At 71.0% G+C, this 54,984-nt stretch carries 55 protein-coding genes and 1 pseudogene (2 of these 56 only partly in view); 14 read left to right on the top strand and 42 right to left on the bottom strand.

What is annotated here, in order from left to right; genetic code table 11:
• The 11 genes in view from Q7L65_RS07830 to Q7L65_RS07780 are tightly spaced (at most 53 nt apart) and all read right to left on the bottom strand, a layout consistent with a single transcriptional unit that may run on beyond the window.
• Window positions 1-34, bottom strand: the beginning of a protein-coding gene (locus tag Q7L65_RS07830) for a hydrogenase maturation protease (protein ID WP_304720085.1). Its footprint begins 479 nt before the window's first position; 34 of the gene's 513 nt are visible here — the first part of the coding sequence; the start codon lies at window positions 32-34; its stop codon lies beyond the left edge, outside the window.
• Window positions 31-1,206, bottom strand: coding sequence for a hypothetical protein (locus tag Q7L65_RS07825; RefSeq protein WP_304720083.1), 1,176 nt, complete (start codon window positions 1,204-1,206; stop codon window positions 31-33). The genes Q7L65_RS07830 and Q7L65_RS07825 overlap by 4 nt, the downstream gene beginning before the upstream one ends.
• A complete protein-coding gene (locus Q7L65_RS07820; protein ID WP_304720079.1) occupies window positions 1,203-2,000 on the bottom strand; it encodes a DUF6084 family protein in 798 nt (265 codons plus the stop codon). Before Q7L65_RS07820 ends, Q7L65_RS07825 begins: the two co-directional genes overlap by 4 nt.
• A complete protein-coding gene (locus Q7L65_RS07815; protein WP_304720076.1) occupies window positions 1,997-2,584 on the bottom strand; it encodes a DUF5947 family protein in 588 nt (195 codons plus the stop codon). The genes Q7L65_RS07820 and Q7L65_RS07815 overlap by 4 nt, the downstream gene beginning before the upstream one ends.
• Window positions 2,585-2,637: 53 nt before the next feature.
• Window positions 2,638-3,498 carry a NifU family protein gene (locus tag Q7L65_RS07810; RefSeq protein WP_304720073.1) on the bottom strand — a complete coding sequence of 287 codons (861 nt, stop codon included), beginning with the start codon at window positions 3,496-3,498 and terminating at the stop codon, window positions 2,638-2,640.
• A gap of 4 nt (window positions 3,499-3,502) precedes the next feature.
• Complete coding sequence (locus Q7L65_RS07805) at window positions 3,503-5,278, bottom strand: nickel-dependent hydrogenase large subunit (protein ID WP_304720072.1); 1,776 nt, start codon at window positions 5,276-5,278, stop codon at window positions 3,503-3,505.
• A gap of 11 nt (window positions 5,279-5,289) precedes the next feature.
• A complete protein-coding gene (locus Q7L65_RS07800; RefSeq protein WP_304720069.1) occupies window positions 5,290-6,351 on the bottom strand; it encodes a hydrogenase expression protein HypE in 1,062 nt (353 codons plus the stop codon).
• Between the two features lie 12 nt (window positions 6,352-6,363).
• Window positions 6,364-7,485: a hydrogenase expression/formation protein HypE gene (gene hypE / locus Q7L65_RS07795; RefSeq protein ID WP_304720066.1), complete on the bottom strand. Its 1,122-nt coding sequence runs from the start codon at window positions 7,483-7,485 to the stop codon at window positions 6,364-6,366.
• Complete coding sequence (hypD, locus tag Q7L65_RS07790; RefSeq protein WP_304720064.1) at window positions 7,482-8,597, bottom strand: hydrogenase formation protein HypD; 1,116 nt, start codon at window positions 8,595-8,597, stop codon at window positions 7,482-7,484. Before hypD ends, hypE begins: the two co-directional genes overlap by 4 nt.
• A complete protein-coding gene (locus Q7L65_RS07785) occupies window positions 8,594-8,851 on the bottom strand; it encodes a HypC/HybG/HupF family hydrogenase formation chaperone (protein WP_304720063.1) in 258 nt (85 codons plus the stop codon). Before Q7L65_RS07785 ends, hypD begins: the two co-directional genes overlap by 4 nt.
• Window positions 8,848-9,126, bottom strand: a complete 279-nt coding sequence (locus Q7L65_RS07780; RefSeq protein ID WP_304720060.1) for a HypC/HybG/HupF family hydrogenase formation chaperone — start codon at window positions 9,124-9,126, stop codon at window positions 8,848-8,850. Before Q7L65_RS07780 ends, Q7L65_RS07785 begins: the two co-directional genes overlap by 4 nt.
• 114 nt (window positions 9,127-9,240) lie before the next feature.
• On the opposite strand from Q7L65_RS07780, the gene Q7L65_RS07775 reads away from it, so the two are divergent.
• Entirely contained in the window at window positions 9,241-9,906 is a 666-nt protein-coding gene (locus Q7L65_RS07775) for a GntR family transcriptional regulator (RefSeq protein WP_304720058.1), read from the top strand.
• A 254-nt stretch (window positions 9,907-10,160) separates the two neighbouring features.
• On the opposite strand, the gene Q7L65_RS07770 is transcribed toward Q7L65_RS07775, so the two are convergent.
• Window positions 10,161-10,991: an SDR family NAD(P)-dependent oxidoreductase gene (locus Q7L65_RS07770; RefSeq protein ID WP_304720056.1), complete on the bottom strand. Its 831-nt coding sequence runs from the start codon at window positions 10,989-10,991 to the stop codon at window positions 10,161-10,163.
• A gap of 75 nt (window positions 10,992-11,066) precedes the next feature.
• Window positions 11,067-11,615: a TetR/AcrR family transcriptional regulator gene (locus Q7L65_RS07765; protein ID WP_304720054.1), complete on the bottom strand. Its 549-nt coding sequence runs from the start codon at window positions 11,613-11,615 to the stop codon at window positions 11,067-11,069.
• Between the two features lie 84 nt (window positions 11,616-11,699).
• Here Q7L65_RS07765 and Q7L65_RS07760 point away from each other — a divergent pair, with 84 nt between their 5' ends.
• Both Q7L65_RS07760 and Q7L65_RS07755 read left to right on the top strand, forming a co-directional pair.
• The gene (locus Q7L65_RS07760; protein ID WP_304720052.1) at window positions 11,700-12,053 is read left to right on the top strand and encodes a helix-turn-helix transcriptional regulator; all 354 of its coding nucleotides are present in this window, start codon (window positions 11,700-11,702) and stop codon (window positions 12,051-12,053) included.
• Complete coding sequence (locus tag Q7L65_RS07755; protein ID WP_304720049.1) at window positions 12,050-12,697, top strand: SRPBCC family protein; 648 nt, start codon at window positions 12,050-12,052, stop codon at window positions 12,695-12,697. The genes Q7L65_RS07760 and Q7L65_RS07755 overlap by 4 nt, the downstream gene beginning before the upstream one ends.
• A 63-nt stretch (window positions 12,698-12,760) precedes the next feature.
• Here the strand turns inward: Q7L65_RS07755 and Q7L65_RS07750 are convergent, their stop codons facing one another.
• The 3 genes and pseudogenes from Q7L65_RS07750 to Q7L65_RS27700 form a co-directional block, all read right to left on the bottom strand.
• Window positions 12,761-13,657, bottom strand: coding sequence for an SDR family NAD(P)-dependent oxidoreductase (locus Q7L65_RS07750; RefSeq protein ID WP_304720047.1), 897 nt, complete (start codon window positions 13,655-13,657; stop codon window positions 12,761-12,763).
• Window positions 13,657-14,157 carry a histidinol dehydrogenase gene (locus Q7L65_RS07745; protein WP_304720045.1) on the bottom strand — a complete coding sequence of 167 codons (501 nt, stop codon included), beginning with the start codon at window positions 14,155-14,157 and terminating at the stop codon, window positions 13,657-13,659. The genes Q7L65_RS07750 and Q7L65_RS07745 overlap by 1 nt, the downstream gene beginning before the upstream one ends.
• Window positions 14,158-14,263: 106 nt before the next feature.
• Window positions 14,264-14,863, bottom strand: a pseudogene (locus Q7L65_RS27700) (histidinol dehydrogenase); the annotation flags it as partial.
• A gap of 216 nt (window positions 14,864-15,079) precedes the next feature.
• On the opposite strand from Q7L65_RS27700, the gene Q7L65_RS07735 reads away from it, so the two are divergent.
• A complete protein-coding gene (locus Q7L65_RS07735; RefSeq protein ID WP_304720042.1) occupies window positions 15,080-16,084 on the top strand; it encodes a LacI family DNA-binding transcriptional regulator in 1,005 nt (334 codons plus the stop codon).
• A 23-nt stretch (window positions 16,085-16,107) separates the two neighbouring features.
• Complete coding sequence (locus Q7L65_RS07730) at window positions 16,108-16,242, top strand: hypothetical protein (protein WP_304720040.1); 135 nt, start codon at window positions 16,108-16,110, stop codon at window positions 16,240-16,242.
• Here Q7L65_RS07730 and Q7L65_RS07725 read toward each other — a convergent pair whose 3' ends face one another.
• The 3 genes from Q7L65_RS07725 to Q7L65_RS07715 all read right to left on the bottom strand — a co-directional run bounded on the left by Q7L65_RS07725 (window position 16,243) and on the right by Q7L65_RS07715 (window position 22,813).
• The gene (locus Q7L65_RS07725; RefSeq protein ID WP_304720038.1) at window positions 16,243-19,308 is read right to left on the bottom strand and encodes a M14 family zinc carboxypeptidase; all 3,066 of its coding nucleotides are present in this window, start codon (window positions 19,306-19,308) and stop codon (window positions 16,243-16,245) included.
• Window positions 19,308-21,677, bottom strand: a complete 2,370-nt coding sequence (locus tag Q7L65_RS07720) for an Ig-like domain-containing protein (RefSeq protein WP_304720036.1) — start codon at window positions 21,675-21,677, stop codon at window positions 19,308-19,310. The genes Q7L65_RS07725 and Q7L65_RS07720 overlap by 1 nt, the downstream gene beginning before the upstream one ends.
• A gap of 242 nt (window positions 21,678-21,919) precedes the next feature.
• On the bottom strand, window positions 21,920-22,813 hold the full coding sequence (locus Q7L65_RS07715; RefSeq protein ID WP_304720034.1) for a LysR family transcriptional regulator: 894 nt from the start codon (window positions 22,811-22,813) through the stop codon (window positions 21,920-21,922).
• A gap of 112 nt (window positions 22,814-22,925) precedes the next feature.
• Between Q7L65_RS07715 and Q7L65_RS07710 the strand changes: the two genes are divergently transcribed.
• Window positions 22,926-23,633 (top strand): CoA transferase subunit A, encoded by a 708-nt coding sequence (locus Q7L65_RS07710; RefSeq protein WP_370552532.1) that lies wholly within the window; start codon window positions 22,926-22,928, stop codon window positions 23,631-23,633.
• Window positions 23,630-24,280 (top strand): 3-oxoacid CoA-transferase subunit B, encoded by a 651-nt coding sequence (locus Q7L65_RS07705; protein WP_304720031.1) that lies wholly within the window; start codon window positions 23,630-23,632, stop codon window positions 24,278-24,280. Before Q7L65_RS07710 ends, Q7L65_RS07705 begins: the two co-directional genes overlap by 4 nt.
• 32 nt (window positions 24,281-24,312) lie before the next feature.
• Here Q7L65_RS07705 and Q7L65_RS07700 read toward each other — a convergent pair whose 3' ends face one another.
• Window positions 24,313-25,131, bottom strand: a complete 819-nt coding sequence (locus tag Q7L65_RS07700) for an alpha/beta fold hydrolase (RefSeq protein ID WP_304720030.1) — start codon at window positions 25,129-25,131, stop codon at window positions 24,313-24,315.
• A 10-nt stretch (window positions 25,132-25,141) separates the two neighbouring features.
• A complete protein-coding gene (locus Q7L65_RS07695; RefSeq protein WP_304720028.1) occupies window positions 25,142-26,047 on the bottom strand; it encodes a ParB/RepB/Spo0J family partition protein in 906 nt (301 codons plus the stop codon).
• Between the two features lie 173 nt (window positions 26,048-26,220).
• Here Q7L65_RS07695 and Q7L65_RS07690 point away from each other — a divergent pair, with 173 nt between their 5' ends.
• Window positions 26,221-28,533 (top strand): hypothetical protein, encoded by a 2,313-nt coding sequence (locus tag Q7L65_RS07690; RefSeq protein ID WP_304720026.1) that lies wholly within the window; start codon window positions 26,221-26,223, stop codon window positions 28,531-28,533.
• Here Q7L65_RS07690 and Q7L65_RS07685 read toward each other — a convergent pair.
• From Q7L65_RS07685 to mftA, 8 genes are all read right to left on the bottom strand, one after another.
• A complete protein-coding gene (locus tag Q7L65_RS07685; RefSeq protein WP_304720025.1) occupies window positions 28,499-29,566 on the bottom strand; it encodes a helix-turn-helix transcriptional regulator in 1,068 nt (355 codons plus the stop codon). The genes Q7L65_RS07690 and Q7L65_RS07685 overlap by 35 nt on opposite strands.
• Before the next feature lie 70 nt (window positions 29,567-29,636).
• Entirely contained in the window at window positions 29,637-31,118 is a 1,482-nt protein-coding gene (gene mftF, locus Q7L65_RS07680) for a mycofactocin biosynthesis glycosyltransferase MftF (protein ID WP_304720024.1), read from the bottom strand.
• Window positions 31,115-31,903: a mycofactocin-coupled SDR family oxidoreductase gene (locus tag Q7L65_RS07675; protein WP_304720023.1), complete on the bottom strand. Its 789-nt coding sequence runs from the start codon at window positions 31,901-31,903 to the stop codon at window positions 31,115-31,117. Before Q7L65_RS07675 ends, mftF begins: the two co-directional genes overlap by 4 nt.
• On the bottom strand, window positions 31,900-32,685 hold the full coding sequence (gene mftE, locus Q7L65_RS07670) for a mycofactocin biosynthesis peptidyl-dipeptidase MftE (RefSeq protein ID WP_304720022.1): 786 nt from the start codon (window positions 32,683-32,685) through the stop codon (window positions 31,900-31,902). Before mftE ends, Q7L65_RS07675 begins: the two co-directional genes overlap by 4 nt.
• A gap of 71 nt (window positions 32,686-32,756) precedes the next feature.
• Complete coding sequence (gene mftD, locus Q7L65_RS07665; protein WP_304720018.1) at window positions 32,757-33,956, bottom strand: pre-mycofactocin synthase MftD; 1,200 nt, start codon at window positions 33,954-33,956, stop codon at window positions 32,757-32,759.
• Window positions 33,953-35,212 (bottom strand): mycofactocin radical SAM maturase, encoded by a 1,260-nt coding sequence (gene mftC / locus Q7L65_RS07660; RefSeq protein ID WP_304720017.1) that lies wholly within the window; start codon window positions 35,210-35,212, stop codon window positions 33,953-33,955. Before mftC ends, mftD begins: the two co-directional genes overlap by 4 nt.
• Window positions 35,209-35,517, bottom strand: a complete 309-nt coding sequence (gene mftB / locus Q7L65_RS07655; RefSeq protein WP_304720014.1) for a mycofactocin biosynthesis chaperone MftB — start codon at window positions 35,515-35,517, stop codon at window positions 35,209-35,211. The genes mftC and mftB overlap by 4 nt, the downstream gene beginning before the upstream one ends.
• Window positions 35,518-35,519: 2 nt before the next feature.
• Window positions 35,520-35,636 carry a mycofactocin precursor MftA gene (gene mftA / locus Q7L65_RS07650; RefSeq protein ID WP_370552531.1) on the bottom strand — a complete coding sequence of 39 codons (117 nt, stop codon included), beginning with the start codon at window positions 35,634-35,636 and terminating at the stop codon, window positions 35,520-35,522.
• A 139-nt stretch (window positions 35,637-35,775) separates the two neighbouring features.
• Between mftA and mftR the strand changes: the two genes are divergently transcribed.
• Entirely contained in the window at window positions 35,776-36,357 is a 582-nt protein-coding gene (gene mftR / locus Q7L65_RS07645; RefSeq protein ID WP_304720010.1) for a mycofactocin system transcriptional regulator, read from the top strand.
• A gap of 48 nt (window positions 36,358-36,405) precedes the next feature.
• Here the strand turns inward: mftR and Q7L65_RS07640 are convergent, their stop codons facing one another.
• Window positions 36,406-37,002: a flavodoxin domain-containing protein gene (locus tag Q7L65_RS07640; RefSeq protein WP_304720008.1), complete on the bottom strand. Its 597-nt coding sequence runs from the start codon at window positions 37,000-37,002 to the stop codon at window positions 36,406-36,408.
• Window positions 37,003-37,168: 166 nt separating this feature from the next.
• Between Q7L65_RS07640 and Q7L65_RS07635 the strand changes: the two genes are divergently transcribed.
• The 3 genes from Q7L65_RS07635 to Q7L65_RS07625 all read left to right on the top strand — a co-directional run bounded on the left by Q7L65_RS07635 (window position 37,169) and on the right by Q7L65_RS07625 (window position 40,613).
• Window positions 37,169-39,427 carry an MMPL family transporter gene (locus Q7L65_RS07635; protein ID WP_304720006.1) on the top strand — a complete coding sequence of 753 codons (2,259 nt, stop codon included), beginning with the start codon at window positions 37,169-37,171 and terminating at the stop codon, window positions 39,425-39,427.
• 358 nt (window positions 39,428-39,785) lie between these two features.
• Window positions 39,786-40,142, top strand: coding sequence for a hypothetical protein (locus tag Q7L65_RS07630; RefSeq protein ID WP_304720005.1), 357 nt, complete (start codon window positions 39,786-39,788; stop codon window positions 40,140-40,142).
• Window positions 40,143-40,349: 207 nt separating this feature from the next.
• On the top strand, window positions 40,350-40,613 hold the full coding sequence (locus Q7L65_RS07625) for a hypothetical protein (protein WP_304720003.1): 264 nt from the start codon (window positions 40,350-40,352) through the stop codon (window positions 40,611-40,613).
• A 159-nt stretch (window positions 40,614-40,772) separates the two neighbouring features.
• Here Q7L65_RS07625 and Q7L65_RS07620 read toward each other — a convergent pair whose 3' ends face one another.
• The 8 genes from Q7L65_RS07620 to Q7L65_RS07585 form a co-directional block, all read right to left on the bottom strand.
• Window positions 40,773-41,069 (bottom strand): DUF1778 domain-containing protein, encoded by a 297-nt coding sequence (locus tag Q7L65_RS07620; RefSeq protein ID WP_304720000.1) that lies wholly within the window; start codon window positions 41,067-41,069, stop codon window positions 40,773-40,775.
• A 328-nt stretch (window positions 41,070-41,397) separates the two neighbouring features.
• Entirely contained in the window at window positions 41,398-42,768 is a 1,371-nt protein-coding gene (locus Q7L65_RS07615; protein WP_304719999.1) for a hypothetical protein, read from the bottom strand.
• Window positions 42,765-44,012, bottom strand: coding sequence for an AAA family ATPase (locus Q7L65_RS07610; protein WP_304719998.1), 1,248 nt, complete (start codon window positions 44,010-44,012; stop codon window positions 42,765-42,767). Before Q7L65_RS07610 ends, Q7L65_RS07615 begins: the two co-directional genes overlap by 4 nt.
• An 88-nt stretch (window positions 44,013-44,100) precedes the next feature.
• A complete protein-coding gene (locus Q7L65_RS07605) occupies window positions 44,101-45,327 on the bottom strand; it encodes a site-specific integrase (protein ID WP_304719994.1) in 1,227 nt (408 codons plus the stop codon).
• Window positions 45,328-45,486: 159 nt separating this feature from the next.
• Window positions 45,487-45,735, bottom strand: coding sequence for a helix-turn-helix domain-containing protein (locus Q7L65_RS07600; RefSeq protein WP_304719992.1), 249 nt, complete (start codon window positions 45,733-45,735; stop codon window positions 45,487-45,489).
• Complete coding sequence (locus Q7L65_RS07595) at window positions 45,732-47,720, bottom strand: hypothetical protein (RefSeq protein ID WP_304719990.1); 1,989 nt, start codon at window positions 47,718-47,720, stop codon at window positions 45,732-45,734. The genes Q7L65_RS07600 and Q7L65_RS07595 overlap by 4 nt, the downstream gene beginning before the upstream one ends.
• A 744-nt stretch (window positions 47,721-48,464) precedes the next feature.
• Window positions 48,465-49,241: a hypothetical protein gene (locus tag Q7L65_RS07590; RefSeq protein WP_304719989.1), complete on the bottom strand. Its 777-nt coding sequence runs from the start codon at window positions 49,239-49,241 to the stop codon at window positions 48,465-48,467.
• Between the two features lie 125 nt (window positions 49,242-49,366).
• Complete coding sequence (locus tag Q7L65_RS07585; RefSeq protein ID WP_304719988.1) at window positions 49,367-49,813, bottom strand: hypothetical protein; 447 nt, start codon at window positions 49,811-49,813, stop codon at window positions 49,367-49,369.
• Window positions 49,814-49,831: 18 nt separating this feature from the next.
• On the opposite strand from Q7L65_RS07585, the gene Q7L65_RS07580 reads away from it, so the two are divergent.
• Window positions 49,832-50,899: a serine/threonine-protein kinase gene (locus Q7L65_RS07580; RefSeq protein WP_304719986.1), complete on the top strand. Its 1,068-nt coding sequence runs from the start codon at window positions 49,832-49,834 to the stop codon at window positions 50,897-50,899.
• Between the two features lie 20 nt (window positions 50,900-50,919).
• Here Q7L65_RS07580 and Q7L65_RS07575 read toward each other — a convergent pair whose 3' ends face one another.
• From Q7L65_RS07575 to Q7L65_RS07560, 4 genes are all read right to left on the bottom strand, one after another.
• Window positions 50,920-51,741, bottom strand: coding sequence for a GSU2403 family nucleotidyltransferase fold protein (locus tag Q7L65_RS07575; RefSeq protein WP_304719984.1), 822 nt, complete (start codon window positions 51,739-51,741; stop codon window positions 50,920-50,922).
• The gene (locus Q7L65_RS07570) at window positions 51,738-52,679 is read right to left on the bottom strand and encodes a helix-turn-helix domain-containing protein (RefSeq protein ID WP_304719983.1); all 942 of its coding nucleotides are present in this window, start codon (window positions 52,677-52,679) and stop codon (window positions 51,738-51,740) included. Before Q7L65_RS07570 ends, Q7L65_RS07575 begins: the two co-directional genes overlap by 4 nt.
• 738 nt (window positions 52,680-53,417) lie before the next feature.
• Entirely contained in the window at window positions 53,418-53,627 is a 210-nt protein-coding gene (locus Q7L65_RS07565; RefSeq protein WP_304719982.1) for a tautomerase family protein, read from the bottom strand.
• 50 nt (window positions 53,628-53,677) lie between these two features.
• Entirely contained in the window at window positions 53,678-54,457 is a 780-nt protein-coding gene (locus Q7L65_RS07560; RefSeq protein WP_304719980.1) for an SDR family oxidoreductase, read from the bottom strand.
• Between the two features lie 133 nt (window positions 54,458-54,590).
• On the opposite strand from Q7L65_RS07560, the gene Q7L65_RS07555 reads away from it, so the two are divergent.
• Window positions 54,591-54,984, top strand: the 5' end (the start) of a protein-coding gene (locus tag Q7L65_RS07555) for a LysR family transcriptional regulator (RefSeq protein ID WP_304719979.1). The gene runs 518 nt beyond the window's last position; only the first 394 of its 912 coding nucleotides appear in the window; it begins with the start codon at window positions 54,591-54,593; its stop codon lies off the right edge, out of view.

The raw sequence follows: 54,984 nt of genomic DNA, 5'->3' as shown, positions 1-54,984 counted from the left end.
CGACGAGGATCTGCTTCTCGTACTGAGGGCTCACGGTGCGATGACCTCCACGTCGGCGGGTCTGAAGTACAGGTAGCGGCCGATGTCGCGCATCAGCTCGCGGCCGGGGTCGTCGTCGATCGTCACGCCGAGGTGGACGGCGTCGTCGTAGTCGACGTAGATCCGCTCGACGGTCGCGCTGCGCCCGGCGAGCAGATGGTCCTGGGCCGTCGCGTTGCCGGCGTGGCCGTCGCCGACGCGCAGCCGCACGCGCACGCCGGGCCGGTAGGTGATCCCGTCGACGGTCGCCTGCGCCTCGCCGGCCTGACCGTCGCGCGCATCGGTGCGCGGCGCCGGATCCCGCACCGTCACGCGCCCGTGCAGCGCGACGATCTCCGCGGGCGTGGCGGCGACCGCGCGCGCGAGCATCGCTCTGACCGCCGGGTCGTGAGCGGCGATCTGCTCGCGCTCGTCGTCGCTGAGCGCGAGCACGTGCAACAGCAGCGCCTCCTCGATCTCGGTCGCGTCGAACAGGTCGCCGCGGCTCTCGGGCGCCAGCTGTGGGTGGTCGGGCAGCACGATCGCGGCGCCCAGGAGGGCGTCGTCCGCGTCGCCGGCGAGCACTGGGAAGGTGTTGACCGCGGCGCACGCCATCACCGCGGCGGCGCCGTGCTCGGGCGGGTCGACCGGGGAGAGGAAGCGGGCCGGCGTCGCGGGCGCGGCGCCGCGCACGCGCGCGAGCACGTGCGTCGAGAGCAGGCTGCGGCGCAGCGCCTGCGCGCGGTCGAGGCCGACGGGCACCTCGGTCTCGTTGACGACCGACAGCGTCACGCGCGCGAGCGTCTCGTCGAACCGCTGCGCGCCCATCCGGACGCTGCCGCGCACGGACTCGAACGCGAACCGCGTGCCGATCCCTTCCCCGTCGAGCTGCGACAACCCCGTCGCGGGCAGCTCGACGACCCGCGCCACAGCCTCGTTGCGCTCCCCGCACGACTCCAGGAAGCGCACGCTCAGCGCCACCGTCGCCTGCGCATCGCCCGCGACGATCCCCTGCATCCGGATCCGCTCGTACGTCGTCGGGCTGGCGGCGGCGTAGGCGGGCGGGTAGACGATCCCGAACGGCGTCGGCGTCGCGTTCTTCGCCGCGCCGGGCGTATAGGGGTAGAGCGCGTAGCCCTCCCACAGCAGGGTCGTGACAAGCTCTTCGAGCGTGGCGTCGTCGCTCATCGCGTGTCCTCGCCGGCAGCGTGAGCCGCGTCCGCGAGCGGCGGCCGCCGCTCCCCGCCGAGCGCCTGCGCGAGCAGCCCCGCCACGCACGCGTCGAAGCTGTGCTCGCCCTGCTGCGCCTTGTGCCGCTGCAGCGCGTCGAGCGTCTCGGTCGAGAGCCGGATCCATCCCCCGCCGGGATACTGGTCGGCGATCGCGCGCTTCCACGCCGCGACCGGCATCGACCAGCGCGCCGAGCACGCCCACGGCACCGCCGTCACGCGCAGCGCCGCGGCCTCGCCGCGGTAGAGGACCATTCCGGTGAAGTGGAACGAGAGCGGCACGACGCCGTCGGGCAGCGAGTAGAAGTACTTGCTCGCAGCGACCTCGAGGTCGTAGGTGCACGGCACCTCGAGCGCGAACGAGGTCGCGCCGGTGAAGCCGGGCACGAGCACGTCGGCGCGCGCCCACTGGAAGCTGTGCGTCGTCGCGCCCCAGCGCTCGGGCGCGCCGAACAACTCGACCAGCCGTGCGCGCGTCGCGGCATCGTAGCTGCGCCGCGCGGGGTCGACCTGGATCTGCGCCGACAGCGCGATCGCGTAGACGTCGCGGCCGTCCGGGTCGGAGACGTGCAGGTGGAAGCGCAGCGTCGGCGTCAGCGCGTGCGCGACCGGCGCGACGTCGAGCACGCTGAAGACGGGGTCGAGCAGGCGCGCCTTCGGGGTCGGACGCGGTCGGTCGCCGGGCGGCCGATCGCTGCGCGGCGGCTGCTCGGGCGGCGCGGCGCCGCCGACATGACGAACCTCGAGCGTCATGCGGCCCCCGCCGCCGCCCGCTCCCGCAGCTCGCCGAAGAACTCCGTCACCGCGCCGTCGATCGCGCGCCCGCCGGAGATGCCCTCCCAGCGCGCCTTGATCAGGCCGACGAGGCGGTAGCACTGGTCGATCGGCGCGATCGCGTACTGACCCCGCCCACTCCCGCCGGCGCCGGCGAGCCGGTTGACGACGAGCGCCTCCGCATCCGGTTCGAGCCGGTCGAGCACGGGATTGGCGGCGCGCATCGCCGTCCACGCGAACAGGTCGACGTCGGACTCGGTCGCGCCGGCCGGGCTCGGGTACAGCGCGACGACGGTGCCGGTCATGCTCGACCGCATCACGAACGCGAGCCCGATCGGGATCTGCAGCGACGCCCACAGCTCGTCGGGCAGCTCGAAGTCGTCGAGCCACAGCGTCCGCACGCCGGCCGGCCGGTACTGCTCGTCGCCGGAGTGGACCGACCAGCACGTCTCGCAGACGCAGACGATCCGCCGCTCGTAGAGGTGCAGCAGGTGGCGGTGGTCGTCGGCGATCCCGGACGGGCAGAGGCCGCAGTGCTCGTCGCTCCTCGGTTTGTGAGCCACTGGTGGGGACTGTCGTGCTCGCTCGGCGAGCGTTCGGAGACCGCGCATCGTGCTCACGGCGCGAACGCCACCTTCACGACGCCGTCGCTGCGCAGCAGCGGGATCGGCTCCAGCTGCAACCCGTCCGGCCCGCGCCCCGCGCGCGGCAGGTCGTACGCCCGCCCGCACGCGGCGCACGTCAGCGTCCCGCCGATCAACATGCCGCCGTCGAGGTTCTCGCCGCAGCCCGCGCAGGCGTTGCGGTAAGCCAGCAGCGTGCCGGCGACGTTCGCGATCAGCAGCTCGCTCGTGATCGCCGCGATCGTCCCGCGCGCGATCGTCGTCGCGCCGTCGAGCGGGACCCATTGCGGCGCGCCGACGGGCGGGCGCGCGGGGCGCGCGCCTGCGGCCGGGCCCGTGCCCGCGCCCGGCGCCGGCGCCGCGACCGCGCCCTCCACGTCGATCCCGCGCAGGTCCGGTGCGGCCTCCTGCAACGCCTGCTCGACCGCCGCCTCCAAGGTCGCGGCCGAGGCGGCGCAGCCGTCGCACGACCCGCGCAGCCGCAGCCGCGCGACGCCGTCCTCGATCCCCAGCAGCTCGATCCCGCCGCCGTGCGACTCCAGGTATGGCAGGACCGTGTCGAGCGCCTCGCGCACGCGCGTATCGAGGTCGACCGGATAGAGGTCGTGGATCAGCAGCAGGCTCGCGACCACGCCGTCGCCGACGAGTCGCTCGCGCAGCTCCTCGACGCCGATCCCAGGCTCCGAGAGAGCCGCGAAGATCCGCTCCAGCCCCTCGCCGTAGAGCTGCACGATCGCGGTCGCGAGCTGGTCGGCGCAGTCGCGCGCGAACGGGTCGCCGATCTGCTCCAGCTGCTCGGTCAGCTCCTGCACGCGCTCGACGAGCGCCTGCTCGGTGCCCGTCGAGACGGCCATCGCCTCACGCCATCCCGGTCGGCGTGTGCACCACCTTGCGCACCTTCCCGCCGCCGTACATGTGCACGCCGCAGGGCAGGCACGGGTCGAAGCTGTGCACCGCGCGCATCACGTCGATCCCCTTGAACGTGTCCGGCCCGTTCTCCTCGAAGATCGGCGAGTTCTGGACCGCGTCCTCGTACGGCCCGGGCGTCCCGTAGGTGTCGCGCGGGTTCGCGTTCCACGGCGTCGGCGGGTACGGCTGGTAGTTGGCGATCTTGCCGTCGCGGATCACCATGTGGTGCGAGAGCACGCCGCGCGCGGCCTCGTGGAAGCCGACGCTGATCGTCTCCTCCGGAACGCTGAACTCCTTCCAGCTTCTGGTCCGTCCGGCGCGCACCTCCACGAGCGCCTTCTCGAGGCAGTGCAGCCCGACGAGAGCGGCGTATGCCTGGTGGTAGCTGCGGGCGCGCTGGCGCTCGATCGCGTTGGACCACTGCGGGATTCTCCACTCCAGCTCCATCTGCGGCATGAAGCCCGTCTTCGGCAGCACCATCTGGAGGCTGTGGCCGGTCGCCTTCAGGTAGCCGATGTCGAGCAGCCCGGCCTTCGCCGTCACCCATTGGCGCGCGAACGGCCCGCCGCCGGTGTCGCTGGCGACGAAGCTGCCGTCGCGTCTGTCGAACATGCGCGGCGAGGCGACCCACGAGTACTTGTCGGTGAAGTCACGCGCCTGCGGTTTGGGCAGCGTCACCTTGTTCCACGGGTGACGCTTGTCGACCTCGTTGCCGAGCGGGTCTCTGGTGACGAACGTCGCCTCGTTGGTCCAGTCGTCGAAGTAGGAGGAGCCGAGCAGGATCCGGATCGCGAGGTTGATCTCGACGAGGTCGGTGGTGATCAGCTCACCCTTGAAGACGAGGCCGGGCGTCACGTAACGGTGACGGCCCCAGTCGGTCATGTTGCGGTAGTCGTAGTCGACGTAGTCGGGGTCGTCGAAGCAGCCCCAGCAGATCAGATCGGTGTCGCGGTAGCCGACCTGCTCGTACCCCGGCATCGCCTCGTAGAAGAAGTCGTAGAGGTCGTCGTGCATCGGGATGCTGCGCTTGCAGTAGTCGACGTAGCGCATCAGCCGCACGTAGTAGTCGGTCAGCGTCTGGTGCGTGATGTCGGCGCTGCAGCCGCCCGGCAGGATCGTCGAGGGGTGCGTGTGACGGCCGCCGAAGAGGCAGTACATCTCGCGCGTGTAGCGCGCGACCTGCAGCGTCTCCAGGTAGAAGTCGCCGGTGAACGCGTTCAGCGCGCGCATGATGTCGGCGATCGTTCTGTAGCCGTGGACGTCGGAGTGCGGCGCCGGCGTTCTCTCGGCGCGCGCCAGCACGCCCGGGTTCGTCTCCTTCACCATCTGCTCGGAGTAGTCGACGTTCGCCATGCAGTCGTTGTAGATCGCGTGGTCGAACATGAAGTCGGCCGACTCGGCGAGGTTGAACGCGTAGTCGCCGAGCTTCGGCGGCTTGACGCTGTACGCCATGTTCTGGTTCAGGCACGAGCAGGTGCAGTGGTTGTCACCGCAGATGCCGCAGATGCGGCTGGTGATGAAGTGAGCGTCGCGCGGATCGATCCCCTTCATGAAGATGTCGAAGCCGCGGAAGATCATCGACGTGCTCCAGCATCTGAGCACTTGCTGGTTGGTGAAGTCGATCTCCGTGTGAATTCCGAGCGACCCGACGATGCGGGTGATCGGGTCCCACGACATCTCCTTGACGACGACTCTCTGCTGGCCCGGCGTCTCGACGGTTGCCATCTGAATCTCCCTTACCAGCGCTTGGCGTAGCCGGATGTGAGCTCAGCGCGGTTGTGTCGCCACTCGGGCTCCTTGTCGTACTTGCGTCTGATGTTGAGGTGGCGCCCCCAGCGCAGCAGCGGGCCGTAGGTGAATCTGGCGACCGTCGAGGAGATCCCGCCCATTCTGTCCTCGTCCATGAACGGCATGTAGCTGTCGGGGAAGCCCGGCATCGTGCACGCCATGCAGATCCCGCCGACGTTGGGGCAGCCGCCGACGCCGTTGACCCACCCGCGCACCGGCACGTTGCACTTGACGACCGGTCCCTTGCAGCCGAGCTTGACGAGGCAGCGGTGGTCGGAGCCGTACTCGGTCGCGAAGTCGCCCTGCTCGTAGAAGGCGGCGCGGTTGCAGCCCTCGTGGACCGTGCGGCCGAACAGCCACGTCGGGCGGCCCTGGTCGTCCAGCTCCGGCAGCGGCGCCATCCCGGCGAGCGCGAAGACGAGGTACATCAGCGTCTCGGTCATGTTGTCCGGCTGCGCCGGGCAGCCGGGGATGTTGACGATCGGGATGCCGGCCTTCGACTTCCAGTTGGAGCCGAGGTAGTCGCGCACGCCCATCGCGCCCGTCGGGTTGTTCTTCATCGCGGGGATGCCGCCGTAGGTGGCGCAGGTCCCGATCGCGACGACCGCGGAGGCCTTCGGCGAGAGACGGTCGATCCATTCGTTCGTCGTGATCGGCTGGCCGGTCGAGGGGTTGACGCCGAAGCCGGTCCAGTAGCCGTCGCCGTTGATCTTCTCGTTGCCGAGCGAGCCCTCGATCACGAGCACGAACGGGTCGAGTCTGCCGGCCTCCGCGTCCCACCAGGCCTGCATGTAGTCCTGGCCGTACTCGTACGCCAGCACCTGGTTGTGCACCACGACGCTCGGCATGCCGGGAATCGCTCCGGTGATGATGTCCTCGAGGCTCGGGTTCGTCGCCGAGGTCATCGCCACCGAATCGCCCTCGCAGGAGAGACCGACGGTCATCCACAGCACGTGCGCCGTGATCGCCTCGGTTCTCGCCTGGCCGGGAACGAACTCTGTCGCTGCCATCGCCTGCTCCTCTCAACAGATCCGCGGCAACGGATCGCCCACGAGCTGGTCCATCACCCGCTTGCCGCCGAACGCCGTCTCGACCAGCACCATGCCGGGCGGCTCGGTCTTGACCTCGCCGATCTCCGCCGCCTGCGCGAAGGTCGCTCCATCGCCTGCTGCCTGCAGCGCCGCCAGCGCCGCGTCCGCGTGCTCGGGCGCGACGACCGCGACGAAGACGCCCTCGTTGGCGACGTGCATCGGGTCGATCCCGAGCAGCTCGGCCGCGCCCGCCACGATCGGATGCACGGGCACCGCGCGCTCGTGCACGAGCAGCGCGACGCCGGAGGCGCGCGCCAGCTCGTTCAGCACCGAGGCGACGCCGCCGCGGGTCGCGTCGCGCAGGCAGCGCAGGCCGGGGCCGGCCGCCTCCAGCAGCGCGTCGACCGCGGGCCACAGCGGGCGCGTGTCGGATTCGATCGTCGCGCCCAGCTCGAACTCGCCGCGCGCGAGCATGATCGCGGTGCCGTGCTCGCCGATCGGGCCGGAGACGATCACGCGATCGCCGGGCCGCAGCGCGGTCGGTGCCAGCCGCGCGCGCGGGTCGCGCACGCCGATGCCGGTCGTGCAGATGTAGAGCTTCTCGGCGCAGCCGCGCTCGACGACCTTCGTGTCGCCGGTGACGATCTGCACGTCGGCGGCGTGCGCGGAGGCCGCGATCGCAGCGACCTCCGCGCGCAGCACGTCCGCCTCCAAGCCTTCCTCCAGGATCAGCGACAGGCTGAGCGCGAGCGGCCGCGCGCCGGCGACGGCGAGGTCGTTGACGGTCCCGTTGACGGCCAGCTCGCCGATCGAGCCGCCGGGGAAGCGGAGCGGCTTGACGACGAAGCTGTCGGTCGTCATCGCGAGCTGCGCGCCGCCGACCTCGATCGCGCCGGCGTCGGCGAGCTGGTCGAGCGCGGGCGAGGCGAAGGCGGGCACGAGCACGCCCTCGATCAGCGCCGCCGTCGCCTTGCCGCCGGCGCCGTGCGCCATCGTGATCCGCTCGTCGCGGAACTTCGGCCGCTTCGAGCGCGCCGTCTCGATGATCCCGAGGATCTTCTCCTCGCGGCCGAGCGGCCGGCCGGGCGCTCCCGGTTCGACGCGCGCGCTCACACGACCTCCCGCTCGCGCGCGAAGCGCCCGTAGTTGTAGTACGCCGCGCAGGCGCCCTCCGACGACACCATGCACGTCCCGATCGGCCGCTCCGGCGTGCACGCGGTGCCGAACACCTTGCACTCCCATGGCTTGATCACGCCCTTCAGCACCTCGCCGCACTGGCACGCCTTCGGGTCCGCGACGCGCACGCCCGGCACCGGCCAGCGCAGCTCGGCGTCGAGCGACGCGTAGTCGTCGGACAGGCGCAGGCCGCTCTGCGAGATGAAGCCGAGCCCGCGCCACTCGAAGTGTGGGCGCAGCGCGAAGACCTCGCTCATCACCTCCAGCGCGCGCAGGTTGCCCTCGTACGGGACGACGCGCTTGTACTGGTTCTCGACCTCCGCACGCCCGCTGCCGAGCTGGCGCAGGATCATCAGGACCGACTGCAGGATGTCGACGGGCTCGAAGCCGGAGACGACGATCGGCTTGCCGTAGTCGGCTGGGATGAACTCGAACGGGCGCGCGCCGACGACGGTCGAGACGTGGCCCGGACCGACGAAGCCGTCGAGCCGCAGGTCGGGCGAGTCCAGCAGCGCGCGCAGCGGCGGCACGATCGTGACGTGATTGCAGATGCAGGAGAAGTTCTCGATCCGCTCGGCCTTCGCGCGCTTCAGCGTCAGCGCGGTCGACGGCGCCGTCGTCTCGAAGCCGATCGCGAAGAAGACGACCTGCCGGTTCGGCTCCGCCTTCGCGATCCGCAGCGCGTCGAGCGGCGAGTAGACCATCCGCACGTCGGCACCGCGCGCCTTCGCCTCCAGCAGCGTCCCGTCGGAGCCGGGCACGCGCATCATGTCGCCGAAGCAGGTGAAGATCACGTCCGGCTGATGGGCGATCGCGATGCCGTCGTCGACGCGGCCCATCGGGATCACGCAGACGGGGCAGCCGGGGCCGTGGACCAGCTCGACGTTCTCCGGCAGCAGGTCGTCGACGCCGTACTTGTAGATCGAGTGCGTGTGGCCGCCGCAGACCTCCATCAGCTTGTAGTGGCGGCCGGGCTCGACGGCGGCGAGGATCTCGCCGGCCAGCACGCGGCCCAGCTGCGCGTCGCGGAACTCGTCGACGAATCTCATGCGGTCGCCTCGTCCAGGCGCGTCAGCGCGGTGCCGGCGTGGACCAGCAGCGTGTCGCCGACGGCGGCGTCGACGAGCGCGATCTCGACCGTGCCGCGCGCGCCGTCGGCGTCCTCGCAGAGCGCCAGCGCGCGCGCCGCGTCGGTCCGCAGCACGCGCATCGGGACGCCGTCGTCGCCGCACGTGACGCAGTGGCGGGGGTCGTCGCAGCGGGGCGCGGAGCGTGCGTCGAACAGCGCGGACGCGGGCGTCACTCGATCACGCTCGCCTTCAGCTCCTCCAGCTCCTGCTGGTAGTCGGCGCCCATTCCCTGCAGCAGCGCGAGCGTCGCGGCGGCCTCCTGCTCGTCGACGAGCGAGAGCGCGAAGCCGACGTGGATCAGGACCCAGTCACCGGGCTCGGCGCTGTGGCCGTCGGCGTCGAGCAGCCCGATGTTGACGGTCCGCCGCACGCCGGCGACGTCGACCAGCGCCAGCCGGTTGGCGGCGTCGACGACTTCGATGATCCGGCCCGGGATCGCCAGGCACACAGCGCTCTCCTCGCTCGCGGCCGCCGGGGGCTTGCAATCAACCGCACGTCGGTTCTACTCCGGGCCGACGCGGCTGGCAATAGCCTTGACGGCGGTGATCTACTGGGATGTGGAATGCCAGTTCCCCACGAACAGCATCCGGTCGAGCGGCACCTGCTGCGCGACACCGCGTACGAGACGCTCTGCGACGCGATCGTGGACGGGACGCTCGCCCCGGGCGAGACGCTGCACGACCACGAGCTGTGCGCGTGGCTGGGGCTCAGCCGCACGCCGGTTCGCGGTGCGCTCGCGCGACTGGAGGACGAGGGTCTGATCGAGTGCGCGCCGCAGCGCTTCACGCGCGTGGCGCCGGTCAAGCGGGACGACGCCAGGTCGCTCTTCCAGGTGCTCGCCGGCCTCCACGCGCTCGCGACCGAGCTCGCCGTCCCGCGGCTGGAGGCGGTCGCGCAGCGCCACCTGCGCCACGAGAACGACCGCTACACCGCGGCGCTCGCGGCGCGCGACGCCGCGGCCGCATACGCCGCCGACGACCGCTTCCACCGCGTCTTCGTGACCGCCGCCGCGAACCCCGACCTGTCGCAGCTGCTCGATCGCCTCGCGCCGCGCCTGCGGCGGCTGGAGCTGCTGCACGTCGGCGCGCTGCCCGGGCGCCGCGTGCTCGCCCAGCACGAGGCGATCATCGCCCGCGCCGCCGGCGGCGACGCCCCCGGCACCGCCTCCGCCGTGCGCGAGAACTGGATCACCTGCGGCGGGCTGGTCGAGCGGGCGCTGGCGGGCTGAGCGGGCGTCTGAGTCCAACGTGCTCGACTCGCTTCACGTGCTTTCGCGCTTGGCGGAGGGTGAGGATCTGCGCGAGGCGGTCGACGGCAGTCGTCGCGGCGGCCAAGAGGTGCGTGGCGGCGTCCGCGGCTGCGCTCCGCATGGAGACAGCAGCTTCGCGCTGGGCTGCACCGTCGTCAGCGGCGGTGACCGCATCGATCTCGACACAGCGTGCTCAGAGCGACGATCGGCAGCGCGGCGCCGTGGAGACTGAACTAGACGGCCTCGTGGTCGGTGCTGACGCTGAGGTCGCGGTGGCGGGCGTCCGACTCCGCGCGGGCGCTCGCCGCCGCGGCGGCGCCTCTGACCGCGTCGCTGCCGGCCAGCAGCCGCAGCGGCGGGTCGTCCATCCGCGTCAGCTGCAGCACGAGCTGGGCGACCTTCGCCGGATCGCTGGTCGTCGCGACGCCGTCGGCGTACTGCCGCGCGCGCACGCCGACGGTCTGCTCGTACGGCGCGCTGACGGGCGGGATCGCCATCGACGCGCCGGACCAGTCGGTGCTCATGCCGCCCGGCTCCAGCACGGTGACCTTGATCCCGAGCGGCGCGACCTCTCTCGCGAGCACCTCGGAGAAGCCGCCGACCGCCCACTTCGCCGCCTGATACGCCGACAGCCCGGCCGACGCCATTCGCCCGCCGACCGAAGAGATCTGGATGATCTGACCCCCGCCCTGCTCGCGCAGCAGCGGCACGGCGGCCTTCGACAGGTTGACGACGCCGAACAGGTTCGTCTCCACCTGCGCGCGGAAGGCGTCGAGTGTGACGTCCTCGACCGCCGCGAGGTCGGCGTAGCCGGCGTTGTTGACGAGCACGTCGAGGCGGCCGAAGCGCGCGACCGCCGCGTCGACAGCGGCCTGTGCGCGGGCGGCGTCGCCGACGTCGAGCACGAACGGCGCGATCCGATCGTCGTAGCGGGCGACAAGATCGTCGAGCTGGTGCGGGTCGCGGGCGGTCGCGAGGACGCTGTCGTCCGCCTCCAGCGCTGCCGCTGTGATGTCACGGCCGAGGCCGCGACCGCTGCCGGTGATGAGCCAGACCTTCGACATGGAGCACTTCCTTTCGCACCTTCACACGGCTGGGTTCGGTGTTGAGACTGCAACACCAATGTAGCGTTTGCCGTCTCAGGTGCGACGTAGCCCGACGCCGTCGAGCAGTGAGCTGACGACGAGATCGGCCGCCGGACCGGGCTCCAGCGCCGGCAGTTCGTGTGCGGCGGCGGCCGTGGCGCGGGTCAGCAGCGTCCGCACCCATGCGGCCGGTGCGTCCGGATCGACGACGCCCGCGGCCTGCGCGCGTGCGACGAAGGCGTCCAGTCGCGCGACCATCTGGTCGCCGCGCGCGGTCGCGGCGGGATCCTCGCGCAGGGCCTGAGCGTCGACCGGCCAGCGGCGGCTGACCGCGACGGTGCCCTCGACCCAACGGTGCAGCGCGACGAGCGGCGCGGCCTGCTCCAGGCGCGCATTCGCGAAGACCTCGTCCATCGCGTCCATCTTCGCGGCGTGGATCGCGACCAGCAGCGTCTCGCGGTTGCTGAAGCGGCGGTAGACGGTGCTGCGGTCGACGCCGGCGGCGGCGGCGATCGCTCCGATCGAGGTGTTCGGCTCGCGGGCGAGCAGTTCGGCGGCCGTCTGCAGCACGGCGTCGGCGTTGCGAAGGGCGTCGGCGCGCATCCGTTCGAGTATCGCAGGGGATCAGGCGAGCTCGGCTCTGATTGCGTCTTGACTTATATAAGCCTTGACCGATATACATCGCCGATGCACGCGTTCGACGTGTTGGGCGACCCGGTGCGGCGCCGCATCCTCGAGCTGCTCGCCGACGGCGAGCGGACGTCGGGCGCGGTCAGCGTGGTCATCCAGCAGGAGTTCGGCATCACCCAGCCGGCTGTCTCGCAGCACCTGCGCGTGCTGCGCGAGAACGGCTTCGCGACGGTGCGGCCGGAGGGCGCGCGGCGGCTGTATGCCGTCGCGCCGGAGCCGCTGCGCGACGCCGACGCCTGGCTCGGCCGCTTCCGCGGCTTCTGGCAGCCGCGGCTGGACGCGCTCGCGACGGAGGTCGCGCGTGGGAAGCGGCAGCGCAGGATCCAATCCGACGAGAGGAGCAGACCGTGATCGACGTCGACCACGAGATCAGTGCAGAGCGGCGCCAGCTGGGCACCCGCGTGCTGGAGGCGGGCGAGGCGCGCGTGGCGACGATCTCGCGCAGCTACGACACGACGCTGGCGGACCTCTGGGACGCGTGCACGAACGCGGAGCGGATCCCGCGCTGGTTTCTGCCGGTCAGCGGCGAGCTGCGGCTCGGCGGCCGCTACCAGCTGGAGGGCAACGCGGGCGGGACGATCGAGCGCTGCGAGCCGCCCGAGAGCTTTGCGGCGACGTGGGAGTACGGCTCCGAGATCAGCTGGATCGAGGTCAGGCTGACGGCCGAGTCGCCCGAGCGCACGCGGCTGGAGCTGGAGCACGTCGCGCACGTCGACGACGAGCGCTGGGACCAGTTCGGCCCGGGCGCCGTCGGCGTCGGCTGGGACCTCGGGCTGATCGGCCTGTCGCTGCACCTCGCGTCCGCAGGCGAGCAGGTCGACCCGGCCGCCGTCGCGGCGTGGTCCAGCTCGCCCGAGGGCAGACGCTTCATGACGCTCAGCAGCGAGGCGTGGCGCGACGCGAGCATCGCGGCGGGGGCCGACCCGGCAGCCGCCCACGCGGCTGCCGAGCGCACGACGGCGTTCTACACGGGCGCGGAGCCGCCGGCCGGCTGAGCGGCGCGTGCGGGCGGCTGGCGCGTTGGGAGGCGCGTTGGGATCGGCGCCGAGCCGCCGGCGTCACCACGCCGTCCAGCCGCCGTCGACCTTCAGCACGTGTCCGGTCGTGCTGGCGGCGGCGTCGCAGGCGAGGTAGCGGATCGCGTGGGCGACCTCGTCGACGGTCGCGAGGCGGCCGCTCGGGAGACGCCGGTCGAGCACTTCCGCGCGGAAGGCGGGGTCGTCGAGGAACGTGCGCGTGAGCGGGGTCTCGACGAACGTGGGGGCGACCGCGTTGACGCGCACGCCGTCGCGCGCCCACTCGACCGCGAGCGCCTTCGTGAGGCCCTCGACCGCGTGCTTGGTCGCGCAGTAGGCGACGCGGCCGGGGTAGCCGACGCTGCCCATCTGCGACGACAGCGTGACGATGCTGCCCGCGGCGCCGCGCCGCAGCAGCGCGTCGCCGACCGCGCGGCAGGTCAGGAACGTCGCGCGCACGTTGACGTCGAAGAGCGCGTCCCAGTCGGCCAGCGAATAGTCGCGCGCCGGACCCGGCCGGTTCGTGCCGGCGGCGGTGACCGCCACGCGCAGGTCGCCGAGCGCCTCGGCGCGACCGACCATCCCGAGCACCTGCGCCTCGTCGGTCACGTCGGCCGCGTGCACGTGCGCGACGCCGCCGTCGGCGCGGATCCGCTCGGCGACCGCCGCCAGCTCCGCGCCCGAGCGCGCGACGCAGACGACCTCCGCGCCAGCCGCGGCGAGCGCGAGCGCCGCGCCGCGCCCGAGGCCGCGCCCCGCGCCGGTGACCAACGCGAGCCGCCCGTCGAGCGACCACGCGTCGCCTCGCCCGCGCAGCGCGGGCGAGCGGCGCACCGCAGCCGTTCGGAACTCGCCGGTGCCCGCCGGCCCGCTCTCGTCCCGCGGCGCGCCGCGGTCACGTGGCGAGCGCTCGACGCCGTCGTGCCGCGGCGCGCCCATCACGCCTCCAGTTGCCGGCGCCGCATCGTCGCGGTCAGCCCGTGGCCGAGCATCTGCTCAGCGTCGCAGATGGCCTCGATCGCCGGCGCGATCGCGCGCGTGCCGTCGTCGGTCAGCTGCTGCCAGGTGCAGGTCTTGAGGAACTTGCCGACCCACAGGCCGCCGGTGTAGCGCGCGGCGCGGGAGGTCGGCAGCACGTGGTTGGTGCCGATCCCCTTGTCGCCGTAGGCGACCGTCGCCTGCTCGCCGAGGAACAGCGAGCCGTAGTTGCGCAGCCGCTCGCGGTACAGCCCCAGCTTGACCGGGTCGACCTGGATCTCGAGGTGCTCGTTGGCGTCGTCGTTCGCCAGCGCGATCGCGTGGTCGTCGTCGGTCGCGACGGCGATCCAGCCGTGCTCGCGCCAGGCCGCGCCGGCCGTCTCCGCGGTCGGCCAGCTCTTCAGGAGGTCGTCGACGTTGGCGGCGATCGCGCGGCCGACGTCCTCGCCGATCGCGATCACGCCGGCGACGGAGGTCGGCCCGTGCTCGGCCTGGCCGAGCAGGTCGGGCCGCGACGAGGCGCGGGTCGGCGGTGCCGTCGGCGACGACCAGCACCTCGGTCGGCCCGGCCAGCAGGTCGATCCCGACGCGCCCGAACAGCTGCCGCTTCGCCTCCGCGACGTAGGCGTTGCCGGCGCCGACGAGCATGTCGACGGGCGGCAGCTCGTCGATCAGCCCGAACGCGAGCGCGGCGAGTGCCTGCACGCCGCCGAGGCAGACGACGGCGTCGGCGCCGGAGGTCCACATCGCGTACAGCATCGCGGGGTGGATCCCGCCCTCGCGCTGCGGGGGCGCGACCGCGACGACGCGCTCGACGCCGGCCGCCTTTGCGACGAGGATCGTCATGAACGACGAGGCGAGCATCGGGTAGCGGCCGCCCGGCACGTACGCGCCGACGGAGCCGACGGGGATGTGCGTGTGGCCGAGCACGACGCCCGGCAGCGGCTCGGTGCGCAGGTCGGTCAGGGTCGCCCGCTGCGCCTCGGCGAACGTGCGCACCTGCCGCTGCGCGAACGCGATGTGCTCGCGCAGCGCGGGGTCCAGCTGCGCGGCCGCGCGCTCGAACTCGTCCGCGCCGAGCACGAAGCGCTCCGGGTCCCACCCGTCCAGCTCGCGCGACCAGCGGCGGACCGCCTCGACGCCGCCCTGCTCGATGTCGGCGAGCATCAGCTCGACGCGGTCGCGGATCTCCTGCGTCGCCGCGGCCGTCGGCGGGCCGGCGGCCTTCAGGTAGGAGGGGGTGCGGGTGCGGGTGGTGGCGCTGATCATGGCGAGCGACTGTACATACGTATACGCACAGCTGCAACTCGATAGCTCAACCACATCGCAGCGGAGTCACATACGAATGTTGGAACCGGTCGGGGCAGTACGCTTGCGCCGCCGATGCGCCCCGCAACCAGCCACGACGTCGCGCGCTTGGCGGGCGTCTCGCAGCCGACCGTCTCGCGCGCGCTGCGCGACGATCCGCGCGTCTCGCAGCGGACACGCGAGCGCGTGCGGGAGGCGGCCGCCGCGCTCGGCTACGTCGCCAGCCGCCGCGGGCGCAGCCTTTCGACACGGACGACCGGGCAGGTCGCGCTCGTCACCGGCCAGCTCGCCAACCCCTTCTACAGCGAGGCGACCAAGCACCTGCACGCCGCGCTCACCGCCGCCGGCCACGGCGTCGAACTGCTGACCGAGCTGCCCGACGGGCCGCCGATCGCGGCCGAGCGCCTGCTCGACGGCGCCGTCGACGGCGTGATCTTGACGACGACCGCACTCGACTCGCGGCTGCCGCGTCAGCTGGCTGCGCGCGGGCTGCCGGTCGTGCTGTTCAACCGCGCCGTCGACGACGACGCGATCGACGTCTGCGAGAGCGACAACGCGGCCGGCGGACGGCTCGTCGCGCGGACGCTGCTGGAGCTGGGCCACCGCGAGATCGGCGCGATCTTCGGCCCGCTCGACACGAGCACCGGCCGCGACCGCGAGCTGGCCTTCCGCGCCGTGCTCGCCGACGGCGGCGTCGCGCTGGCCGACACGCGTATACGCCGCGGCCCGTTCGCGCACGCCGCGGGGCACCGCGCCTTCGGTGAGCTGTTGGCCGTCGCGCGGCCGCCGAGCGCGATCTTCTGCGCCAACGACGTGATCGCGCTCGGCGCGCTCAACGCGGCGGCGGGGTCGGGGATCGCTGTGCCGCGCGACGTGACGGTCGTCGGCTTCGACGACATCGCGCCGGCGGCGTGGGAGCTGTGCCGGCTGACGACCGTGCGGCAGGATCTCGCCGCGATGGCGAGCGCGACGGTGAGGCTGCTGGGCGAGCGGATCGCCGCGCCCGATCTGCCGGGGCGGCGTGAGCGGATCCCGGTGCGGCTGGTCCGCCGCGGCTCGCACGCAGCGCCGCCGCGCTGAGCGCAGGCTGTAAATCGCTGGCGGTGCTGCTGGCGATCGGCGGTGCCGGCCTCGTCTCGCGCCGGCTGATGCGGCGCGGCGAGGACGAAGACGGCGGCGGCCCGGCCGCCGTCCCGAAGGACGGCGGCCGGACGTTTGCCGAGGTCAGCTCTGACTGACTAGAGCTGCGCCGTCAGCGGGGCGACCTTGCGGTGCTTCAGGTTGCCCATCACGGACGCGACCCAGGGGGCGCGCTCGTGATCGTTCGCCGTACGGACGTTCTTGACGACGAGCGTCACCGTCTTCTTCTTCCACTGGTACGACACGCGCTTGCGCACGGACTTCGTGAGCTTGGCCGCCTTGACCGACTGACGGAGCTTGCGAGCGTCCTTGCGCTTGACCGTGATGTACACGTTCTTGTCGGTCTTGACGATGACTCTGACCGGACGCGACTTCACGGCCGGCAGCTTCGCCGCCGCGACGGGGGCCGCAACCGGCTTGATCTCGTCGACCGTCGGAGCCGGCTTCGCCGTGTCACGCGAGGCTGCCGACGCCGGCAGCGACGCGCCGAGCGGGTAGAGGATCGAGTTCAGCACGAGCCGCTCGTCCTGCTCCTTCCAGGAGCGGTAGAACGGGTTGAAGCCGAACACGATCGAGTGACCCGTGCCGAAGGCCGAGTCGATCACGGCCGGCGTGTTCTCCAGCTGGTTTGCGCCGAGGGCGTTGATCGAGAAGCCGTAGCTGCGCATCTCCGGCGTGCCGTCGGCGAACGAGACGGCCGCGGTGGTGCCCGCGCTCATCGTGCTTCTGTCGATGACCGGGTTGTTGTCCGACTCACGGTAGATCCAGCCGCCCTCGTCGAAGCCCCAGGCGACCGGGTTGCCAGTATCGAACGCGCCGTCGAACTCCGTGCCCGGCGTTCTCAGGCCGGCGATCGACGTGGTGTTCGTCGTCGTCACACCGGCGTTGCGCGCGGAGGTGAGGCCGCCCGCGTTGTAGCCGATCGACACGCCGCCGCTGTTGATCCACGCCTGCAGCGCGGTCGCGCCGGCACCGGCGTTGATGGTCGAGCCGGGGCTCACGAGCGCCGTGAAGTTCTGCGACGTGAGCACGCCCGCAGCGAGATCGGTCGCGGTGACCGGAACGATGCTCGACTCGGGGATGCGGTCCTTCTGCGTCAGGACGAACAGCGCCTCGCAGTACGCGGCGCTGCCGCACTGACCGTTGTTCGCCGATGTCGCCGTGCCGTTGTTGACGGCGGTGACGTCGACGTTCAGCGGGTTGGTCGGGACGGTGTTGCCGCCCGTGTAGAGACCGATCTTCGGTCTCACCATCTGCTTGTGCGCGACCGGGAAGCCGTTCAGGCCCGTGACGGTCGTGTTGCGCTTGGCGGCCAGCGCCGCCAGGTCGGTGCCACCGAGCGAGCTGGCGTCGACGAGCGCCGCGCCGCTGGCGTAGTGGACGCCGTTGGCGTCGAACGGCGCCTCGCCGCGGTAGACGTTGACCCCGCTGTTGAGCAGGTCGATGACGAAGCCGAGCGCCTCCATCGAGTCGGTGTTGAACGCGTAGACGCTGCTGGCCGCCGCGGGGACGGAGCCGAACGTGACTCTGTCGACCTCGGTCATCGGCGTGTTCGGCGGCAGCGGCACCGTCAGGTGACCGTCACCGGCGAGGCCGCGTTGCAGGCCGTACGACCACGTCACGACGTCGTAGTGGTATTCGTACGGGATGAACGGGTCCTCGCCGAGGATCGCCTGCAGCCAGTGCTTCTGCGGCTGACTCATCGGGATCCACAGCGTGCCCTTCGGCAGCACGCCCTGCTCACCGGTGCCGACCGGCATGCCGTATCTGTGGATGCCGACGGAGGCGGTGTCCTGGTCGAGGCGGTAGACCTTCACGCCGACCTCACGCAGCGCTCTCATGAGCCGCGCGACGTCGCCCTGATGCAGGTCCGGGCGGTAGTAGTACCCGCAGACGTTGCCTCTCGGCTGCTGCAGGATCGACTCATGCAGTGGCGAGACGAGCGTGTTGTCCTGCAGCTTGCACGCTTCGCCCTGCTGTCTGGCCTCTTCCCACTGCTGGACCCACTGGGTCTGCAGCGTGTTCTTCTGGTTCGCGGTCAGGTTGATCGTCGTGTCGATCGCGAGGTAGTGGTCGTAGACCTGCTTGCCGTATGCCTCGTCGGAACCCTTCTCGTACGTCATGCCGGCCGCGCCCATCAGCAGGGACGGAACCGTGTCGCCGTACTCCGGCGTGAAGAGGTCGTAGTTGTTGTAATTCTGGTAGGCGCTCGACTGGTCGTTGAACGTCTGCTGCAGCTTCGGGCCGATTCTGTTCTGTATGAAGTCCAGCGCGAATCTCGAGATCTCGTGGTGGACCGGGTCCTCGTTCGGCGGGAAGAAGTAGCCGGACCCCTGCTGGTGGGCGTCGATGAAGAAGAGGCCCGGGTACTTCGCGATCTCCGGCAGGAAGTCCGCGTTCTCGTTGTTGTTGCGGGTGCCGAAGTCACGGTTGGGGTCGAAGCCCCACGCCGTGGTGCGGGAGATCGCGTCGCGCCCGTCCGGGTTGCGGACAGGGTCGAGCGCGATGTCGAGGTTCGTCAGACGGCGCTCGTTGGCGCAGTCCAGCCGCGCGGTCAGCTCGTAGAGCTGGCGTGCGATCGCCTCGCCGGCCGCCGGCTCGCTGCCATGCGGGGTCGCGGTGACCCACGCCAGCGCCGGACGTCTGGTGACGTTCGCCAGGCCCTCGGCCTCCGAGACGTCGCCGTCGCGGACGCCGGCCCAGAAGCTGCCGTCGGCCTCGAAGTTGGCGATGTTTCTCGGCGTCGAGACAACCCAGTAGCCGAACTCGCGGCCCTCGACGCCTCTGTTGCCGAGCGCCGACTTCCACTTCACGATCTCCTTGATCGCGACGCGGTCCCTCGTCGAGCGGCCGTTGGCGTCGACCCACGTGCTGGCGTTGACCGCTGCCACGACGCCACGGAAGTAGCGGTCGAGGTTGGCGGTCGTGTTGCGGCTGCTTGACCCCGTCCCGCCGGACGCGAACGGCACTCTCGCGCCGAAGCCGGAGTTCTCCGGACGTGTGAAGAACTGATCCCACGTCGGGATCGACGGGTCGTACTCGATCGCGGCGGTGCACTGGTTCGACTCCACGTCGGCCTGCGCGACTGCCGGCAGCGCGGCGATGCCCAGCAGGCCCGCGGCGACGAGTGCCAGGGCCCTGCGGTTCAGGAAACGCGGCGACATCAGGAGAACCTCCGGCTCGTGCTGGCGGCTCTCAAGACGGCGTTGCCACCGAACTTCGCGCCCAGCGAGAATGCCCCACCGCGGCGCGGCGCCGTGATGGAACGGGTGAACGTGCAGGATCTCGTGAGACGGACCTGCTGGTTGATGATCGCTCGACCACCACGCTTGACCGTGAACGTGACATGGCCGCTGGAGCACGCCTGCTTGGCGGTGACGGCAGCGGGGCGCACGAGCGAGACCTTGATCGTGCGCTTGATCTTGCCGCCCTTGGCTCTCGCCGACTTGACGCTCGTCTTCAGTCTGGCCGCAAACTTCGGCACGGTGACCGTGGACGTCGTCTGGCCGATCGCGCCGGCAGCGTCGGTCACGATGACTCTCAGCACCTGTCTGCCGACGTCAGCACCGGTCGGCTTTACCGTGCACGCGTACGGAGCCGCTCTGATCGTGCAGACGGTGCGGGAACCGAGCATCACTACGGCCGAGGCGAAACCGCCCGGCGCCGTCGCATCGAACGTGATCTTCGTCGCATTCGACAGCGTCTTGGGCGCGTTCGTGATTCTGACAGTCGGCGCAGCGGCCGGCGGGGCCGGGGGAGCAGGCGGGGCCGGCGGGGCGGGCGGGGCGGGCGGGGCCGGGCAGACGACTCTGACGTCGGCCGTGGTGCTCGCGGTCGTCTGACCGAGCGAGTCCTGCGCCAGCGCTTCGAAGCTGCGAACGCTGTCGCAGACCGCGTCGGCCGGAACCGTGACGGTGGCGGCGTACGGGGCCGCGTTCGTGCTGGAGATCGCCGTCGCGCCGTCGTAGAACGTGACGCTTCTGACACCGAAGTCGTCGCTTGCGGCGGCCGTCAGCGTCAGCGTGGCGCCGGGCGCCACGGTCGCGTCGGTGGCGATCGACACCTCAGGAGCGGCGTCGTTGACCGGACCCGGTGCGTCCATCACGGGATATTCGCCGCCCGGGCCGTCACCGGCGGCACCAGCCTTGAACGGGAAGAAGTCGACCGAGTTGGAGGTCGTGCCCGTGCCGTCAGGCGTGGCAGTGCCGCCGACCGGGTTCTCCGGGATCGGGGGATTGTCGGTCGGCGAGATCGCCGGGCCGACGTTGGTATCTCTGTAGTAGCCGAGCCCCCACCAGTTGTTCTCCGCCGTGAAGACGTTGCCGATGCCGGGGAAGTCCGTCGCCGTCGGGACGCCCGTCTGGGTCGTCGTGCCGTCGGCTGCGAGGTTCAGGACGCCGTAGCCGTTGTCGGTGATGTTCGATGTCGTGGCCGAGGAGTAGATCGTCTGGCCGCTCTGTCTCGAGAAGCTCGTCAGCGACGCGTCCAGAAGACGAATGCCGGCACCGAGGCTGAGGTTGGCGTTGTTGGTCGCATCCGGCTGGTAGTGGGCGGGCACCTCGGGCGGGCCTCTGACTCTCGGAATCCACGGCGTGCGCACCGGCGAGCCGGTGCCGTTGACGAGGTTCTGAGAGATCAGCGATCCGCTCACCGCGACGCGGCCGCCGTTGGTGACGCGGATGCCGTCCTGGCCGAACAGCGGGCCGTCGGTCAGCAGCCCGGGGTTCGAGCAGTTGCCGTCGGCCTCGAAGTTCACGCAGGCGGTGCGACCGATGACCTGCGAGTTGGTGAGGACGACCTTGTTTCTGACGCCCGACGGGAGGAACGGCGCGATGTCGTTGATCGCGCCGTCGACGAGGATGCCGACGCGGTTGTAATGGTCGACGCGGCTGTTGCTGATCGTCAGGCGGCGCTCGCCGCCGATGCCCTCCAGCGTGGAGCTTGTGATCGCGATGCCGTAGCCGGGCATCGACGAGCGGAAGCCGCCGACGCGCGTGTACGCCGCGGAGCCTTCGGAGGTCGTGACGTTGGTGATGCGGCTGCGGTCGAGCGTGCCGAAGGCGTCGAGGTAGACGACGCCGCCGACCGACGCGATCGAACGCGATCTCGCGTCCTTGCCGTTGATCGTGATGCCGGAGATTGCAACCTCCAGCGGCGTGTCGGGCGTGCCGTTGACCGCGACGATGCTGCCGACGCCGGAGCGGACGTCAGGCGTGGCGGGCGCGAGCGTCGAGCCGGTCTGCGCCAGCGCACGGGGCGTGATCGTGACGAGATCCGCGCCAGCGCCCTTGAGCCACAGCGCCTTGTCGATCGTCAGTCCGTTCGTGCCGGGCGTGCCAGAGCCCTCGACGTACGTGCCGGGGCAGACGACGACGGCGTCCGCGAGGATGTTGCCGTTGACGTCTGTGAGCCGGTTGACAGATCTGGCAGCGTCAACCGCTGCCTGGATGGATGTGTACTGCGCGGCGGGACATTCCGCTCGGTCATCGTCGACCGTGAGCGTGGCGGCGTCGGCAGCTGACGCACTGACCAACGGGAGTGCTGCGATCGCCGCGAGGGCGATCTTCCTTCGATTGCGCAAGGCGTACCTCTAAGCAACGCGGATGGGCTCCGGGCCGGGAGGCCGGAGCTTGGGGACGAGCGATGATCGTCTCAGTTTGGAGCCCGCTCATGCAATACATCCGGCTGACTTCTCCATGTCACGATTTGGCCAAGAGGCGTTTGTTTTCACGGGTTGTGCGCCGCAAAGGCGCGTCGCTGAAGTGAAGATTGACCTCAGTGGCGCAACCGCGCTCGCCTTTGGGCCTGTTCGTGCAATGCACGCGCCGCGGGGGAGTGGCGCTTGCCCTCCCGCCAGGCGAGCGAGATGCCGTGAACCAACGACGGCTCGCGCAGCGCGGCGATCCGGACGGGCGGCCCGGGCGCGGTCGCGTCCGAGCGTGGCAGAACCGCGACGCCGAGCCCCTCGGCGACGAAGGCACGCGCCCGCGCGACCTCGCGCGTCTCGAACGCGATCCGCGGCTCGAAGCCGGCCGCGAGCGCGCTGCGGCGGACGGCGTCGCGGATCGTAGCGCCCTCGGAGAAGCCGACGAACTCTTCCTCGCGCAGCTCGCCGATCGTCAGCTGGCGGCGGTGCGCGAGGCGGTGGGCGGACGGCAGCACGACGACCAGCGGCTCGCGCGCGAGCGGGTGCAGGACGAGCCCGCGGCTCTGCTCCTGCTGCGCGAGCGAGACGAACGCGAGGTCGAGCGTGTCCGCGCGCAGTTGCTCGGCCAGCACGGTGCTGAGGTCCTCGCGCACCGCCAGTTCGACGAGCGGGAAGTCGGCGTGGAAGGCCGCCAGCAGGCGCGGCAGGTCGAACGGGCCCGGCGTCTGCGTGAGGCCGATCGTGACGCGGCCGGCGACCAGCCCGGTCAGCTGCCGCAGCTCGGCGCCGGCGTCGTCCACCTCCGCGAGGATCCGCCGCGCGCGCGCGATCAGCAGCGTGCCGGCCTCCGTCGGCGCGACACGCCGTGTCGTGCGGTCGAACAGCGCGACGCCGAGCTCGTCCTCGAGCTTGCGGATCTGCTGCGACAGCGCTGGCTGCGCGACGCGCTCGCGCGCCGCCGCGCGTGTGAAGTGACCCTCGTCGGCGAGCGCGACGAGGTAGCGCAGCTGGCGGAGTTCCATCATGAGATCTTATGAGTCTCAGACGAACTTCGTATTGGACTTCTGAATCGAGCAGGCAGATGCTGTCCGGTGCAGAGGTGTTCGACGGAGGAGATCGGTCGTGAGTGCAGAGATGCGTGCGCCGAAGGTGGCGGCATCGGCGCAGGAGGCGGTGAGGGACGTCGCCGACGGCGCGACGCTCGCGGTCGGCGGATTCGGGCTGTGCGGGATCCCGCAGGAGGCGATCGCGGCGCTGCGCGAGCTGGGCGTGGGCGACCTGACGGTCGTCAGCAACAACTGCGGCGTCGACGACTTCGGCCTGGGGATCCTCTTGGAGAACCGCCAGATCCGCAAGATGGTCTCGTCCTACGTCGGCGAGAACAAGGTCTTCGAGCGGCAGCTGCTGTCGGGCGAGCTGGAGGTCGAGCTGGTGCCGCAGGGCACGCTCGCCGAGCGGCTGCGCGCGGGCGGCGCCGGGATCCCCGCGTTCTTCACGCCGGCGGGCGTCGGGACCCCGGTCGCCGACGGCAAGGAGACGCGCGAGTTCGACGGCACGACGTACCTGATGGAGCGCGCGATCGTCGCAGACGTGGCGATCGTGCGCGCCTGGAAGGGCGACCGCCTCGGCAACCTCGTCTACCGCAAGACGGCGCGCAACTTCAATCCGCTGGCCGCGATGGCCGGCCGCGTCACGATCGCGGAGGTGGAGGAGCTGGTCGAGGTCGGCGAACTCGACGGCGACGCGATCCACACGCCCGGGGTGTTCGTGCAGCGGATCTTCCAGGCGACCGGCGAAGAGAAGCGGATCGAGCGGCTGACGCTCGCGGAGGCGACGGCATGAGCGCGACGAGCCTGACCCCGCGCGAGCGGATCATCCAGCGCGCGGCGCAGGAGATCGAGGACGGCACCGTCGTCAACCTCGGGATCGGCCTGCCGACGCTGCTGGCCGGCGCCTCCTCCGGCAGACGCGACGTGCTGCTGCAGTCCGAGAACGGGCTGCTCGGGATCGGGCCCTACCCGGCCGCCGACGCCGTCGACCCGGACCTGATCAACGCCGGCAAGGAGACCGTCACCGCCGTCTCCGGCGCCTCCTACTTCGACAGCGCGGAGTCGTTCGCGATGATCCGCGGCGGCCATGTCGACCTCGCGGTCCTCGGCGGGATGGAGGTCTCCGCCGCCGGCGACCTCGCGAACTGGACGATCCCCGGCAAGATGGTGAAGGGGATGGGCGGCGCGATGGACCTGGTCGCCGGCGCAAAGCGCACGATCGTGATCATGGACCACGTCAACAAGGCCGGCGAGTCGAAGGTGAAGGCGCAGTGCACGCTGCCGCTGACCGGCCGCGCGTGCGTCGACCGGCTGATCACCGACCTCGCCGTGTTCGACTTCGCCGACGGCGAGATGGTGCTCGTCGAGACGTCCCCGGGCGTGACGGTCGAGGCGGTTCGCGCCGCGACCGAGGCGCCGTTCCGGGTGGCGCTGGGGTAGCGCGGCCGCCGCGCGATCCAGCTCGCCGCCGCTCAGCCGTTCACGAACCCCGTGATCAGCGCGCCCAGGCGCTCCGGCTCCTGCGCCATGAAGGCGTGGCCGGCGCCGGGGAAGTGCTCGACGCGGGCGCCCGGCCAGTGCGCGGCGAGCAGTTCCGCGTTGGCCGCCGGGATGATCACGTCCTCGTCGCCGTGGGCGATCAGCACCGGCGGGGAACCGGACGGCGGCGGGGGCTGGTCGGCGGCGTGCCATGCGAGGATCGCCGTCTCCTGTGCGGCGAGCGCCGCGGGGTTCAGCTCGCCCTTCGCGGCCGCGACGAGGTCGCCGACCTGTGCGTCGATCGCGGCCGCCAGCGTCGCCGGGAACAGCAGCGCGATCACGCGCGAGGCCTGTGCCCGCGGGCTGTCGGAGTAGTCGGTCAGCCCGGCCCAGACGGCGTCGTCGGAAAGGACCGCGCCGGGGCCGCCCGGGTCGCTGCTGAGCAGCGCGAGCGCGCTGACGCGCGTGGGGGCGAGCGTGACGACGCGCTGCGCGATGAAGCTGCCCATCGACCAGCCGACGAGCGGCGCGCGCTCGATCTCCAGCGCGTCGAGCAGCGCGATCACGTCGGCCGCGAGCGCCTCGATCGTGATCGCCTCGCCCGTGCCCAGCTGCGAGGCGCCGATGCCGCGATGGTCGGGGCAGATCACGCGGAACGAGCGGGCGAGCGTGCCGAGGAAGACCGGGTCCCAGTCACGCGCGCTGCCGGCGTAGCCGTTGAGCAGCAGCAGCGGAGGTCCGTCGCCGACGGCGCGCCACCCGTAGCGGCGCCCGTCGAGCATGATCGCGTGGGTCGCCTCGGGCTCGTTCATGGGCGCGAGGCTATCGGGCGCGCATCCGCTCGGCCAACGCCCTCGCATCGTCGAGTGAGTCGAGCGCCAGCTCCGCGCGCAGCGCGCCGCCGCGGCGGCGGATCGTTACGGTCGCGCCCAGCAGCTCGCTCAGCTCGTCGGCGATCGCGCGCGTCTCGCTGTCCGCGCTCGGGTCCGGCACGGTCGCCGCGGCCGGCCCCAAACCCGTGTCCGACGCCGCGGCCGCCCGCACCGCCGCCGCGCGTGCGCGGCGCTCCAGCTCGCGCACCGAGACGGCGTTGCGGACCGCGTGGGCGGCGAGCCGGATGCGCGCCTCGCGCGTCGGCGCCATCAGCAGCGCGCGGCCGTGGCCGGCGCTCAGCTGGCGGCGCTCGATCGCTTCGAGCGCCTCGGCGGGCAGATCCAGCAGCCGCAGCAGGTTCGCGATCGTCTGGCGGCTGCGGCCCGTGCGCAGGCCGACCTCCTCCTGCGTCAAGCCCAGCTCCTCCACCAGCGCGGCGCAGGCGCGCGCGTCCTCGATCGGGCTCAGCTGCGCCCGCGCGACGTTCTCGACCAGCGCGACCTCGAGCGCGGCGGCATCGTCGTGCGCGCGGACGATCGCCGGGATCGTCGCCAGGCCGGCCAGCTGCGCCGCCCGCCAACGGCGCTCGCCGGCGACCAGCTCGTAGGTTCCCTCGTGCGCCGGGCGCACCAGCACCGGCTGCAGGACGCCGTGCGCGCGCACGGTCGCGGCCAGCCGCTCCAACTCGGCGGCGTCGATCGTGTGCCGCGGCTGCCGCCGGTTCGGGCGCACCAGCTCGACCGGGACCCTGCGCAGCTCGGCGTCGTCGCCGGTGCTGCCGGCGGCGGCGAAGATCGCCGCCAGTCCGCGACTCATCGCGAGCGGGGCCGGGGGGTTGAATGAATTGCGCATCATTCTCGTGTCCGTTTGCCAATTCGCCTGCCGATGTAGAAAACCTCCAATCGGGTGCAGCTTTTCGTGTGGCAGCCGTTCGGAGGCTGCAGCGGACCGATGGCCTACGCGGTACCGCGTAGGCCACGCGCACGGGCCGTTGACCGCTCCCCAGCGACGCGCCAGCATCCGGATCGATGATCTCCTCCAGGCCTCACCGCGCACCCGCGCGCGTCGCCGCCTGCGGGCTGCTGGCGGCGCTCGCGACGGCGCTGCTGCTGCTCGCGTTCGCGCCGCGCGCCGCGCACGCCGACGTCCCGCCGGCCCCCGACTGCATGTACTACGTCGCCGGCTGCGACCCGATCTACGGAACGGCCACCACCGGCAGCGGGCAGGTCGTCGCGCAGGGTGCGACCGTCAGACTCGACTCGGGTCAGGTGCCGGAGATCTCGTTCGACACGCCGGTCAACCCGTCGTGCGTCGGCGATCCGTTCCAGATCTGCGTCTACTGGTCGATCGCGTGGAAGATCCAGCCGCCGATCGGCGGCGGCCCCAGCCCGGTCGCGATCCAGACCGGCTGCGGCGCCAACCAGAGAGTCTGCGAGTTCAGATACACGACATCCGCGATCGGCGACTACGGCGACTACTGGCAGCCGCTCGTCGCCGCGCTGCAGCGCGGCTCGTTCGTGCAGCAGAAGGCCGGCTACCTGATCTACGCGCGCCCGCGGTGGCGCTGGGTCACGATCACCTCGCCGGGCAACAACAACTACACGCCGCTGACGGCGTACGCGTTCAAGAACGGCACGAGACCGGCGTACGGCGCCTGCCTCGACGCGAACTCGATCCAGGGCGGCGTCGTGCCGGCGAACCTGGAGTGCGTGAAGGTCTCCGGCACCGGCGGCTCGACGAGCACGTCGCCGGCGTGGAGATTCCCGCTGCCGTCGGGCAGCGGCGGCTGGACGATCTACCCCGGCCTCTACCCGCGCGGCGAAGCCGGCCCGGCGACGACCGTCGGTCAGCGCTTCACCGCCGCGAACGTCTCCGTCGCCGACAGCGACCTCGACCTGACCGTCTCGCCGCTGCCGGTGCCGTCGCTCGACGTCTCGATCGACACCGGCGGCAGCCTGCTCGGGCTGGGCGAGGCGCGCACCGCGACGATCACGGCGAGAGCGGTCGGCGGACAGGCGCCGCTGACGAGCGTCGGGTGGTACCTGACCGTGCTCGCGCGCACCGGTTCCGCGACGGCGGTCACGAACGAGGACGCGCCCTGGTCGGTGGTGCTGATGCCGGGCGAGTCGGCGAGAGCGACCGCGACGATCACCGGCAGAAGCTATGGAACCGACACGTTCGGCTCCAGAGTCGAGGCTCGCAACCTCAGAGGCGACTACATATACGGGACCGCGCCGAACGTCACCGTGACGGTCTCCAGAGACGCGCCGCCGCCGACCAGAAGAGACGATCCCAGCGGCGGCAGACCGAGACCGCCGATCCCGCTCGCGGCGCAGGCGCTCGCCGCGCCGGCGCTCAGCGGGCGCGTCGAGGATCAGGTCAGAACGACGTACAGCGTCAGCTGGTACGCGGCCGCCAGTTGCGGCGCCTCCGACGGGGAGGCGCATCTGCTCGGCATGCGCGACGTGACGACGGACGCGGCGGGTGCCGGCGACGCCTCGATCGTGCCGCTCGGCGGGCCGGTCGTCGGCGAGGCGGTGTTCGGCTACTCGACGCTCGGCGGCGTGCGCTCGGACCGCTCCGCCTGCGTGACCGCGCGGGCGGTCCCGGCGGTCGCGCTCGACCTGCCCGCGAGCGGCGTCGCCGGCGGCGCGGGGGTCGTCGGCGCGGTCACGGTGACGGCGCCCGGCGCGGTGGCGAGCGGCGCGGTGCACCTGCTCGACGCGAGCGCCGGCGGGGTCGAGCTGGCCAGCGCGACGCTCGTCGGCGGGCGCGCGACGATCGCGCTGCCGAGCACGCTCGGCGTCGGCGCGCACCGGATCGTCGCGGTCTACGACGGCGACGCGCTCGTGATCGGCGGCCGCTCGGGAGAGCGGGAGCTGGTGCTGACGGCGGGTGGCGGGGCCGGTGGGGGCGGCGGTGGCGCTGGGGGTGGCGGCGCGGCGGGCGGCGGTGGGAGCGGCGGCGCGGGGAGCGGCGGAGGCGCCAGAGCGGGCGCGGGCGGCGCCAGAGCCGGCGCGGCCGGGAGAGCCGGCAGAGGCACCAGCGGCAGCGCCACCGTCGGCGGCCTGAAGCTGGCGTGGAGCGCGAGTGCACCGCGTGCCGGCAGAGCGTTCACGCTGACGGTCCGGCTCAGACGCGGCGGCGCGAACGCGACCGGCGGGAGCGTGACCGTGCGGCGCGGCAGAAGAACGGTCGCCGGGCCCGCGAGAGTCCGCCGAGGCGCGGCGACGCTGCGGCTGAGACTGCCGCGCGGCAGACAGACGCTGACGCTCGTCTACACGCCGTCGAAGCCGGCGAGGCCCGTCACGAGCGCGATTCGGGTGACGGTGGCGAGATAGCCCGGTGCTGCTCCGCGACCGTCGTCGCTGCGACGGCGGTCGCGACCGCTTGGGCGCGGCTGCGGGCGCCGAGCTTGCGGGCGATGTTCTGGCTGTGCTTGTCGACCGTTCGCGGCCTGATCGCGAGTGCCGCCGCCGTCACCGTCGAGCTGCTGCCGGCTGCGAACTGCTGCAGCACCTCCGCCTCGCGCTCGGTCAGGCCGATCTCCAGCAGTCGCTGACGTGACAGCGAGCGGCGCAGGTCGTCGAAGAACAGCACCGTCCCGGTCCCCGGCCCCGACTGCACGACGCGCGCGACGAGCCCCGGCGCGAGCGTCAACGGCGCGCCGCCGAGCGGGCCGGCCTGCCACGCGGCGAGGCGCGCGGCGATGGTCTGGTCGTCCGCCGCCCGCTCCAGCAACGCCCGGCCGGCATTGGTCGCGAACGCGACCTCGCCCGCGGCGTTGAGCACGACGATCGCCTCCGCCGTGTCGTCGAGGCCGTGGCGCAGCGCGTCGACCACGCTGCGGCTGCGCTCGCGCAGTTCGGCGTTGCGGTAGGCCTGCACGAGGTGCGGGCGCAGCAGGTCGAGCACGTCGCGGTCGCGCTGCGAGTAGTCGGGCCCGCCGCGCGAGAGCGCGAGACCGACGACCAGATGGCGCGGCGCCGGCAGCGCGAACGCGACCTGATGGTCGACGCCCAGCGGCGAGAAGACCTCGCGGTACAGCTCCAGCGCCTCGAACTCGCGCCGCTCGATCACGTCCGAGAGCCGGTACGCGCGGCCGTCGCGCGTTCGCAGCAGGCGCTGGTAGAGCGGGTTCTGCCCGGCGTACCGCGCCCACGCCGCATACGCCTCCGGCGTCGCGACAGGGTCCGTGATCGTCGCGACGGGCACGCCGCCCGCGACGATCTCGTTGTAGGCGGCCAGGTCGGAGCGCACCAGTCGTCGCAGGCCGGGCACGACGACCTGGCGGAACTCGGCGAGGTCGTCGGCGTCGTTGACCTCGCCGACGAAGGCGAGCACTGCGTGCAGATCCCGTTGCGAGACGACCATCGCGCAAGCGTAAGCGGCGCGCGCGGGTCGACGGGACGGATTTCTGTCCACGTACCCACTATTGAGCCCGTCAGCGGCGACAGCTCCCCTGAGGCGCTCGCGGCCGTGACCACATGATGCGCGGCAGCAGCGGCTCGGCGGTGCGGTTGCGGGCGCAGCCCCACCACAGGCCGGCCGCGTAGGCGGCGTCGTCGAGCGCATTGAGGCCGAGCGTGAGCGGGAGCGGGAGCTCGCGCACGTTGCGGCCGGCCTCGACGGCGCGCGGCAGCACCGAGGCGAGCAGCAGCGCGCGGCGGGCACGGCGGGAGCGCGCGCTCGCCAGCAGCGCGAGCGGCAGCCAGCTGCGCGTCGCCGCGACCGACAGCGACCAGGCGGACCAGCCGAGGCCGGTCGCGACGAGGCGCGCGGAGTCGGCGGGCGGGATCGAGCGGCGCCGCAGCGAGTCGGCGACCGCGGTCACAACCACGAGCGCGGCGAGCGGGCGGCGCGCGGCCAGCAGCGCGAACGTGGCGGCTGCCCACGGCGTCAGCAGCGCGACCGGAAGCGCGCCGGGGTGGCGGCGCGCGAGCGCGCTGGTGGAGGTCGCGTAGACGAAGCGGCGTCGCAGCCACGGCACGAGCGTGTCGCGGTGGTGGTGGGCGACGGTGACGGACGGGTCGTAGCGGACCGTCCAGCCGGCGGCGACGATGCGCCAGACGAGGTCGATGTCCTCGCCGATCGGCATCGTCTCGTCGAAGCCGGCGCCGGCTGCCGCTCTGCGCACGACGAGCGCGGCGCTCGGCACGAATGGAAGCCGGCTGAGCGGTGCCACTGCGCTCGCGTCGGGACCCATGTCGAGCGGTGAGCGCTCGGCTTCGAAGCGCCCGATCCAGGTCGTGGTGGTCGTGTCGGCGGCGACGATCCGCGGCGCGGCGACCGCGACGTCGGGATCGAGCAGGTGCGCGGCGAGCCGGTCGAGCCAGCCCGGCGCCGGGATGCAGTCGGAGTCGACGAACGCGACGTGCTCGGTCGCACAGCGCTCCAGCCCGCGGTTGCGCGCCGCCGCTGCGCCCTGCGACTGCTCGGTGCGCACGATCTCCGCGCCGTGCTTCCGCGCGACGCGCGCGATCCCGGCCTCGTCGTGTGATCCGTCGTCGATGACGAGCACGCGCAGCCTGTCGGCGGCCAATGCGGCGAGGCAACGGTCCAGTTCGACGGCGCGGTCGCGGACGGGGACGACGACGGTGACCGTGGCGGATGGCGAGTTCAGACCGCGGTGGGACGCGGGCGCGCCCGCTATGGGGTTCACGTCCGTGACCGACGGCGAACCGCAGGTCGCGGGCGGCCGCGGGTGCGCGATGCCGGCGTCGACCAATCGCCGCGCGAGGGCCCGTGCGGCAGCGCCGTCCGGCAGTTCGCCGCCCTGCCAGCGGGCGACCACGTCGGCGCCCGCGGGTGTCAGTCGCAGCATTCGGGTCGGTGTGCCGCCGAGCAGCGCGCGTCCTTGCTCGATCACGCGCGCGCGGCGGTCGAGGCGGATGCCGAAGCCGGTGGGGAGCGGCGGGCTGGTCACAGCGACAGTCCGCCGTCGGCCGCGACCGTCGCGCCCGTCAGCGCAGTCGCGTCGGGGCCGCAGAGCCAGGCGAGGACGTTGGCGATCTCCTCCGGCTGCAGCAACCGCTCGAGCGTGTGCTGGGGGGCGAACGCGGCCGCGTCGAGGAGGTCGTAGAGGCGAGCGCTCTCGTCGAGGATCGGGGTCGCGGTCGAGCCGGGGCTGACGGCGTTGGCGGTCACGCCGGTGCCGCGCAGATCGGCCGCCAGCCCGCGGATCAGGCCCGTGACCCCCGCCTTCGCGGCGCTGTAGGCGGCGAGGCCCGGCATGCCCTCCGTCGCTGCCGCGGACGCGACCGCGACGAACCGGCCGCGGCGCGGCGTCGGCTGGGCGAGCAGCGCGGGAATCGCCTCGCGCGCGAGTTCGATCGCGCCCATCAGGTTGATCTGGATCATCGCCTGAACCTGCGCCGCGGGCATCTTCCAGAGCGGCACCCCGCCGCCGATCACGCCCGCGACCGCGAGCGCCGCGTCGAGCCCGCCGAAGCGCTCGACCGCGACGTCGACCGCCCGCGCCAGCCCCTCCCCCTCACGCACGTCCGCGACGACCGTCGCGACCCGCTGCGGAGCCCCGGACCCCGCCGCGACCGCATCCAACTCCGCGCGTGTCGCCAGCGCATACGGCAACGCGGGATCGTCCGCGCAGCGATCGACCGCGACAACCGACCACCCGTCCGCGACAAGCCGCCGCACGGTCGCCGCCCCGATCCCGCGGCCGGCGCCGGTCACGAGCGCGACGGGGGTCATGCCGGCGCCTCCGCCACGACCGGCGCGTCCGCTGCGCTCGGCGCCCCCGCCACGACCGGCGTCGCAGGTTCCGCATCGATCCTCATGGCGCCCGCTCCCGCGACGCCCGGCCACCACTCCCGCACCGCCCCGAGCAGCTCGTCGAGCGCTCCGTCCAGCAGCGCCTGCCCTTCCTGCGCGCTCGCTCCCGCGGGATCGCCGAGCACGCCGTTGGGGGCGACCGCGCGGACGCCCTCGCGGCGCAGGTGCCCGATCAGCTCGCCCAGCGGCGCGGTCGCGCCGGCGGCGGCCTGATCCAGGCGCACCCGCTCCGGCGCGAGCGCCAGCATCGCCGAGGTCTCCGCGCGGCCCGCGTGCGCGTCGCCGTGCAGGTTCGCGTGCCAGACGCGCACGTCGCGACCCTCGTCGCGCTGATGCTCGATCACGCCCGCGAGCGTCGGCACGTTGCCGCCGTGCGCGTTCAGCAGCAGCACGCACGAGAACGTCCGCGTCGCCGAGCGCAGCAGCTCGATCAGCAGCAGCCGCAGCGCCTCGCCGCCGATCGAGAGCGTGCCGGGGAAGTCCTGGTGCTCGCCGCTGGATCCGTACGCGACGGCGGGCGCGACGACGACGCCGCTTGCGCCGCGGCGCGCCGTCTCCGCCAGCCGCTGCGCCAGCGCGACCGCGATCTCCGTGTCGGTCGTCAGCGGCAGGTGCGGCCCGTGCTGCTCGGTCGCCCCGACGGGCACCACGAGCAGCGCGTCGTCGCGCTCGGCGAGGTCGGGCCACGTCAGCTCGCTCACACCGTGATGAGGGCAGGTTTGATCCTGTTTGACGACATCGAACCTGCCCTCGTGCCGCCGAGACCGCTCGCTCATACGGCCTCGGGCGCCGGCGCCGGCTCGGCCCCGAGCACCCGCTCGAATCCGTCGGGGATCACGAGGTCCGCCGGACTCAGCTCGCCGACCGACGCGTGGCCGAGCCCGAGCAGGGCGGAGTCGATCCCGCTGCGCATGATGTCGAGCACGTTCTCGACGCCCGACTGCCCGCCCGCGGCGAGTCCCCACAGGTATGCGCGGCCGATCATGACGGCGCGCGCGCCGAGCGCCAGCGCCTTGACGACGTCGCTGCCGCGGCGGATGCCGCCGTCGAGCACGATCTCCAGGTCGTCGCCGACCGCCGCGACGATCGCCGGCAGCGCGCGGATCGTCGCGGGCGTGCCGTCGAGGTTGTTGCCGCCGTGGTTGGAGACGGAGATCGCGCTGGCGCCGATCTCGGCGGCGCGCTTGGCGTCGTCGACGCGGATGATGCCCTTCAGCATCAGCGGACCGTCCCACTGTTCGCGCAGCCAGCGCAGGTCCTCCCACGACGGTGGCGGGGTCTGCATCCATTCGCCGTAGGCGCCGAAGAAGGTCGGCACGGCCGCGCCCGGCTCGGCCATGTTGGGGACGCCGAGGTCCGGCGGGCCGCCGGTGCGCGCCCAGCTCGCGAGCCAGCGGGGCCGCACGAGCACCTGTGGTGCCATCCGCGCCATCGTCTTGAGGTCGAGTCTGTCGGGGATCGTCGGGCTGCCCCAGTCGCGCGCGTGCGCGAAGGTCCAGTCGAGCGTCACGATCACGGCGGCCGCGCCCGCGGCCTTCGCGCGTTCCAGCCGCCGCACCATCTGCTCGCGCGAGCCGCACCAGTAGAGCTGGAAGAAGACCGGTGCGCCCGCCGCAGCGACCTCCTCGATCGGCTTGCTGGCGAACGAGCTGAGCCCCATCGCGGTCCCGCGCGCGGCGGCCGCGCGTGCGACCGCGACCTCGCCGTCGGGGTGGACCGCCTGCACGCCGGTCGGCGAGACGATCACCGGCAGCGAGAGCGTCTGCCCCATCACCGTGACGGTCTGGTCGCGCACTGCCGAGAGGTCGGCGATGTGCGGCGCGAAGCCGAGTTCGGCGAACGAGGCGACGTTCTCCTCCAGCGTTCTGCCCCGCTCCGAGCCGGCCAGCAGCGCGGAGTAGACGGAGCTGGGCAGCAGCTTTCGCGAGCGCCGCTGGGCCTCGGCGACGGTCTCGAACCAACCTGTTCTCATCGACTTCCTCTCGAGCGATCGCGCGCACCGGCGAGGAACGCGGCGATCGGGTCCTCGTCGCACGCTCTGTCCGGCAGCCGTCTGCGTGCGCGCGGTGCGCGGCGGGAGTGGTCCTGCGACGGCTTCGGCAGCGGCGGGGCGTCCGCGCGCACCGCCGCGAGCGCCGTCTCGCCGTGCCCGAGCACGCACTCGGGGTCGGGTCCGTCGAGCGGCAGGCCGGTGAAGAACTTCGCCGCCATGCAGCCGCCGCGGCAGCTGTCGTAGAACGTGCACGTGCCGCACGCGCCGCCGGTCTGCGGGCTGCGCAGCTCTTGGAACAGCTCGGATTCGCGCCAGACGGTTCTGAAGCCGCCGGGCGAGCGGACGTTGCCGGCCAGGAACGCGTCGTGGATCGCGAACGGGCAGGCGTAGACGTCGCCGATCGGATCGATCAGGCAGACGACGCGCCCCGCGCCGCACAGGTTCAGGCCCGGCAGCGCCTCGCCGTAGGCGGCGAGGTGGAAGAACGAGTCGCCCGTCAGGACGCCTTCGCCGTGCGCCAGCAGCCACTCGTACAGCGCGCGCTGCTGCTCGGCGGTCGGGTGCAGCTCGTCCCACACGTCGGCGCCGCGCCCGGACGGCCGCAGCCGCGTCAGCCGCAACTGCGCACCGTAGGTGTCGGCGATCGCCTTGAAGGCGTCGAGCTGGCCGGCGTTCTCGCGCGTGAAGACGACCGACAGCTTGAAGTCGCGCATGCCGGCGTCGGCGAGGTTGCGCATCGCTCTCAGCGCGGTGTCGTAGGAGCCGGGCCCGCGGACGTGGTCGTTGACCTCCGCGGTCGCGCCGTCGAGCGAGATCTGCACGTCGACGTAGTCGGAGGCGGCGAGGCGCTGCGCGATCTCTGGTGTGATGCGGCTGCCGTTGGTGGAGAACTTGACGCCGACTCTGTGCGCCGTGGCGTACTCCAACAGCTCCCAGAAGTCTCTGCGCACCGTCGGCTCGCCGCCGCCGATGTTCACGTAGAAGACCTGCATCCGCTGAAGCTCGTCGATCACGGCCTTGCACTCCGCCGTGCTCAACTCGCGCGGATCGCGCCGGCCGGAGCTGGAGAGACAGTGCACACACGCGAGATTGCACGCGTACGTCAGCTCCCAGGTGAGGCAGATCGGCGCGTCGAGGCCGGCCTCGAACTGATCGATCAGGCGGGTGGCGACGGGGGCGACGGCGGGCACGCGAGCGGCGGGCTCGGCCGGGCCGGCGGGGGCGAGCGCGCTCATCCCGTCACCTGCGCGGTCCGCTCGACGATCAGGTGCGTCTCGGCGAGGCGGTCGAGCGCCGCGGCGTAGCGCGGCAGCTCGGCGTCGGCGACGCCCGCGGCGCGACAGGCGTCGAGCGCGCTGGCGTGCGCGTCCAGCGATTGCACGACGTCGCGCAGCAGCGTGCTCTTGAGGAACGACAGCCGCCGCGTGTCGAAGTCGTACACGAGCGCGCCGAACGGCTCGGGCCGGACCGAGACCTGCGGCGCGAGCTGCCACGCCCGCGCCAGCCCGTCGGTTGCGGTCGTCGTGCTGGGCACGGTCATGGTCAGTAAACGCCGCACATGCCGTCGATCGAGACGTCCTCGACCAGCAGGTCGTCCGCGACGAGCGTGTCGGCGGAGGTCGCGCCGGGCGCGGTCGCCGTCGCGGTGTCGAGGCCCAGCGTCTGCTCGGCAGCGTCATGCGCGTTCGCGGAGGCAGCGACGTCGGTCACCGGTTCCATCATCATCCCATTCTCTCCACAGCTGGTTGACTACGGTTCGGCGAACTTACAGCACCGAGTGACAAATATGCAAGAGAAGGTGACACCAGCTCGCGGCCGCCCGCGCAGAACGACGCCCGCCGAGGTCACCCGCGCGGCGCTGGAGCTGTTCGCCGAGCGGGGCTTCGAGGAGACGACGGTCGACGAGATCGCCGCCGCCGTCGGCCTGCACCGGCGTTCGCTGTTCCGCTACTTCGACTCCAAGAACGACATCGTCTGGGGCGATTTCGACTGGGTCCTCGAGCGCCTGCGCGGGCTGCTCGACGAAGCCGATCCGGAGCTGCCGCTGATCGACGCGATCGGCCGCGCGGTCGTCGCGTCCAACAGCTATCCGCCGGATGCGCAGCCGGAGCTGCGGATCCGCATGACGATGATCACGACCGTTCCGTCGCTGCAGGCGCACTCGATGCTGCGCTATGCCGCCTGGCGCCGCGTGATCGCCGACTACGCTGCCAGACGCCTCGGCACGCACCACCGCGACCTCGTCCCGTTGACGCTCGGCCACGCCGCGCTCGGCGCCTCGATGGCCGCGTTCAGCGCCTGGGTCGAAGATCCCGACAGCGACCTCGACGAGCTGCTGAAGCGGGCGTACGCACTGCTCGCGGACGGGTTTCGGACGTAGGGCGACGTCGCGGCGCACGACCGGCGAGCGGCCCGCCCGCGCCGCCGTTCAGGCGGGCTGCGCCGCGGGCGCCGCGACGAGCGCCGCGAACTCCCGAGCGAACTGCTCCACCGCCGCCCAGTCGGTGAAGTCGAAGTCTCTGCTGACGTCGGTCGGCGCGCCGTGCTGGCGCGAGATCAGGCGCATCAGCACGCGCGTGGCGATGTCGTACTCGCGGTAGAGCAGCGCGCCGGCGACGGCGAGCGTGCGCGTCGGGTTCCAGCCGGTCTTCTCGCGGAGGTCCTCGATCATTCTGCTCGTCGTCGCGAGCGCCTCGTCGGTGTCGTCGGCGGCGGTGAGCGAGACCGACAGGAACGCCGTCGGGCGCGTGGCGAGCGTGTTCGTGTGCGACTTCGCCCAGCGCTCGACCGACGCCTGGTGGCGCCCGGCGTGCACCGACGCCGCGACGACGACGCCGCTGTAGGCGGCGGGCCGAGCGTCGGCGTGGCGGGCGCCGAGATCGCACAGGTCGATCTCCAGCCCGCTCTCCCGCAGCACCGCGCCGACCCGCTCGGCGATCAGCCGCGTGTGGCCGTGCTTGGTCGCGTAGGCGACGAGGACCGGGCTGCGGGCGTCGTCGTGAGCGGCGGTGATCGGGGCGTCCATGGCGTGGTCTCCAGCGTCGGTCGGCGGATGCGGGTCTGCATCGATCCTCCACGCGCAGCGGTCTCGCGCCATCCGCCCACAGCACGCGATCGTCTCCGTAGATCCCCGCGCGCCGCCTTACGTCCAGAAAGCGGGCGGACGTTCGACAAGTGGGAAGACTCACCCGATGCGAAACCTCGCCCGTTGGGCATTCACGCACCGGCGCATCGTCCTCGGCGTGTGGCTGGTGATCGTCGTCGGCATCTCGCTCGTGCACGGAGCGGCCGGCAGCGACTACAAGGACTCGTTCAAGCTCAGCGGCACCGACAGCGCCGACGCGCTCGCACTGCTGCAGCAGGCCGCGCCGAGAGCGGCGGGTGACAGCGACCAGATCGTCATAGCGACCAGAACGGGCACCGTCACCGACCCGGCCGTCGCGGCGCGGGTGAGAGGCATGCTCGACGAGGTCGCGACGCTCCCGCACGTCGGCGGGGTCACGTCGCCGCTGACGCCGACCGGCAGAGCGCAGATCTCCAGAGACGGCACGATCGCGTACGCGACCGTCACGTTCGACGAGCAGGCGAACGACCTGCCGACGAGCGCGATAGACCGCGTGATCGACACCGCGCGCGCGATCGACGGCAACGGCTTGCAGGTCGAGTTGGGCGGGCAGGCGATCGAGGCCGCCAACCCGCCGGGTGCCGGCGGGGCCGGGTTCGGCTTCCTCGCGGCGGCGATCGTGCTGTTCATCGTCTTCGGCTCGCTGTTCGCGATGGCGCTGCCGCTCGTGACCGCCGGCTTCGCGCTCGGGACGGGGATCGCGACGATCGGGCTGCTGTCGCACGTCATAACGATGGCGTCGTTCAGCTCCGAGCTGTCGCTGCTGATCGGACTCGGCGTCGGCGTCGACTACGCGCTCTTCATCGTCACGCGATTCCGGCAGGGATTGCTGCGGGGCCTGGAGCCCGAGCAGGCGGCGGTCGAGGCGCTCGACACCTCCGGGCGCGCCGTCCTGTTCGCGGGCGTGACCGTCTGCATCGCGCTGCTCGGCATGTTCGCGCTCGGCGTCAGCTTCCTCTACGGCGTCGCGATCGCGGCCAGCATCGTCGTCGCCTTCACGGTCGTCACGGCGCTGACGCTGCTGCCGGCGTTGCTGGGCTTTCTCGGCCCGCGCGTGCTGAGTCGCAGAGTGCGGCGCAGACTCGCCGCGGCGGGGTCGCTGTCGGTCACCGACGAGTCGCCCGGCTGGGGACGCTGGGCGGCGCGCCTGCAGAGCCGCCCGGCGCTGTTCGCGACCGCGGCCGCCGTCCTGATGCTGGTGATCGCGATCCCGTTCCTGTCGATCCGGCTGGGCTCCTCCGACCAGGGCAGCGACCCGAAGGACACGACGACGCGGCAGGCCTACGACTTGCTCGCGAAGGGCTTCGGACCGGGCTTCAACGGTCCGCTGCAGCTCGTCGCGGCGGTTCCGGACAGAGCCGCGGAGCAGGAGTTCGGGCGCGTGGTGGTCGCGGCGGGCAGAGCGCCCGACGTGGTCGCCACGACCCAGCCGGTCGTGCTGCCGGGGCGCGACGGACGACCCGGCGTCGCGGTCGCGCAGGTCGTCCCGAGCGGCTCGCCGCAGGACGCCTCGACGACCGACCTCGTCGACCATCTGCGCGACACGACGATCCCGCAGACGACGGCGGGCAGCGACCTGCACGTGCTGGTCGGCGGCGACACGGCGATCTTCGAGGACTTCTCGCACGTGCTCGCCGACAAGCTGCCGTTGTTCATCGGCGTCGTCGTGCTGCTGTCGTTCCTGCTGCTGATGGCGGTCTTCCGCAGCATCGTGGTGCCGGCGATCGCGTCGCTGATGAACCTGCTCTCGGCGGCGGCCGGATTCGGCGTCATCACGGCGATCTTTCAGTGGGGCTGGGGCGCGGAGCTGATCGGCATAGATCGCACCGGGCCGATCGAGGCGTTCCTGCCGGTGATGGTGTTCGCGATCCTGTTCGGGCTGTCGATGGACTACGAGGTCTTCCTCGTCTCGCGCATCTACGAGGAGTGGCACCGGCGCCAGGACAACCGCGAGGCGATCGTCCACGGCCTCGCCGCGACCGGCCGGACGATCACCGCCGCGGCCGCGATCATGGTGCTCGTCTTCGCCGCCTTCGTGCTCGGCGGCGAACGGATCATCAAGCTGTTCGGCGTCGGCCTGGCGAGCGCTGTGCTGCTCGACGCGCTCGTGGTGCGCAGCGTGCTGGTGCCGGGACTGATGCTGCTGATCGGTCGCGCGAACTGGTGGCTGCCGGGGTGGCTGGAGCGGTTGCTGCCGCACCTCAACGTGGAGGGATCGGCGGTCGAGGAGGAGGTGGGCGCGGGCGCGGCGGCGGGGGCGGGGGTGCCGCGGGGTGGCGAGCCTGCCGCCGCCGCGGCGTCTGGGTCGAGAGGCGGGGCTGTCTGAGCGCTTGGTGCGCCGGCCCGTGAGGGTGTAGGCGAGGTCGGCGCCGTCGATCGTGAGGATCAGCTGACCTGCCTCGGTGACGGGGACGTTGAACGCGACGCGGTAGACCCCGATCTCCGGGAGGATGAAGCTGTCCGGTCCGAGGCGGACGATCGTGCCGCTGTTCGGACCGTCATCAGCGCGAAGATCGCCTTCGACACGACAGACCTCCGATAGAGACGGACCGGACGCCGTCGGCATTCGCGAGCCGACCCGCACGCAGCGCAGACCCCCAGCGTCGTCGGCTCTGCGGCCAGGAACCTGAAGCGGCGGGCCTCCGATCGGCATCCCATCTCGCCCGCGCGGGTACCCCTCCTGCATGCCCACGCGCCTCGCCATCCTGCTCACCGCGCTCTTCAGCGCCCTCGTGCTCACCGTCGCCGCTGGCAGCGCGAGCGCCGCGGCGCCGCCGCCGAGATTGAAGTCGTGCAAGAGCGTCAGCGGCCGCGCCGGCGGCGTCGACCAGATCCGTCTGACGAAGACCTTCGCCTGCCCCGACGCTCGTCAGAACATCGGCAGCTGGCTGACCTTCGTCGACAGCCGCGGCCCCCGCCCCTGGACCTGCACCCACAGAGGCGCCTCGGTGTCGTACTGGAGATGCCACCTGCGCACCTCGTTCGGTGGGACGAGACCGCTGCGGTTGTACCGGCTGAACTTTCGGTTGTTGGACGCGTGAGCTGGGGCGCGCGTTCTCGCACCGGAGTCAGAGGGGGCGATACTGGGCCTTTCCGCTCCAAATGGATTGGCATGAGGTGGTGCTGCGAGCGCTGAGATGCGCGGGGTGTGGCACCGTGCGGGCGGGGTTCTAGGGCCAGGGCAAGGCGAGTACGCGGACGGCGGTGCTGAGCTTCATGACGAGCCGTTGGGGTTCGCTGGGCGCGGCTTGGAAGTCGTGGACGCGGTAGAAGCCGGCGGCGTTCGCGTCGATGGCGTCGACAACGATGATGCGGCCGCCGGCGGTGCTGGCGGCGTTGATGATCGTCGTGAGTGCGTGGATCAGCAGCTCGGCGCCGAGTCCTCTCCCTTGGAGCCGTCGGTCGAGTGCGAGCTTGGCGAGGAGGACCGCTGGGATGCGTGCCGGGCGCCGCGGCCGATGCTCCTTGGCGCTTCGTCGCGTGCGAGGAGGTGCGGCGCGATCGCGAAGTAGCCGTCGACCGCTTCGGTCTGCTCATCGAGCAGGACGTAGGTGCGCGTCCCGTGGCGGGCGGCACTGTGGGCGTGGCGTCGCAGCCACTTGTCCAGTGGCGGGTTGCCCGAGGCGAACGCGTCGAGGTGATGGTGAGTGGGGGCGGCTGGAGTCGGCGGCTCACGCGGCGGCGATGCGTCTGCGGCGTCTCGCTGTTCTTGCGGCGCGCGCCAGGCGAGGCGCCTCGTCCGGTTGATCGAGTGAGGCGACCAGTGCGTCGAAGTAGTCAGCAGCGACCACGGTCGTCGCGCGCTCCACGACCACGGACTCGGCGCGCTCCAACGCCGCGAGAACCATGAACCCGGAGACGGACTCGCCAGAGAGCGCGGCGGCCTGCTCGATCTGCCGTCGCTGGACCGGTGTGAGCCGGGCCTCCACCCGTTCTGCTTTTGCTGCCATGTCGCCACGCTCCAGCAAGGTTCCGTACAAATGTACGGCAAATCATAGGACGGTCTTCTTCGCGTCGGCTGCGCCGCGACGGGTCCCGACAGAGGACGCCGCGCCCCCTCCCGGCCGCGACCTGAGATCACCTCAGATCACTCTGCAGCACGCGCCAGCACCTCAGCGCACCCCCAGATCATGAGTCCCAGACTCGAATCCGGCAAAGGGGGTGGTGCTCAGGCGTCTCCGCTGCAAATGGGTGGTATGGGGTGATGCTGGATGCGCTGAGATGCGCGGGGTGTGGCACCTGCGGTGGCACCTTTGAGCGAGCTGAGGCGACCACCGGCGAGCGTCCCGGACCGGCCTACCAGTACACGGCGACGATCTCGCAATCGAGGTACCGTCCGGACTCGCGGGGCGTGGGAACTGGGGTAGGAGGTTCTTGGGGCGTGGTCGTAGAGCCTGGAGCCAATAAGTGCGCTTCCAACTGCGCTGTTGCCCGGCACGCTGCGAGGACTTCAGGCGTAGGCGAGAAGTGCAGATCTTCCGTGAGAGCATCGGTCAGAGACGAGAATGCGGCTCGACGCTCGTCCAGCGTTTCGTACCTGGCGCATTGCTCCAACGTTGGTAACCCGCGCTCGGCAAGGTCGCCAGCGCTCAGAGGACTGCCGTAGATCGTCGTCAGATCCTTTGCATACCGCTGAAGCGCCGTCCGCATGGCTTGCGCTGGCTCGTCTTCGGAGGCTTCTTGCCCGCCCATTCTTGCCAGCAAGGTTGGAATCTGGTCGACGATGTCGGCAAGCGCCGGAACTACATCTTTCAGTACGTCCATGATCTTGACTGGGGTCCAGTGGTCTTGGATGCCGTCGCGGCCCAGGCGGCACAACATCCGATACTGAGCGCTAGTGAACAGCACACGACGAATATCGCGCCAGAAGAGTCCCTCCTCGGCCACGCCGACCACATACAGAGGCTGGGCTTGCTCAGCAAGAAGCGGATGTTCATCCAGCACCGCTGAGTGCAAAACGAGTTCCCGACCGTCAACACAGACATAGGAGTAGTCGATGGCTTTCCCTCGCACGGGAACCAGTCCCGCCAAGAGCTGTTCGAGGAGCCGCGTGGCGGTCACTGCGTCGACAAAGCTGGCAGGGTCGAGTGTTTCGGGGAGCTGAGGCATATTCTCTATGAGCGCCATCATTGTCGAGAGAATGGTGCTCACTTGGAAGCGCTCGTCGGCTTCGAGTTGAACCTCGACTTCCAAAAGCCGTCCGCGGTTCAGGTCTGCGGCATCGATCACCCAGTCAGACCCGCGGTCAACCTCCCGCAAGACATCATCGACTTGGCGAAATGATGGCGGACGGTCAAGATCCTTGGAGGGACTCAAAACGAGCGATTCTCGGACGTAGCCGTAGAGTTCCTTGAACGTGGATTGCACCGTCGATTTCCGCATCACTTGGGTGCTGTTAGCGTGTTCGGTCCTCACGGCGGAGGAGACACCGGCCTTGGCGCCGGGGACGGCAATCCCGGCGTTGCTTCTCACTTCGCCGCCGAGGGACGAAGATTCGCTTGCGGTAAAGTCGGTGGCAAGCGCACCAATGCGTGACGCCAAGAGACTGAATACACTAACTTCATCCAGGTAGACGAACTCGCGTAACGGTTCGTGCCTGTTCTCGGCCGCCGCCTTTCGGCGGCGGTGGGCGCGTGATCGTCGACGGAACCAGTCCTGGATCTTCAAGACGCACCTCGTTGCTGATCCGTCGCAAGCTGCCGGCGCTGGGAAGTGACCCGATCATGGCCGCCCAAAAAGTCCTCGGTCATGATCGCGTCCCGGTCGTCGGCCGCCGACAGCAAGGCCGCTTCCTTCCAGATTGCCGCAAGTTCAGCCGCCGACCAGCCTTCGGTCTGCGCCGCGACCCAGGCATACGGAAGAGGGTCACGAGTCGCCAATGCGCGGCCCTTTACTCTCAGGATCGCTTCGCGGTCGTCCACGGTCGGAAGTGGAAACTCGATCTGCCAATCGAATCGCCCAGGTCGACGCAGTGCGACATCAATGTCTTGAGGTCGATTAGTTGCTGCGATGATAGTGACCTGTTGAGCGGCGGACATTCCGTCCATTAAAGTAAGGAGTTGCGCTACCACACGCTTAGACGCTTCGTGGGCGTCTTCGGTGCGTTGTCCTGCGACGCTATCAATCTCGTCAAAGAAGATGATCGCTGGCGAATGCTCTGCCGCGTGCGTGAAGATCCGACGCAAGATTTCCTCGCTCTCTCCATACCATTTGCTGAAGATGGTGGGTCCGCTGATGGCGTAGAAGGTCGCTCTCGCCTCAGAAGCAATGATCCGAGCCAGCATCGTCTTGCCCGTTCCGGGCGGGCCTGTGAACAGCACGCCCTTAATAGGATCGGCCCCGATCTTCGTGAGTTTGTCATGGCGCTCCAAAGGAAGCTCGGTCAGCTCGCGCGCCCGCTGCACCACCGCCGGAAGGCCGCCAAAGTCGTTGAAGCTGAGCGTGTCTGACGGCTTCAGAAGGAACTCATCGATGATGTCGTCGTCAAGATCGGAACGCTCGACCCAGCGCAGCGGTTTGGGATCGAGTACGCGGATGACGCCATCCGCGGTACTTGCTTCGACGGTGTTGCCGGCCTCGTATTGGACTTCAGTGTTCGTGGGGAGCAGATGCCAGCGCCCACCGCCATCTACGACCGTAACGTCTTCTCGTCGCAGCTTTACTACGCCTGCCCACCGGGCTATAGGCCCGTTCTCGTCTCTGTGCGGCCAGACGCTCGCGGGCGCAGCCTCAAAGTAGTCGTCATCTTCTCGGAGAAGAACGACATCGCCCACAGAAAAAGCAAAGATCTCGCCATCACTATCGACGGTGGCTGACGATCCGTCGACCAGTTCGATCCACAGTCTTAGGCCGTCCTCGGAGACAGCGCTGATACGCCCGACCCGGCTCGGCTCTCCTACCTCAACATCCACGCTCCGAATCTAATGGAACGAGTGGCGCAAGGCGCTCCTTCGGCGAGTGCGCGCCTCGCTGGTCGTTGTCACCGTCGCTCGGGCGCGCTCATTCCACCAACCGCAACGGCACCTCGCCAGTCGAACGCGCCTCCCGCCCGAACGCTGCCGCGACCATCTCTTCTTCGTGCGGGCTGGGCGCGTAGGCGGCGTAGCGCTGGGTCGTCGCGATGTCGCGGTGGCCCATCCATTCTTGGAGGGTGCGCATGGGGACGCCGGTGGCGGCCATGTGGGTGCCGAAGGTGTGGCGGAGGTCGTGGAAGCGGTGTCTGGTGTCGAGGCCGGCGGCTTTGAGGGCTTGCTGCATGCGGCGGTAGACGCTGCATTTGGCGAGGACGCCGCCGGTGGCGGGGTGGGCGAAGACGAGGTCGTCGGGGTCGCGGCGATGGGTGCGGGCGTAGACGGTTCTCAGCTCGTCGGCGAGGCTGCCGATCATGGGGACCGAGCGGCTGGAGCGGCGGGACTTGGGGGTGCCGAATTCGCCGCGTGAGTAGTTGCGGCGGACGCGGATGCGGTTGGCTCTCCAGTCGACGTCGCGCCAGCGCAGGGCGATCAGCTCGCCTAGGCGCAGGCCGGTCATGACGGCGGTCATGTAGAGCGCGTGGTCGAGTTCTTGGCAGTCGCCAGGGCGGGTGTGGGCGAGGAGGCGGTCGACCTCGGGGAGGGTGAGGTAGCGGATCTCTGCCGGTTCGGGGATCGCTGGGAGTTCGATGCCGTGGCAGGGGTTGGCTCTGACCCAGCGGCGTTGGGGTGTCATCGCGAAGTTGAAGAGGGCGGAGATGGTGCTGATGACGCCGCGGATCGTGCGCGGGGCGAGGTCCTTGGCTTCGAGGACGCTCATCAGGTCGAGGACATCCTCGGGGCGGTATTGGTGGACGGGGCGCTCGCCGAAGAAAGGGACGGTGTGGTTGCGCAGGTTGCAGTCGATGTTCTCGCGCGACGCCCGTTTGCGGCCTCGGCGCTCTGAGTTCTTGATGTAGCGGGCGCCCAGCTCGGTGATCGTGAGCGGCTCGCCCATCACAGGGAGGTCGTCTTCGGTCTCGAAGATGAGGCGGCGCAGCTCGACTTCGGCTCGGGCCTCGGTGAGGCCGGTCCGTTCGCCGCGTCCGCGTTTGGGGCCGAGGTGGCGCTTGACGCGGCGGCCGGCGGTGTACCAGGAGCCGTACCAGGCTTCGGTGCCGTCGGCGAGTCTGCGGACGAAGAGGCTGCCGGTGCCGGCGATTCGTCTGACGGAGCGGACGGTGCGCTCGGGGTTGGTCAGGCTGGTGCGCGGCATCCGTTCCTCTCCGGGCTCGTGATCGCAGGGGCGTGCGTCCTCGCGCGCGGACGCGCGGGGACGCGTGGACGGCTGGGCCGGAGCGATGATGCTCCGGGGCTGGGGCGCCGCGTCGCGTCCGCCGCGGCGGATGCTGTGAAGGACGCGTCGCGCACGATGCTAGGTGGAGCGGTTGCGGGTGCCAAGGGGTGTGCCAGGACCCTGACGTCGGGTCGTGCACCAGGCGGCGAGCTGGCGGCGCTCGAAGCGGACGTAGCGGCCGAGACGGACGTGCGGGATGCGGCCTGAGCGTGCTTGGCGCAGCACCCAGGAGGGTGGGACGCTGAGCAGCCGCGCGGCTTCCTCGACGTCGATCAGCTCGCCGTTCAGCTCCTCCCCGCCGTGGGCCGCTCGGGTCTCGGCGGTCATCGGTCGAGCCAGCCGGCGGGTCTGGCGGGGTCGTGGGCGGTCGTGAGGATCGGCGCGAAGGGGCCGTGGTCGACGAGGTCCGCGAGCAGGCAGGCGGCGATCCGCACGGCGGGGGTGTCGGTCAGTTGCGGGGTGGTGCCGCAGAGCGCGATCGCGGTGCGGCGGCGCTCGAGCGCGGGCCGGTCGCGGCCGGTGAGGACGAGCAGGACGGCGGGGAAGATCGTGTATCTGTGGGTCCACAGCGGCCTGGGCCGGTCGGTCGGTCCGGTCGGCGGGAGGGTGTGGTGGTAGAGGGTGGCGTAGCGCGCGAGCTTTGCGGCGAGCGCGTGGGCGGCTTGGGCAGTGAGGTTGATCGCGCGGGCGTTGACCTCGTCCCACCGCATCGTGGAGGCGAAGGCGTCGACGATCGCGTCGACCCGCTGCAGCCGATCTGCGGTCCGTCGTGGTGGTCGGTGAGGTTCAGCTCGATGACGCGCTCCATCTGGTCGCCGAGGTGGCGTTTGATCTTCTCCAGCGCGTCGGCGTGGGGGTCGAGGAAGAAGCAGCCGTGCCCGTTGCGCGCGAGGTGCAGGAACTGGCCGATCCCGGTCGGTCTTGCCGAACCGCGAGCGGCCCGCGACGTACATGAAGTACGACCCCTCCAACGGCACCCCCACCAGCCGTTCGCCCTCACGGGCGGAGACGACGCGACCGAGCGGCAGCAGACCGGGCTGGTGGTCGAAGGTCGGCAGCCCGCGCGGCGGCGCCGGGATCCGGCCGCCTGAGCGCACGACGTTCTCGGACTCGCAGCTCTTCGTTGGCGGCTTGAGCAGTCCTGCGATCTCCTCGGCGTTGACCAGCCGCTTGCGCGCGGGCGCGAACAGGCCGCCGGCGACGCGCGCGTCGAACCGTCCGCGGCGCCAGGGGGCGTCGGCGCCGGCGAACCCGAGCGGGTCGCGCTGCCCGACGACGCGGAAGTGGTTCTCGCCGTCGAAGGCGCGGAACGCGGCGACCAGCGCCGCGACCTGCTCGACCGCCCGCCCCGCCAGCGGGCTCGACGCCCGCACCAGCACCTGCACGCGAAACAGCGGCAGCGGATCGCCGAGCTTGCCCGCCAGCGCCCGGTGCTCGGCCCGGCGCTCGACCAGCTCCGCCCGCGTGGGCGGCGTGCGGTGCGCGGGCTCGCCGCGCAGCATCTCGCCGAGCGTCTTCTGTCCCCGGCGCTCCTCGCGCTGCGCCTTGCGCATCAGCCTGGACCGCAGCCGGCGACGCTCTGAGGGCGTTAGAGGCAGCAGGTCGACGCAGACCTCGGCTTGTTCGTCCCTCGGAATCAGCGGCTCCAGCGCCTGCGCGAACCCGGCCAGCGGGTCCGGATCGACGCCCGTCTCCAGCAGCGGGTGACGGCTGTCGCGCGCGAGGACCAGCTCCGCGCGGGCGACGTGAGGCATGGCGTCTTCTTGGGTGCTGTCATGAGGCGCGGCCGTGCTGTGCGGGGCGGGCGGCGCGACGGCCGGCGTCGGGCTCGGCGCGGCCGGGCGTGCTGGGGCGGGCGTTGGCGCGGGCAGCTCGCGCAGCTCGACGCCGCCGTAGCTGCCGACGCCGACCTCCAGCGCGCGGCGAGCGTGCCGGGGCAGCTCGACGCTGTAGCGCAGCCGCCCGTCCGGATCGGTGTCGAGCCGGATCCGCACGGCGTGCGCGCGCTTGGCCAGCAGCCCGCCCGTCGAGCGCCGCGCCGCCGATCTGATCTCCGGCGCGAAGGAGTCGGCCGGCACCAGCTCCAGCCGCACACGGTCGGCCAGCACCCGGCGCTCCAGCACACGACGGACGAGGAGCACTGCGACGAGGCCGGCGACCAGCACACCGGCGAGCACGGGCACGAGCGGAGAGCGAGCAAGCTCGACCGCTGCGTCCAGCACCTCCCCAGCCATCGCATTGACCACGATCAGCCCGACCACGGCCGCAATCGCGACCATGACCATCATGTCCTTCGGTTCAGTCGGTCTCAAAGACCCACCTCTGCTTCGCGGATATATGCCAGCGACCTCCGGCCGCCCCGATCGCCGGCACCGCCAACGATCCGCACCCCTCCCGCCGAGACAGCGCGGGAGCGGTGATGAACCCGCGCACGGACGCACGGGTGAAACCTGAGAGCGAAGCGCAGACGAAACCGCGAACGGACCCCGCCCGCACCTCTGAAAGCAATCAACGACATGGAATGAGACAACCTCCGATTAGGAACACGATCCGGCGCGAGCGCCGGTGCTGCTGCGCCGCACGCGGCGCCGTGCGGGCCGAACAGGACCCGCGAACCCGGGGCCGGCCACGGGCCGCCCCAAAGCGTCATCTTCTGCACGTCGGTACCTCGATGAATTAGCGGCCTGAACGCGTTCGGCGTGGCCTGGTACGTAAGTTGTAGGTGGACCCGACGACCAATGTCTAGGCCCCCGAAACCGACCGGTCCTTTGACACTCGTCGTCTGAGGTGCGCTGAGGCACGATGAGGCCGTTTTCAGTGGTTTTCGGTGCTCTGAGAAAGCGAGAACATTTAGGTTCGGGCGCTGGTGCTGGCGCGTGGTGCTCGTCCTCGCCACGCCACCTGCAAACGCCCCGGTTGCCCGGGCGGCTGCCCTCAGGCGAAGATCTATGGCCGCCGCGATTGCGTATCAAGCGGCGCCAGCAACATGTGTCCTCGGGAGATCACGGATTCCACTCATGGCCTCCGGATGATCTGGACCAGTTGCTCGGTGCATCTCAAGTAGCGTCGTCGTCCCTGCGCGCAGATCGCGTCGATACGCGGTTGCGTCGCTCCTGCCGGGGCGATGAAGCTTCGAGTCGAGTGCGAACGTTCCTGACTGCTTCCAGCAGATCTGCAATTTCCTCACCCAGCGGGACCACACGTACCGGTCGACCGTGGCGCGTCGCAGAGCTGAGAGAAGCGTCGTCTCGAACCAGGGCGACTGTTTTGAACTGGAGGTCGATCACGAAGTCTGCGCGGCCGGTCATGAGGTTGGAGCGCAAAATCGCCTGGACGTCGGGCCAGATGATGCCCGTGTCTCGGGGGCCCACGAGTCCGAGCAGCTTCGAAAGGCAGAGCAACTCAAGTGCATCGAACTCGCCGTAGCCGCCTCGGGCTTCTTTCAGAAGGCCGCGGCTGATCCACGACTTTCGAGTCTGTCGTGTACATCCGGCAAGCTCGCACAGCAGCGCCTCTGTCAGCTCGCTGCTCCTTCTGTCCGCCGCTGGCGACATGATGCGCAAATGCTTACGCAAAATGTTGCCACTGCAACCCTTGGTCGCGAACTTGCCGCGGCTGATGCTCGGCGTGAGCTCCTTGGCAGCGGGAGAGCGCTGCGAGCCGAAGCGATGCGATTGCTCGACCGCACGCCGCCTACCTGCCAGGTGCTCCTCGCGTTCTCGAGCGAGGGGCATGCAGTCGGTGCGGCGGCGATCGCACTTGCCGTCGATCGTGGCTGGGATCTCGATGTGCTCAAAGCGGCGCACGACCGTCCGCTTGACTGCGGGAATCACCGGGCTCGGTGGAGTTGGATCTCTGTCGAAGAACAACTCGGATGGGCACCGGTCCGCCACTGGGTTGTGGAGTGGGCGGAAACCCGTGGCGGGTTTCGCCCATCCCACGCCTCCTCCGTTGCCGCCTAGCGTCGGTAAAGGGTGAGTCCAGCAGCAATCGCCCCGGCGAGATCTCCTGCCGATCTCGCCTGCAGGAGCCTCTGGACTTCGGTGCTGTCGTGGGAAGGGTTCAGTTGGTTCGAGCGAAGATCGGCGCTTGCGAGCCGATGTCGTTGGGCTACCAAGAGTCCGACGCCGACGAGCGCGACTTTTGCGTCATGGGCGGTCGTGGCGCCACGGTTACTTTCCGGCCGCCGGAGGGCGATTGCGTTCGGCCTGTGCTGATCGATGCTCGTCTCAAGTCGCTCGAAGAACGCAAACAACTGCTGCCCGAGGCTTGCTTCGCGCGCTCCCTGCCACGGCTCGAGTACGGTGACGTCGTCTTCGTTCGGCCCGATCACCGCGAACGCTGCAGCGAGCCGAGGCGTCGCGTACTGAGGGCCGAGCCCTAAGACCATCTTGCCGTCTGTCATAGAAACTAGTGTGACATCGTGACGCTGCTGCATAGCCAATACGCCGGCCGGTACACGTTGGAGGAGCTGTTAGGCCAAGGGGCTCACGCCGTGGTGTATCGAGCGTGGGACGCCGTCCGTGCGATGGAAGTCGCACTGAAGCTCTACAACGAGGATGCCCTCGATCATCAGACGGCCGAGGCGGCGACGAATGCAAAGGTGGCCGATTGCGCCGCGGTGATGCCTTTGTTCGAAGTGTTCACGGATGTGCTCCCCCGTGAGGCGACTTCGATGCCTCTCGCAAAGCCGTTTGTGAAACGGTTCGAGTCGCTGTCGTGTGCCGAGGTCCGCCTTGCTGGTTTGCGCCTGTTCACGGCGCTCGCGTTCTGCCACGGCCGCGGCGTCGTGCATGGAGACATCAAGCCGGCCAATCTCTTTCGAGATCGACACGGCCATCTTCAACTTGGCGATTTCGGCGTGGCTGATTTTCTCCCTGGCGCACGACGTGGGCACACGCTGGAATACGCTGCGCCGGAGTTGCTCGCTGGTGAGCCGCGCAGCCCCCAGACAGACGTTTGGGCTGCCAGCGTGACTCTCTTCGAGCTGATGTGCGGCGAGTTGCCGTTCGGTTCTACGCTCGACTCATCCGAGGCGGAGGTCGCTGAGAGGATCAGCAGCGGGCAGGCGCAGAAAGTGGCAGATCTTCGGCCATTCCTTCCGCGTCGGCTCCAGAGCTACTTCAGATCAGCATTCAAGGTGGATCCGGCGCAACGAGAGATCACGAGCGCGATCGTTGCTCACAATGCGATTTCGGAGGTCGCCGCGCTTGCAGACTGGGTCAGGATCGGCGGGAGCGGCGCGATCGAGCGGTGGGAAGGCGTTGAACGCGATCGCGACGGGAATCCCACGGGAGTTCAGTTAGCGGCCGAGCTTGTGTTTCGTCCGAACCTGCGCCGATATGAGGCGCACATCTATCGCCAACGACCGGGTGGTCAGCTCCGCAGAATTCCTGGAGCAAGAGGTTGCCAGGGGCCTAGCGAGGCGACAGTTCGGCAGCTCATGTACGCGCGAATGCGCGCTTTGACCGAAGGACGATCGTTGCGTTGACTGAGAGCACGTCCGGTCCGTCACATCGGTCGAAGCCCAGACACCAACTCCTGCACCAGCGCCCACGTCGCCTCCGCGACGAGTTGTGGGTCGCCGACGTTCTGCTCCGTGCGTCCGGCCATCGTCGGGATGAGCGCCGCCGGATCGGCGGTGAGGTCGCGGAGCCATCGGAGCGCGTCGCTGGTGACGATGGCGCTGGTGCGGTCACTGCGGAGGCGGTTGAGGCCGTCGGCGATCTCGTCGGTGTCGACCGCGCGCAGGAGGCGGTAGAGGTCGTGGGCGTCCTTGTCGAGCAGGCGACCGGGGTCGCGGTCGTGGCGTTCGCCGATCTTGTGGACCTTGGCGACGACGAGCGCGGCGGGTGACGCGACGTTGGCGTCGATGCGGCGGTCGTCGCCCGGGTCGAGCGCGGCGATCGTGTGGGTGCGGTGATCGACGGTGGCGGCTTCGAGGCCGGGCACCGTGCGGGCGGCCCGCTTTGAGTGCGGCGGGATGCGAGCACCCCGCCGGCCGCCGCCTCTGTGCAGGGCGGCGGGCACGAGCAGCTCGACCGGGATCCCGTCAGGTGAGAGCCAGGCGCCGGGCTGGTGCTCGGTCACGTCCTGGAGGAAGCCGGCCGCGCGCATCGCGTCATCGAGCCTCGGCGCGTCGTGGAGGTCGGCGGGGATGACGGCGAGGTCGCTGTCCTTGGTCTGCGTCGCGATCGGGACGTCCGCTTCTCCGGTGTAGAGATAGACAGCCTGGGCACCGACGAGCACGAGCGCGTCACGCTGGGCCTCCAGTGCCTTGAGTGCGTCGAGCAGTGTCCGTCGCGCGAGGACCGTCGTCGGCGTGTAGGTCATCTCGCGCGCCAGTCGCGCTCGTTCGTGCGCATCCAGTCGAGCAGAGCGCGGCCCTCTTCGGGGTTGCGGCCGGGACCGTTGAGCAGGTCGGCGACGGTTTGCGACGGGGCGGTGTAGGCGACGTCGTCCCGGCGCTGGGTGCGGACGAGGGGGAGGTCGTCGCGCGGTTCGATCAGGAGGACGTTCGCGCGTGTCTGGGCGGGTGGCAGTCTGAGCGCGCGCTGGAGTCTGTCGGCGTCGGGGGTGTAGACGGTGGCGGTTGTCGGCTCGGCGTAGGGGAGCTGCCAGCGGGCGGCGAGCGACCCGCCGACAGCGTAGGGCTGGCGGACGTTGGACAGCGCGCGCTCCACTGCTTCGAGGCCGCGTGGTGCGAGCAGGCGGATCACGCGACGGCCGCGGGTGAGGTCGTAGTCGGCGGACCAACGCTCCAGCAGTTCGTCCCATGTGGCGGATTGGATCGTGCCGCGTCTGTCGCGCTCGATCAGTCCTTCGCGGTCGAGCAGGTCGACCGCGCGCGCGGTCGAGCCGAGCGACGTGCCGGCGGCGGCCGCCAGCTCGCGCATCCGCCACGGTGCCGGCAGGTCGACCAGCGCGCGCACGACCCGTGCGGCGGGCAGGCCCTGCAGGCCGCCGATCGGACCCTCCGGGGTGCGCCATGGGTCGCGGTCGGCGCCGGTGGCGCGAAGCGCGACGGCCGGCTCGTCGACGCTGACGTCCACGTTGCCGGTCGCGTCCACATACGACAGTCCCTCACGGCGCAGCGCCTCCCGCGCACGCGGCGACAGGTAGCGGGCCGCGACCAGGCCGTTAGAGGCTTCGATCTCTCGCAGTTGCCGCGCGACCGACGGGACGTCGCGCGCCTCTATGCGCTGCTTGGCCTCGACCGCGAGGTCCGCCGAGCGCCCGTCGGGCGCGGTCAGGCGCAGCGTGGCGTCCACGCCGCGCGGGCGAGCCATCCTGACCGCGACCCGCCAAGAGGCGGGCAGCAACGCGCGGACGGCGTCTGCTGCGACGGTCGAGAGCTGGCGATCGGTGGGAGTCGTGGGGCCGGTTTGTTCCATCTCGCTAGGTGTTCCGCTGTGTTCGGAACAGGCAGTTCCGTGGAACAAGTGTAGCGCCCCGGGCAGGTTTTGTTCCGCATATAAGCCTGTTCCGGTCGATGCGGAACAACCCAGTAGTCGGAACAAGCATGCCGAGGGCGTGTGCGGGTCTTGTTCCACGTGGTGCTGGCAGTGCGCTCGTCCCGTTCGGCAGCCGCCCGGCCCCAGCGCCGCCCGCTGTCTCGTGAGGTCGAGTGCGCCGAGCGCGTCAAACGGTTTGCGCGTGGCGGGAGCGCGGTGCGGCGTCAGCCAGTCGCCGGCGGCTCGTCGTGGCCTGTACGTTCCTCGGCGAGGATCGCGGCGATTCTCTCCGGTGGTCTCCGACAGCCGCACTCGGCGGCGTGCTCGCGGTGCCACGCGACGCGCTGCTCGAAGGTCGCGCGTTGAGGCATCGGATGGGCTGCGTGCCACTCGCGGTTCATGTCGATCATCGTCCCAGACGCTGCAGCGCCCGCGACGAGGTCGCGCTTCCGGCGAGGTCGTAGTCGGCATGCGGCGACCGCCACTCGCGTCCTCGGCGCTGAGATCCGCAAGTACCGGATCTCAGCGACGGAGGCGCCCTGAGCGCGCGGCCGGCTACTCCTCCCCCTCCAACATCGCCCGCGTCAGCACCCCACCGCCCACGCCCCACCCGCCGTCGACGACCTCGTCCACGAGCACCAGCGTGTTCGGGCGGGCGCGGTCTCCGTAGGCGGCGGCGTAGAGGTCGGTGACGCCTTCGATCAGGCGCTGCTTCTGGGCGGCGTCGAGGGTGCCGGCTGGGACCTTCAGGTTGGCGAAGGGCATGGGTTCAACTCCGGTTGGGTGGTCGGCGGGGCCAGTGGGAGAGCGAGGGGTCAGGCGATCCCGCCGTTGGCGCGCAGCACCTGGCCGTTGACCCAGTGGCCGGCGGGGCTGGCGAGGAAGGCGACGACCTCGGCGATGTCCGCAGGAGTGCCGAGGCGCTCCAGCGGCGGCTGCTTGGCGAGTCTGTCGATCGTCGCCTCGTCCTTGCCGTCGAGGAACAGCGCGGTCGCGGTCGGGCCGGGGGCGACGGCGTTGACGGTCACGTCGCGGCCCCGCAGTTCGCGCGCGAGGATCAGCGTGACCGCCTCGACCGCGCCCTTGCTGGCCGTGTAGGCGGCATAGGTCGGGAACGCGAGCGCGAGCACCGACGTGGAGAAGTTGACGATCGCGCCGCCGGCCCGCACGCGGCGGGCAGCCTGCTGGTCGACGACGAACGTGCCGCGGATGTTCGTGCGGTGCAGTTCGTCGAGCACGTTCAGGTCCAGTTCGGCGATCGGCGCCAGCGCCATTCTGCCGGCCGCGTGGACGACGACGTCGATGCCGCCGAACTCGCGCTCGGCGCGCTCGAACGCGGCCGCGACGGCGACCTCGTCGGCGACGTCGAAGCGGGCGGCGACGGCAGTTCCGCCGCGCTCGCGCACGGCCGCGACCGCCTCGTCGGCGGCCTGCTCGTTGCCGGTGTAGCCGACGACGACCGCGAGGCCGTCGTGCGCCAGCTGCTCGACGACCGCGCGGCCGATGCCGCGCGAGCCGCCGGTGACCAGTGCGACGCGCGGCTTGCCCGCGGACGAGGAGGGCTGTGGGGTGGGGTGTACGGTGTCGGGCGACATGGATGGTCCTCATTGGAAGGCGCCCGCCGGAGGCCTGGCGTGGCGGGCGAAGTCGACTGCCCATCCATCCTCCATCCGATCGGTGGCGAAGTGAAACAGGCGCGCGGTGTCAGCTCACACGCCTGACGAGTGGATGCCGGACCTGCGTGAGCTGCGCGTCTTCGTGACCGTCGCCGAGCAGGCCAGCTTCACGCGCGCGGCAGAGCAGCTCGGGCTCACGCAGCAGACCGTCTCGCGCGCGATCGCGCGCGCGGAGGAGAAGCTCGGGGTCGAGCTGCTGCAGCGGACCACCCGCGAGGTTCACCTGACCCCCGCCGGCGCCACGCTGCTGGAGGCCGGCCGCCCGCTGTTGGAGGCGGCCGAGGCGGCGTACACGCGCACCCAGCTCGTCGGCCGCGGCCTCGGCGGCAGCGTCGCGATCGGCGTCACGCCGGCGATCGGGCCGCACGACCGCACCGACGTCGCGCGCGTGCTGCGCAGGGGCGCGCCGGACCTGTCGGTCGAGCTGCGCGAGGTGCGCCCGCGCG

Origin of the sequence: Conexibacter sp. CPCC 206217 (assembly GCF_030646165.1) — a bacterium.
GTDB lineage: Bacteria > Actinomycetota > Thermoleophilia > Solirubrobacterales > Solirubrobacteraceae > Conexibacter.
This window is presented reverse-complemented; position numbering and strand designations above follow the sequence as displayed.

What these genes read in the sequence shown, in the direction of transcription:
- hypD (WP_304720064.1), bottom strand. Translation starts at nt 8,597, where the DNA reads ATGAGATTCGTCGACGAGTTCCGCGACGCGCAGCTGGGCCGCGTGCTG.
- Q7L65_RS07750 (WP_304720047.1), bottom strand. Translation starts at nt 13,657, where the DNA reads ATGGGCGCGCCGCGGCACGACGGCGTCGAGCGCTCGCCACGTGACCGC.
- Q7L65_RS07630 (WP_304720005.1), top strand. Translation starts at nt 39,786, where the DNA reads ATGCCCACGCGCCTCGCCATCCTGCTCACCGCGCTCTTCAGCGCCCTC.
- Q7L65_RS07805 (WP_304720072.1), bottom strand. Translation starts at nt 5,278, where the DNA reads ATGGCAACCGTCGAGACGCCGGGCCAGCAGAGAGTCGTCGTCAAGGAG.
- Q7L65_RS07585 (WP_304719988.1), bottom strand. Translation starts at nt 49,813, where the DNA reads ATGACAGACGGCAAGATGGTCTTAGGGCTCGGCCCTCAGTACGCGACG.
- Q7L65_RS07705 (WP_304720031.1), top strand. Translation starts at nt 23,630, where the DNA reads ATGAGCGCGACGAGCCTGACCCCGCGCGAGCGGATCATCCAGCGCGCG.
- Q7L65_RS07600 (WP_304719992.1), bottom strand. Translation starts at nt 45,735, where the DNA reads ATGACCGCCGAGACCCGAGCGGCCCACGGCGGGGAGGAGCTGAACGGC.
- Q7L65_RS07565 (WP_304719982.1), bottom strand. Translation starts at nt 53,627, where the DNA reads ATGCCCTTCGCCAACCTGAAGGTCCCAGCCGGCACCCTCGACGCCGCC.
- Q7L65_RS07605 (WP_304719994.1), bottom strand. Translation starts at nt 45,327, where the DNA reads ATGCCGCGCACCAGCCTGACCAACCCCGAGCGCACCGTCCGCTCCGTC.
- Q7L65_RS07695 (WP_304720028.1), bottom strand. Translation starts at nt 26,047, where the DNA reads ATGATGCGCAATTCATTCAACCCCCCGGCCCCGCTCGCGATGAGTCGC.
- Q7L65_RS07635 (WP_304720006.1), top strand. Translation starts at nt 37,169, where the DNA reads ATGCGAAACCTCGCCCGTTGGGCATTCACGCACCGGCGCATCGTCCTC.
- Q7L65_RS07760 (WP_304720052.1), top strand. Translation starts at nt 11,700, where the DNA reads ATGCACGCGTTCGACGTGTTGGGCGACCCGGTGCGGCGCCGCATCCTC.
- Q7L65_RS07800 (WP_304720069.1), bottom strand. Translation starts at nt 6,351, where the DNA reads ATGGCAGCGACAGAGTTCGTTCCCGGCCAGGCGAGAACCGAGGCGATC.
- mftD (WP_304720018.1), bottom strand. Translation starts at nt 33,956, where the DNA reads ATGAGAACAGGTTGGTTCGAGACCGTCGCCGAGGCCCAGCGGCGCTCG.
- Q7L65_RS07825 (WP_304720083.1), bottom strand. Translation starts at nt 1,206, where the DNA reads ATGAGCGACGACGCCACGCTCGAAGAGCTTGTCACGACCCTGCTGTGG.
- Q7L65_RS07820 (WP_304720079.1), bottom strand. Translation starts at nt 2,000, where the DNA reads ATGACGCTCGAGGTTCGTCATGTCGGCGGCGCCGCGCCGCCCGAGCAG.
- Q7L65_RS07640 (WP_304720008.1), bottom strand. Translation starts at nt 37,002, where the DNA reads ATGGACGCCCCGATCACCGCCGCTCACGACGACGCCCGCAGCCCGGTC.
- Q7L65_RS07735 (WP_304720042.1), top strand. Translation starts at nt 15,080, where the DNA reads ATGCGCCCCGCAACCAGCCACGACGTCGCGCGCTTGGCGGGCGTCTCG.
- Q7L65_RS07770 (WP_304720056.1), bottom strand. Translation starts at nt 10,991, where the DNA reads ATGTCGAAGGTCTGGCTCATCACCGGCAGCGGTCGCGGCCTCGGCCGT.
- Q7L65_RS07765 (WP_304720054.1), bottom strand. Translation starts at nt 11,615, where the DNA reads ATGCGCGCCGACGCCCTTCGCAACGCCGACGCCGTGCTGCAGACGGCC.
- Q7L65_RS07775 (WP_304720058.1), top strand. Translation starts at nt 9,241, where the DNA reads ATGCCAGTTCCCCACGAACAGCATCCGGTCGAGCGGCACCTGCTGCGC.
- Q7L65_RS07715 (WP_304720034.1), bottom strand. Translation starts at nt 22,813, where the DNA reads ATGGAACTCCGCCAGCTGCGCTACCTCGTCGCGCTCGCCGACGAGGGT.
- Q7L65_RS07560 (WP_304719980.1), bottom strand. Translation starts at nt 54,457, where the DNA reads ATGTCGCCCGACACCGTACACCCCACCCCACAGCCCTCCTCGTCCGCG.
- Q7L65_RS07690 (WP_304720026.1), top strand. Translation starts at nt 26,221, where the DNA reads ATGATCTCCTCCAGGCCTCACCGCGCACCCGCGCGCGTCGCCGCCTGC.
- Q7L65_RS07725 (WP_304720038.1), bottom strand. Translation starts at nt 19,308, where the DNA reads ATGTCGCCGCGTTTCCTGAACCGCAGGGCCCTGGCACTCGTCGCCGCG.
- mftC (WP_304720017.1), bottom strand. Translation starts at nt 35,212, where the DNA reads ATGAGCGCGCTCGCCCCCGCCGGCCCGGCCGAGCCCGCCGCTCGCGTG.
- Q7L65_RS07685 (WP_304720025.1), bottom strand. Translation starts at nt 29,566, where the DNA reads ATGGTCGTCTCGCAACGGGATCTGCACGCAGTGCTCGCCTTCGTCGGC.
- Q7L65_RS07700 (WP_304720030.1), bottom strand. Translation starts at nt 25,131, where the DNA reads ATGAACGAGCCCGAGGCGACCCACGCGATCATGCTCGACGGGCGCCGC.
- mftB (WP_304720014.1), bottom strand. Translation starts at nt 35,517, where the DNA reads ATGACCGTGCCCAGCACGACGACCGCAACCGACGGGCTGGCGCGGGCG.
- Q7L65_RS07710 (WP_370552532.1), top strand. Translation starts at nt 22,926, where the DNA reads ATGCGTGCGCCGAAGGTGGCGGCATCGGCGCAGGAGGCGGTGAGGGAC.
- Q7L65_RS07810 (WP_304720073.1), bottom strand. Translation starts at nt 3,498, where the DNA reads ATGGCCGTCTCGACGGGCACCGAGCAGGCGCTCGTCGAGCGCGTGCAG.
- Q7L65_RS07675 (WP_304720023.1), bottom strand. Translation starts at nt 31,903, where the DNA reads ATGACCCCCGTCGCGCTCGTGACCGGCGCCGGCCGCGGGATCGGGGCG.
- Q7L65_RS07575 (WP_304719984.1), bottom strand. Translation starts at nt 51,741, where the DNA reads ATGACCTACACGCCGACGACGGTCCTCGCGCGACGGACACTGCTCGAC.